Raw genomic sequence first — 54,526 nt, forward strand, 5'->3', positions numbered from 1 at the left:
GAAGGCCAGCCCGGCCTCGGCTACATCATGTGGCGCGAGGGCGGCGAGGGCGCAGGTCCGCTCGCGAATAACATCGGGCCTGAGCGCACCGCCGCGATCCGCGCACAGCTCGGCCTCAAGGAAGGCGATGCCGCCTTCTTCGTCGCCGGCGATCCCGACAAGTTCTGGAAGTTCTCAGGCCTGGCCCGCAACAAGGTCGGCGAGGAATTGAACCTCACCGACAAGGAGCGGTTCGAGCTCGCCTGGATCGTGGACTTCCCGATGTACGAGTACAACGAGGACGACAAGAAGGTCGACTTCTCGCACAACCCGTTCTCGATGCCGCAGGGCGGCCTCGAGGCCCTGAAGGGCCAGGATCCGCTGACCATCAAGGCGTTCCAGTACGACATCACCTGCAACGGCTACGAGATCGCCTCCGGCGGCATCCGCAACCACGTGCCGGAGGCGATGGTGAAGGCGTTCGAGATCGCAGGTTACGGCGAGCAGGAAGTGGTCGAGCGTTTCGGCGGCATGTACCGCGCCTTCCAGTACGGCGCCCCTCCGCATGGCGGCATGGCCGCGGGTGTCGACCGCATCGTGATGCTGCTCTGTGGCACCACGAACTTGCGCGAAATCTCGCTATTCCCGATGAACCAGCAAGCCATGGACCTCCTGATGGGCGCGCCCTCGGAAGCCACGACGAAGCAGCTCCGCGAACTGCATGTGCGGGTGAACCTGCCGCAGAAGTGAGGGGTTCAGCGAGACTTCGATCTCGTGCCCCCGGACGCAACGCAGCGCTGTCCCGGCGATGCGAAGCATCGTCCGGTCAGCGGTGTGGTGCAGAGCCGGGGCCCATCTCTCAGCGAACAGGAAGCACTCTGGGTCCCGGCTCTGCGCAGCAGCGCTGGCGCGCTGCACCGCGTCCGGGACACGTGAGAGCTCGCCCTACAGCCCCGTCGACGCCTCGATCCTGAACTGCGCTAGCGCGATGATGGGTTCGTTGTTGAGGACATCGATCAGCTGAAGCATCGGCAGCTTGCCGAATGGCGTCAGCTTGATGGTCAGCGTTTGCCCTGACGTCTCGACGAAGCCGGCGAGTGCGTCGACCGCGGCCTTTACATCGAGATTGGAGGCGGCGACCGTCTCGCCCTGTGCCCGGATCATCTCGACAATGGCGCTGCGCGCTGCGTCGCGGCTGACTTTCTGCATGCGCGCGAACTGTGCCACTGCGAGATCGACCACGCCGCTGTCGCGCAAGGAGAGCTCGATCGGACCGGCCTCGATGTGCTCGGCCTGGCTCATGGCCTGCGCCGGATCGGTGGTGAACAGGCCGCGTGGCACATTGGCGAGCGCCAGACGCGCCTGCGCCTTGGCGAGGTTGCCGAGATCGAGCGTGGCAGGCGCAAGCGCGAACGCGCCCGATGATTCCTCCCAGGCCGCGCCGAGATCGAGATCGATCGCGAGCTTGTCCACGCCTGCCACGATCAGCGGCTGCAGCGCCGGATTGGCGGGATCGGTCGGCGTGACCATCTTCACGACCAGGCTGGCCTTGCTTGGGATCGATTCCACCAGTTGGCCCCAGTTCAGGCTGATCGTGTCGATGGTGATCGGCTGCCGCGCGTTGTTATGCGGCGCAACCACGCCCTTGATCTCGGCGCCTTCGAGCACGCGGAACAGGCCGAGCATCTGATCGGGCGAGGGCGGTTGCCCGGGATTGGTGAGACCCGAGGCCCAGCGCATCAGGTTCGGGATGCTGAGAGATTTGAGCGCGAAGCGCTCCATCTTGAACTGGCCCTGCGGCGAGGGTGCATCGACGCCCTCGATCGCGAATTCGCCCTGCCGGTAGCGGATCGCATTGATCTTCGCTGTTCCTTGCGGTGTGCCAATCGAGGTCTTGCCGATCTCGGCCTTGCCGATGCGAATACCGTCGTAGAATCCGGCGACTTTCTCCATCAGCTCGCGCGTTTGCGCCGGCGTTGGCGGGGCCGACTTGTCCAGCGGCATGTTAAACATCTCGAACAAATGGAGCTTCGACGGCTGCACGTCGATGTTTTCCATCGCGAAGCCGTCGATATCCATACGCATTCCCAGCGCGGACTTGAGGACATAAGGGCCGGTGGAAATTTGCCGGTAGACCCTGCGGTAGCTGTCGTCACTGCGCCTCTGCGGATCGAGTGCGGCGAGGATCGGGGTCGAGTCGAAATCATTGACGATCATGTCGGAGATTTCGCCAGTCAGCTTGTCCGCCTTGCTCGGCTGCGTAACGTCGATCGTGAAGGTGGCGCGGTCCATCTTCATTGCATCGACTTTGCCGCGGCCGAGGTTTTGGAGCGTGAGGCCCGAATAGACCACTTCACCGCTGCCATTGCTGCTGCCGGCGTCGAAACTGATGTTGATGGACGGAATCATCACGGACGTTGCCGTCACGCTCGCGAACTGGTCGAGCACGAACCGGTACATGTCGCTGAGGGAGCCCGATGCCGGCGCGTTTTGGACGCGGAGGGGGCCCGCATAGTCCCGCAGCGTCATCTGCGGGATCTTGTAGGCCAGTTTCAACTTGCCGGGGCCGACTTCGTCCAACGCGATCTCGATACCCGAGAGGTCGATGCCGTCAGCGGCAAAGCGCGTCTCGCCGATCTGGCGGACGCCCGTGCTCTTGAAGGCGCCGATCTTGACGTGCCCCTGCAACGGCTTGCCGGGATCGACTGCAATGTCCTCGATTGTCAGCGTCCGGCTCGACTGCTCGAAGGCGATCTTGCCATGGCTCGCCTTGCCGCCGCCTGAGCGGATCTGCTCGAACGCAGCCTCGACCTCCGCGGCGGCGCGATGCTGTGCGTAGAAATTGAAGCCGAACCATCCGCCTACGCCGAGCCCGGCTGCCACAATCAGGCCGATCAGGATTCGCTTCATTCCCAGCTCCAGTTGCTCGTTCCGCACCGCGCAACCTGCCATATTCGGCAAATGCCGCGCGGTCCAGGGAAAGCTATGGTTTTCAGACAGTTGAATGCGCGCCCTGTTGACGGGGACGCAATCGGATGTTGCCACCGGGGCACCCGGCGTGCTTCATCCGTTTCCATGACCCGGAAATACTCCGCTTGGGCGGCAGCCGGGATCATGCATTTTGATGCCGGTAACGCGAGGCGAGACTCCGCAATGTCGTCCTACTCTGATGATCTCCACCAGGCGGCGCTGGCCTATCATCGTTTGCCGCGCCCCGGAAAGCTCGAGATCCAGGCAAGTAAGCCGCTTGCCAACCAGCGCGACCTCGCGCTTGCCTATTCTCCGGGCGTTGCCGCGGCCTGCACCGAGATCGCCAAGAACCCGGCCGAGGCGGCCACGCTCACCACCCGCGCCAATCTGGTCGCGGTGGTCTCCAACGGCACCGCGGTGCTTGGCCTCGGCAATATCGGCCCGCTGGCTTCCAAGCCGGTGATGGAAGGCAAGGCGGTCCTGTTCAAGAAATTCGCCGGCATCGACGTGTTCGACATCGAGATCGCCGCCGACACCATCGACCGCGTGGTCGAGACCGTGGCGGCGCTCGAGCCGACCTTCGGCGGCATCAATCTGGAGGACATCCGCGGACCGGAGTGCTTCGAGATCGAGGCGCGCTTGAAGGAGCGCATGAAGATTCCGGTCTTCCATGACGACCAGCACGGCACCGCCATCATTGTAGCCGCCGCCATCAGCAATGGTCTGAGGCTGAACGGCAAGAAGCTGTCCGAGGTCAAGATCGTGGCGTCGGGGGCAGGGGCCGCGGCGATCGCGACGCTCAATCTTCTGGTGTCGATGGGCGCGCAGCGCAAGAACATCTGGGTCTGCGACATCGATGGGCTCGTGCACGAGGGACGCAACACCTCGATGGACCGCTGGAAGGCGGTCTATGCGCAGAAGACCGACAAGCGCACGCTCGCCGACGTCATCGGCGGCGCCGACATCTTCATCGGGCTCTCGGCACCCGGCGTGCTCAAGCCGGAGATGGCCAAGGCGATGGGCGACAAGCCCCTGATTATGGCGCTCGCCAATCCGGTGCCGGAGATCATGCCGGAGGAGGCGCGCAAGGCGCGCCCCGATGCCATGATCTGCACCGGCCGTTCCGACTATCCGAACCAGGTCAACAACGTCCTCTGCTTTCCCTTCATCTTCCGCGGCGCGCTCGACGTCGGCGCCACCGCCATCAACGAGGAGATGAAGCACGCCGCCGTCGAAGCCATCGCGCAGCTCGCCCGCGAGGCGCCGTCCGATGCCGTCGCGCAGGGTTTTGACACCGGCGAAACCCAAGGGTTCGGCCCTGGCTCGCTGATCCCGAGCCCGTTCGACCCGCGCCTGATTCTGCGCATTGCGCCGGCTGTTGCCAAGGCGGCGATGGAGTCGGGCGTCGCGACGCGGCCTATCACCAATTTCGACGAGTACACCGCGCTGCTCGAGCGCTTCGCCTTCCGCTCCGGCCTCGTCATGAAGCCGATGTTCGCCAAGGCCAAGACCCAGCCGGTGCGGGTGATCTATGCCGAAGGCGAGGACGAGCGCGTGCTGCGCGCCACGCAGGTGGTGCTGGAGGAGAATCTGGCGCGGCCGATCCTGGTGGGCCGTCCTTCGGTCGTGGAGGCGCGCATCAAGCGCTTCGGCCTCTCGATCCGCGCCGGCAAGGACTTCGACCTCGTCAATCCCGAGGACGATCCGCGCTACCGCTCCTATGTGCAGTCTTATGTCGAGGTCGCCGGCCGCCGCGGCGTCACGCCGGATGCCGCCCGCACGGTCGTGCGCACCAACAACACCGTGATCGCGGCGCTCGCGGTGACGCGCGGGGAGGCGGATGCCATGCTTTGTGGCGTCGAGGGCCGCTACATGAGCCATCTGCGCCATGTCCGCGAGATCATCGGCTTCTCGCCGGGGATCAGCGACTACGCGGCGCTGGCGCTGCTGATCACCAGCAAGGGCGCCTTCTTCATCGCCGACACGCAAGTTCGGCCCAACCCGACCGCGGAAGAGCTCGCAGAGATCGCATCACTCGCCGCGGTTCACGTGCAGCGCTTCAACATCAAGCCGAAGATCGCCTTCGTTTCGCACTCGGATTTCGGCAGCTACGACACCGAATCCTCCCGCAAGATGCGGCGAGCGACCCAGTTATTGAAGGAGAAGCATCCGGAGATCGAGGCCGACGGCGAGATGCAGGGCGACACTGCACTCTCCGCCACTGCGCGAAGAATGGTGCTGCCGCACTCCAAGCTGGAGGGTGAGGCCAACATCATGATCATGCCGACCCTCGATACCGCCAACGTTGCCTATCAGATGATCAAGTCGCTAGCGGACGCGCTCCCCGTTGGTCCGATCCTGGTCGGCCCGGCGCACCCCGCGCATATCCTGACGCCGTCGGTGACTGCCCGCGGCATCCTCAACATGACGGCTGTTTCAGTCGTCGAAGCGCAGGAGCGCGCCGCCCGGCAGCAGCCGACGTTGTTCACGTAGCTGCTTAGCACTCCCTGGACGGCTTTGAGAGCGTTCGCACCGCGAGACTCGTCATGCCCGGGCTTGTCCCGGGCATCCACGTTCTTCGTCCCGCGAGGCAAGTCGTGGATGGCCGGGTCGAGCCCTGCCATGACGCCGAGAGCGTTTTGGCCGATCACCGCTCTCGGTTCGATTCCGCTAGAGAGCGCCAACCGAGCGGAGCGCCGCTCCCTTTTGAATTCCTCGCAGTTCTCGATTTTCCCCGTTTGTAAACCGGCGCACGACTCTTCATAATCCCTTCAAGCGTTCCGTGCTGTAGCGCTTTGCCAAGAGGCCGATCATGCCAGCGTTCGTGACTTTCGGGCGAATCCTGTTCGCCGTGCTGTTCATCTACACGGGCGCGACCAAGCTCTTTGCCATCCAGGAGACCGCCGACTTCATCGCCACCAAGCTCGTGGTGCCCGAAGTCATCTCGCCTTACGCCAAGCAGGTCGAGACCGCCACGGCCATGACCACGCCGCAGCTGCTGGCGATCGCGGTCGGCGGAATCGAGATCGTCGCGGGGTTGATGATCGCGCTGAATCTTGGCGCGCGCTTCTTCGCGATGCTGCTGATCATCTATGTCGGCGTTGCGACCGTCCTGTTCTACGATTTCTGGAACCAGACCCCGCCCGACAACGCCAAGATGGTGGTCGACGCGCTCAAGAACCTGTCGATCATCGGCGCGCTCTGCATGATCATCGGCTACGGCCGCGCCACGCGTTCGGCCGAGGCGGCCTACGGCGACGTGTAGCGATCAATGCGCCCTTGGGGGTGCGATCTCGCGCATCCAGCGGGAAATCGTCGCGCTGCTCGTTGCATCGGTGCCGTGCTGCAGGCCGAGCAATGCGGCCTCGCGCGCGGCTCGGGGCGTGATGCCATAGGCCGCCTTGAACGAGCGCGTGAAATGCGCATCGGTGCCGAGCTGCCAGCGCCGCGCGACCTCGCTGATCCGCGGACCGCGCGCACCGGAATTGGCGAGGTCGAAGAAGGCGCGGTGCAGCCGGCGGCTGCGGATGTAGTCGGCGATGCCGCCGACCGGGGCGAACAGCCGGTACAGCGAGGCTCGGGACAGCCCAAAATGGGCGGCGATCGAATTGGCCGACAGATCCTCGCTGCCAAGGCCAGTCTCGATGTATTGGCGGATCCGCATCAGCGACGGGCTCGCCGCGACGCTATGGTCGACATGGGCCTCGCCCCGTTCGATTTCGTTGCGAAGGCATGCGGCCAGCAGCGACACCGTGCCCTCGACCACGGATTGGCATTCGTCGAGGTTCATGCGCGGCGCAAATTCGAAGAGGGCGGTGAGATGCCCCGCCAGCAATCGTGCGATCACGCTGCTGCCCGGCAGGACAAGGCCGTGCAAGTCGTCGACCCGCAAGAGATGGGCGCCGAACATCGGGCGCGGCACGGCCAGCGTGACGTTCTCGAACGCCGTGGCCTTGGTCTCCAGCGTCTGGGCGAGATCGAACAGGCAGATGTCGCCGGCGCGCACGTGCATTGGCCGGGTGCCGGCGACGCCGTCATAGCCGCCCTTCAGATAGAGCTGGAGAATGATATGGTCGACGCCGCTGCGCGCGATCGTTTCGGGGGTGCGACGGAAACGCTGGCCGCTGGCACGGCTCAGCCCGATCAGCACCGGTCCCATGGCGTAGGAGCTGAGGTCGGCGCGAAATGGGCCAGGTTCACCGGCGGCGAGCTCGTCGACCTCGAACAGCGTGGCGACGGCTTCCCGCCACGCTGCGACGTTCGCCTCCGTCTCCATCTGATCGGCGCTGAAGCCGAATGCCGGCAGCAGGGACGATATCGGGCCGACATCATCGTTCAATCCGGAGGCGTCCGTCGGACCTGTGGTCGTGCAGTCGTCGCTCATTCTGGCCGTGGTCAGTCTTGCTCTTTTGTCTCAGTCTATTGATGCGGTGTGTCTCAGTCGTCAGCTCGTATTGACGCCGCGCCTCGGACGTTGGCTATAGCGCCACGACCGCCGTCGGGGCCGATTATCAGGTCTCGGCAAATATGCTAGCCGGCTTTGCGCTGGCCGGCGGCGGGACCAATTTTAGCTCACCAAACCAGCAAGATACCAAACGGTATTCTGTTGCCGGTACTGTGCATGGGGTTGTTTTCCAGTTTTGAGTTGAAGCCGGCGGGAGCGCCGGCGCTGCCGGCAGGCTAACCCCGCCGCCACGGGGTCACGGTCACCTCATGCGCCGCGTCGAGGAGATACGGCGCACCCGGCTTCATCCCGTGCGCAGCCAGCACCTCGTGAGGCGTCCGCTGGGGTACGCCAACGAAGCATCCCTCGCCGCCGGGCAACCGCACATGCGGGGCCTCCGAGAGCCAGAACGTGTCGTAGCGGTCCATGAACATGTCGAACACGACCGGACCGCCGATGATCGCGATCATGCCGGAGGCGACGTCGGCGAAGGCGCAGGCCGCCTCGAAGCTTGCGTGCTGCGGATTCCACAGCGTCGCATTCGGCATCTCCGGATCGACGGTGAGGTCCCTGATCCTGCGGGTCAGGATCAGCCGCTTGCGCTTCGGCGAATTCGGCTGCTGCTCGTGCGAGTGCCGGCCATGTACGATCAGCGCAGCGCGATCGAGCGCCTGCTCGAAGAACAGTTTGTCGGATTCGAACTTCAGGCTGTCGGGCATGACGCGATCGGCGTCGGCAAGCATGCCGTCTGCCGAGACGATGACGTAGCCTTCAATACGGAAAGACAACGGCCTTCTATTCGGAAACGGTCGTCACCACGGAGTTGACCGGGCGCTGGCTCACCGTCGGCAGTTTGATGTCCTTGAGCAGCTCCTGGTCGTATTCCGGCAGCGTCGATGCCGGGAACTTGGCGCGCATCGCGACCACCTTGTAGCCGCCGGCCTTCAGCCGCTTGAGCAACTCGGGCAGCGCCTCCGCGGTGTGCTTCTGGAAGTCGTGCATCAGGATGATGCCCTTGCCCTTGGTCTCGAGCTTCTTCATTACGGTCTCGACCACCTTTTCGGGCTTGGAAGCCTTGAAATCGAACGAGTCGATGTCGCAGGAGAAGATCCCGACATTGCGGTTGCCGAGATAGGTGACCATCTCCGCCGGATGCTGGAGCGCCGGGAAGCGGAAGAACGGTGATGGCGAGATGCCGCCGAGCGCCCATCTCACGGCGCTGAAGCCCTTCTCGATCTCGTCCTTACGCTGCGCTTCGGTGAGCTTCTTGTTGTTGAGGTTGGCGTGCGACCAGGTGTGGGCGCCGACGGTATGGCCTGCCGCGTAGACCTGCTTCAGGATTTCCGGCTCATAGGTCGCGTGCTTGCCGATGGAGAAGAAGATGCCGGTGGTGCATTCGTCGGCGAGCGCCTTCAGCACCGCGGGCGTGTTGCGCGGCCAGGGGCCGTCGTCGAAGGTCAGCACCACCTCGTGGTCGCGCAGGAAGTCGAGCTCCTTGAAATGCTCGAAGCCGAAGCCGGGACCGCCCGTGGTGTCGATCTCAACGGTGCGGGCGACACCGAGCGCGCCCGGCGTGTTGCAAGCGGCGCGTGCCGGCTGCGGCGGTTGTTTGGGCGGGGGCGGATTGACGAAGCCTGTTGGCGCGGCGCCTGTCGCGGGAGCGGCGGCCGGAGCCGTCGCGGGCGCCGATGCGACCGGCGTTGCCGCCGGTGCGGCTTGCGTCGCGGCTGCCGGCTTCGCGGCCGGTGTCTGCGACCATGCTGCGCCGGTCATCGCAACCGACATCGCGCCTGCCAAAATCAGTCCTGCCGCCACACGCATGGTGTTGTCCTCGAGATTGGCCCCGTTGTCCCGCCGCGGCTTTTCGCCTGTGGCAAAAACCGTCCTGCCCCAAACGATCCTAGCCTAGATGGTGCGGCATCGCCATTGCAACGGCTGTTTGACGCCCGGCCACAATTGTGCCCAGCCGGATGCGGCGCTTGCGTCAACTGTCGGCCAGCGCCCTCGCAATGGCCGTTTTGATCCGCGTGTCGGCCGGTTCGACCGCGGAGGGAAAGACGTCGGCGATGTAGCCGTCACGGCCGATCAGGTATTTGTGGAAGTTCCACCTCGGAACTTCCTTCGGCCGCGCCTCGGCGGCCCATTTGTAGAATGGATGCGCTTTCGCTCCGACCACCGCGGCCTTGGCCGAAACCGGGAAGGTAACACCATATTGGTGGTGCGCGGTCTGCGTGATCTCGCTCGCGCCACCGGGTTCCTGGCCCCCGAAGTCGTTGGAGGGCACGCCAACTACGGTGAGCCCGCGCGGGCGAAACTCGTTCCAGAGCTCTTGCAGGCCGGCATATTGCGGCGTGTAGCCGCAGAGCGAGGCGGTGTTCACCACCAGCAGCGGTTTGCCGGTGAACGCGGCGAGGCGGATGTCGTCGCCTGACAGTGCGGGGAAGGAGAAGGCGTAGGCCGAGATCCGGCTCATGCCGACATCGGCGAACGCGCGGGTTGCCGGCGCGATCGCGCCCGCGAACGTTGCGACGAGCATGGTCCTGCGATTCATCATGACGGCGCCCCCCCGAAATGATCCGGGCCGCATGTTACCCCGCCGGCACGACCGGACTGCTCAACACCGCGTTATCGGGAACGGCGAAGCCTAGTACAGGCGGACGATGAAATCGGTGCCTTCGCCGGTCTCGCCCTGGTTGATGCCTTGGTCGGAGACGATGATCGAGCCGCCGGACGTCAGCATCTCGTTGATCTTCGCCATGGCCTCCGCGGGGATCGAGATGCGGTCGAGGGCCTCGGCCGGGCTGTCCGGCGTGACCACCGGCCTGACGGCGACGGGGATCACGGCGGCGCCGCGCTCGCGGCGGCTGTCGTCCGCGCGTGCCGCGGAACGGGTGGAGACGGGCAGCGACACCACGGACCAACGCAGCGAATTGGCATCCGCCTTGTCGAGTTCGGCGGTGAAGACATGCGTGCCGAGCGGCCGGTCGCTCGCGGCGATCGTGACGGGCACCTCGAACAGCGGTGCAAAATTCTGCCGCACATAGAGCTTGGAATCCTTGCGGCTGATGAACACGGCAATCTGGCTGGCCCGCCTGGGCGTTTCCGGTTTTGCGGCCGGCGCCGGGTCGGCAACGCGGGTCTCGTCCTTCTTTGCGTCGGGCGAAGCAGTCATCGTCGGCGACGTGGCCGGTGCACCAGGTGTCTTCGCCGAGTCCGCCGCCTCCTTCTTGACCGGCTCGGACTTGACGGCCTCGATCTTGTCGGCGGGCTTGTTGTCGCGACTTGGCTTGGCCGTATCAGATGCCTCGGCGATCCTGGCCTTATCGGCCGGTGCGACGGCCTCGTCGCGTGCGGGCGCTCTGCCAGTGGTCACATCCGATATCACGGCGTGGCCGACCGACGCGCGCAGCTCGAGCACGCTGTCGGCGCTCGCAGTCTTCGTCTCCACGGGATCGGCTTCGGCGGCACCCTTATCGCCCTTCTCGACGGCATTGGTCTGCGGCTCGAGGCTCACCGTGGGCTGCGGCGGCACTCGCACGGACGCGAGCAGGGGGTGGGAGAAGCTCTGCGGCGTCATCTCGCCGGGGGCGACGATGACGCGCGCGCCCATCCTGGTCCAATTCCACATTTTCACCGCGAACGACATCGGCATGCGGATGCAGCCGTGCGAGGCCGGATAACCCGGCAACACGCCGGCATGCATGGCGACGCCGGACCAGGTAATCCGCTGCATGTACGGCATCGGTGCGCCGCTATAGATGTTGGAGCGGTGGAATTTGTGCTTCTGGATGACGCTGAATACACCCATCGGCGTCGAATGGCCCTTCATGCCAGTCGACACCGGGGATTCTGCGAACGCGCCTTTGCTGTCGTAGACCGTCACCTTCTGCCGGTCGATCGACACGACGATAACGAGCGGTCCTTGCGGCTTGGTGCCGGCTTCCTTCTCGGCTTTAACTTCTTTCTTGCCGACTGTGCGGCTCTTCTGCGGCTTCTGGCGCAGTGGCTCGGGACGCTGCCGGGCGTAATAGGAGCCGTCGGAATAATCCGTCCAATAGTAGAACGCCGCGTCTGCGTGGCTGGTCGTGCCGATCGCACCCGCCGCCGTCAAAACGACGACCTGCCAAAGCCGCGCCGACTTGGCGGAAGAACCCGACCCGCTCACGCTGTTCATCCTCGAATCCACAATCCAAATCAGACGTTAGTCGCGCAAAGGGGATACGCGTTCACCAGCAGGGTGGTTCTGCGATCAGCTACTTTTGTCCGAGCCGTAGCAGAAAAGCCTCACGGAGCGGTAAACGGCGGCCGCGCCCGACTGCCTGTCGCCTTCCTGTCGGGCTCTCGCGTTCCTACATTGCAGGGACGTGTTACCGGAGAGCTTCATGTCATCTCGTTTCCCCGGTCTTTCCAGCATCCGCTTGAAAGGCCTCGCTTTATTTCTCCTGGCTCTGACCGCGCCAATGGCGTCGGCATCTGCCGCCGACGAGCCCGATCTGATCTTCCGCCGCTCGACCGTGTTCAAATGGATGAGCCCGAACGACAAGCTCGCGACCTATGGTCTCGACGATCCGGAAGTCGAGGGCGTCGCTTGTCATTTCACGGTGCCGGAGAAGGGGGGCTTCAAGGGGTGGCTGGGCCTTGCCGAGGAGGTCTCGGACATCTCGCTCGCCTGCCGCCAGGTCGCCCCGATCAGGTTCAAGCACAAGATGGAGCAGGGCGACGACATGTTCCGCCAGCGGCGCTCGCTGTTCTTCAAGAAGATGCAGATCGTGCGCGGCTGCGACGCCAAGCGCAACGTGCTGGTCTACATGGTCTATTCGGACAAGTTGATCGAGGGGTCGCCCAAGAACTCGACCTCGACCGTGCCGATCATGCCATGGGGACCGGCGGACGCAAACGTCCAGAAGTGCGGCGAGTTCTTCAATCAGTGACGATTGCCCGGCTTCGCGAGATGCGAACCGGTCAGCCGCACGAACATCTGCGGCGCAGCCTCGAACCCGCGGCTCGATTGCAGCGCCATTTGGCCGGCGCTGCCGCGAACTGGTGGTTCATCTCCGCGATCTTTCGCTGGATCCGCATCGCGCGGCGTTGCGCGATTTCCCGCCATCATGGTGGCCATTCCTCACGTGAACGCGCCCGATGAATCGGGCCTCTCGGTTTCGATGGCTTGGGTCGCGGCCGAACCGCCCCTGGTTCAAGGACCAGCCCTCGTTCGCCGCCCTCTCTTCAGCAGAAAAACGTAAAATGCGTGTGAAGCGCTCGAGGCGGGAGCATGACGGCCTCGGTGCAAGGTGCGTTTCCGCGCTGAGGCAGGAACTTGCCGGGCCACTTTGAGCTGCAGCCTGACCTCACTGAAATGACTGGCGTTTTCCGAGAATTGTTTCGTCGTCTCGGTCCGGATGAAACAATTCTCACTGAGACGAAACCATTTTCAGCTTTTCGCGCATCACGCGCGAAACCGCCTATGGTTATCAGCGTCACAACGACGACGGCGCACGGCCGGCCACGGAATTTGGAGATAAATCATGCGCGCGCTCACCTTCATCCTTGCTTTCGGGTTCGTGCTCGTCGGCCCCTCGTTTGCGGGAACGCCTGAAGGGAATCTCCCCGGTATCGGTACCTTCCAGTACAGCGGCTCGCCCGTCACGATCACGCCAGCACAGCCGATCATGGTCGCCGCACGCTTTTGACCGCACACAAGACAAAAGCCGGTAAGGCCATCATGTTGCTTCGTCTCTGCGCCGCGGCGTTTGTGTCTCTTCTGACGATCGGTTCCGTTCAGGCGCAGGTTCGCACACCCTCCCGGCTACCCGATCCACGCAGCGAATTCGTGCGCCAGTGCGCGCCGCACATGCTCGGGCGCTGGGAGCATCCGGAAGCGGTTTGCGGCTGCCTCCACGACCATGCCGCCGCTGCCGTCGAGGACCGCGATCTGCGCGAGGCGCTGCTGCGCGGCATCACCGAGACCGGCGTGCCGACGATCGAGACCGATTGGGTACCGGTATCCAAGCGGGGTGAGATCGGGCCGACTTTCACCAAGATCGCCAAGCCGACCTTGCAGTGCATGTTCGATCCGGCGAAGTAGCTTGTCAGCAGATCATCTCGTTCTCGGACCCTGCCGCGGCACGCAGGAACTCGTGCGCGAGACACCCTTGTCCGTCATCTTGGCGCCGCGCACCTCTTTGACCTGACCGGCGGGGCAGGTTCCGTCGTCCACGAGCACGCGCTGGCCGAGCTTCAGATCGACGATGTCCTGCTCGCGCCCGATGGTGCCTGCACGCGCCGTCGGAGCAAGCACGGTGGCGATCAGGAGCGAAAAGCAGGCGGCGCGACGGAGTGACATGACGGAAGCTCCCGGAATGATGCCGCAATGTAGGGGCGGATCAGCGATTCTGATAGTGAAGCCTGGTTACGCTCGCCGGCCCGCTCTGCTTTTCGCGCGCAAGGCCGAGCGCGATTCCCGCGCGAGCCGCTCGGCGGACGCTACGAGTTGTGGAACTGCATGTCCCGAAAACCCCAGCACGAAGCCGGGCAGTGGACGCGCGCGCGAATAAGTGTCGGCCAATAGCCAGCCCTCGGCGCCGGCCGCTTGTTTGGCTTGCGCTGCCACAGACGGGTCGATCGACGGATCGAACCGGGCGACAAGATGCAGGCCCTGTGATGGCACCGGCACGGATAGCGCGCGGTCTGATTTGGCCTCCAGCGTTTCGGCCAGCGCATCACGCGCCTCGCGGTAGAGTTTTCGCACGCGCTTCAGGTTCGCGGCGAAAGCGCCGGAATTGAGCATGTCGGCCACCGCGCCTTCCATCAGCGTGCCGGGAAAGCGGTCGAGCGCCGCGCGCGCAGCCGTCACGTCCGCGATCAGACGCTCGGGCAGGGCGCAATAGCCGATGCGCAGGCCCGGAAACAGCGTCTTGGCAAACGTGCCCAGGTAGATCACGCGCTGAAGCCGATCGATGCCGGCGAGCGACATCAGTGGTGCGCCGTCATAGCGGAACTCGCTGTCGTAATCATCCTCGAGCACGAATGCGCCGGCCTGCCTTGCCCAATCCAGCAGCTCGAGCCGCCGCGACATCGACATCTGCACGCCAAGTGGAAATTGATGCGACGGTGTGACGTAAGCTGCGCGCGCGGACGGCGCCGCGATACGGCCGTTGGCGACACATATCCCGTGCTCGTCGACGGGGACAGGCACGGCGCGATAGCCGCAATGCGCGATGGTTGTTCGCGCGGCAGGATAGCCGGGGTCCTCGCACCATACCTGGTCGTTGGATATCAGGATCGCACTCAGCACGATGCGCAGCGCGTGCAGCGTGCCCGACGTCAGCATGATTTGATCGGGATCGCAGCGCAGGCCGCGCGCTGACAGCAAATGATCGGCAATCGCCGCGCGGAGCTCGCCGCTGCCGCGGGGATCGCCATAATGCAGGTGCTCGGCCCCGAACGCACGCATGCGGCGGCCGACGAAGGCGCGAAAGCGCTGCACCGCGCGCTCGTCGATATGGGTGCAGCCGAGCGCAAACGCGCCTTGCCCGGGCATTTCGACAACCACCTTCGGCTTGTTCGGCTCGGCCGCCCGCGCAGGGATTCGTGCGGCGACGAACGTTCCGGAGCCGACGGTTGCGTCGGCAAGGCCGTCGGCGATCAGGCGCTCATAGGCGGTGACAACGGCGTTGCGCCGGAAGCCGGTCTGCTTGGCCAGAGCCCGCGATGGCGGCAGCAGCTCGCCGGGCTTGATGAGGCCGGAGACGATCGTCTCGCACAGCGCCTGATAAAGCCGGTGCGCGGCGGAAGCGCCGGCCGTGATGTGCGGCCCCGTAAGGTCGAGCGGCAGCTCGGTCTTGGCGGGCGAGGACGAATTGGTCGGAATTTTTTGCATGGAATTGGAACTATCGCAGACCAAATGCGCGGGTACAACGGCTCTGGAATTCTTCCAATCCGATCAGGAGCGGCCGTGAGCCAGACCGAGACTTCAAATTCCTATCCGATGTCGGCGCGCAACCAGGTGAAACGCCGGCACGACCGAGGCTTCTACGATCACGCCACGGTCCATCGCATCCTCGATTCCTCGATGCTATGCCACGTCTCCTATGTGATCGACGGCCAGCCTTATTGCACGCCGACCTTCTTCTGGCGCGAGGGCACCAAGCTCTACTGGCACGGCTCGAGCGCCAGCCGCATGCTGCGCAACCAGACCAAGGGCGAGCGCGTCTGCCTGACGGTCGCCCATCTCGACAGCCTCGTGCTGGCGCGCTGCGGCTTTAACCATTCCGCCGACTACCGCGCGGTCATGGCATTCGGCACGGCCTATCTCGTCACCGACCCCGAGGAGAAGGAGCGGGCGGTGATCGCCATGGTCGACCGCTTCTTTCCGGATCGCACCGCCGGCCTGCGCCAGAGCACCACGCAGGAGATCAAGGCAACGTCCTTCATCGCCATGGAGATCGAGGAGGCCTCGGCCAAGATCCGCGCCAAGGGTGTCGCTGACGACGATGAGGACTATGAGTTGCCGATTTATGCGGAGCGCATTCCTGTCCGCACCGTACTCGGCGCCCCAGAGCCGTGCCCGCGCCTGCTTGACGGTGTGAGCCGGCCTGCGACGCTGAATGGCTATTCCGAAGGCCGGCTGCTCGAAGATGCATTGCGGGATGCTTATTTTGTGGAGTACCCGAACGGCTGAAATCGGCTAGTTTGCGCACTCCTTGGGAACCGTTGAATTGAAATGCCTGGAGTTGCCCTGATGAATGCCGAAACGCAGCAGAGAATTCTTGATGCCGTCGATAGCGGCTTCGAAGCTCAGCTTGCAACCACCCGCGATTTCGTCGCGATCCCTTCCACCCGCGGGGCGGAGGGGCCGTGCCAGGACATGATCGGCGATCTCCTGCGGCAACGTGGCTACGAGGTCGACGATTGGCACATCAATGTCGACGATCTGAAGGATCTGCGCGGCTTCGGTCCGATCGAGCACGATTTTTCGAAGGCTCGTTCCGTGGTGGGTACTTACCGTCCGCAGACCAATGGCGGCAAATCGCTGATCGTGCAGGGGCACTGTGACGTGGTGCCGGCCGGCCCGCTGGAATTGTGGGATACGCCGCCATTCACGCCGGTCGTCAAGGACGGCAAGATGTTCGGCCGCGGCGCCTGCGACATGAAGTCGGGCACGATCGGTGCGCTCTATGCGCTGGACGCGATCAAGGCTGCCGGCTTCAGGCCGACGGCGCGGATCCATTTTCAATCGGTGATCGAGGAAGAGAGCACCGGCGTGGGCGCACTCTCCACGCTGCAGCGCGGCTATCGCGCGGACGCCTGCTTCATTCCGGAGCCGACCGGTGGCAAGATGGTGCGCTCGCAGGTTGGCGTGATCTGGTTTCGCCTGCGCGTGAAGGGGCATCCGACTCACGTTGCCTTCGCCGGTTCGGGCGCGAACGCGATCATGGCGGCGTATCACCTTATCCAGGCACTGCAAAAGCTCGAGATCGAATGGAACGAGCGCGCCAAGGCCGACCGTCATTTCAAGACGCTCAATCATCCCATCAACTTCAACCCGGGCATCATCAAGGGCGGCGACTGGGCCTCGAGCGTGCCGGCCTGGTGCGACGTCGACTGCCGGATTGCGGTATTGCCGGGCTGGTCGATCGCCGATCACCAGAAGGAGATCATGGCTTGCGTTGCTGCTGCAGCGCGAAACCACCGCTTCCTCGCCAACAATCCGCCGGAGATCGAATGGTCGGGCTTCCTGTCGGAAGGCTATGAACTGACCGACGCGGCGGAGCCTGAGGCTGCGTTCGGCAGGGCCTTCAACAAGGTCTATGGCGGCATGCCAGAGGACCTCGTCTTCACCGCGCTGACCGACACGCGCTTCTACGGCCTCAACCACGGCATTCCGAGCCTGTGTTTTGGGGCCAGTGGAGGCGAGATGCACGGCTTCAACGAGTTCGTCGACCTGGAGTCGCTGAAGAAGACGACCAAGGCGATGGCGCTGTTCATCGCGGAATGGTGTGGCTTGGAGAAAACGTAGGCCTCTCCGCCGTCATTGCGAGGAGCCCTTGCGACGAGGCGATCCAGGCTGTTGCCGCGGAGACAGACTGGATTGTTTCGCTGCGCTCGCAATGACGGTGATAGTCCTGTAGGGTAGGCAAGGGCGCTCTTGCGCTGTGCCCACCATCCGTTCTTCAACCTCGAAAGAGAAGCAGGGCACGCTGTCGCTTTGCCCATCCTACGGCGTCGCCGTCGGGGCTCGCGCTGCCCGAAACTGGGGCGCATCCAGATGCTTTAAGCTTAAAATAAAGACTAGGATGCCGGCCGTGCCGGTGGCAGACTGGTGTCCGGTTCGCTGGACGGGTCCTCAGGAGCAGCAATGCGCGATTGGGATGACGCTTACGCCAATTCGGCCCATATCCCGGGCTCGGACAAGATGCCGGCGCTGTGGGCGGAGCGGGCGGCGGCCTACCGCGACGGGCTGAAGGAGTTTCGCCCGGACATCGCCTATGGCGCTGGCGAGCGCCAGAAGCTCGACCTGATCCTGCCCGACGGCGACAGCAAGGGTCTCGTCGTATTCGTTCATGGCGGCTACTGGATGCGCTTCGACAAATCGACGTGGACCGATCTCGCCGAAGGCGCGCGCCATCAGGGCTGGACGGTCGCGCTGCCGAGCTACACGCTGGCGCCGGCCGCGCGCATCTCCGATATTACCGCGGAAATTGCGGCCGCGATCGCCAAGGCGGCCTCGCTGGTCTCGGGGCCGATCCGGCTCGCGGGCCACTCCGCCGGCGGCCATCTCGTCACGCGCATGCTGTGCGAAGACGGCGGCCTCGAGTCCGCGGTCTACGACCGCATCGCCGGCACGCTCTCGATCAGCGGCCTGCACGATCTGCGTCCGCTGCTGAAGACGAAGATGAACGAGACGCTGCGCATGACGATCGAGGAGGCGACGCTGGAAAGCGCGGCGTTGCATCTGCCGCGCGGGCATTCGCCTGTGACCGCCTGGGTCGGCGGCAGCGAGCGGCCCGAATTCATCCGCCAGTCAGATCTGATGGCCAATGTCTGGACCGGTTTTCGACGTGCCGACCCACCTCGTCATTGATCCCGGCCTCAACCATTTCACCGTGATCGACGGACTGAAGGATCCGTCGTCGCCGATCACCGCCCGCCTGATCGGCCTCGACTGACGAAGCATGGAAGATCGATCGAAAGGACCTGGCATGACGTCCAGCGATTACGATCCCACGAGCGAAGGCGCCGAGACCGATTTCACCCGGCGGATGTCCTATGGCGACTACCTTGCGCTGGATGCGATCCTGGGAGCGCAACATCCGCTGTCGGAGGCGCATGACGAGATGCTGTTCATCATCCAGCATCAGACCACGGAGCTATGGATGCGGCTGGCCATCCACGAGCTCAGTGCGGCGCGAAGTGCGATCTCGCGGGATGAGGTGCAACCTGCGATGAAAATGCTGGCGCGGATGTCGCGCATCTTCGAGCAGCTCAACGGCGCCTGGGACGTGCTGCGCACGATGACTCCCAGCGAGTATACCCGCTTCCGCTCGCAACTCGGGCAATCCTCGGGCTTCCAGTCGCGCCAATACCGGCTGATCGAATTTCTGCTCGGCAACCGCAACCACGCCATGCTGAAGACGCACGCGCACGATGCGGAGACGACGAAGCTGCTCGAAGCTGAACTCGCGGCGCCAAGCCTCTATGACGAGGTGTTGCGGCTTGCCGACCGCAACGGGCTCAAGATGCCTGCCGCGGTGCTGGCGCGCGATGTTCGCGAGACGCACAGCTTCAACGAGGGCGTGCTGCAGGCTTGGCGTATCGTCTACGAGGCGCCGGAGACGCACTGGATGCTCTACGAACTGGCCGAGAAGCTGGTCGATTTCGAGGATTATTTCCGCCGCTGGCGCTTCAACCACGTGACGACGGTCGAACGCGTCATCGGATTCAAGCGCGGCACCGGCGGCACTGGCGGCGTCAGCTATCTCAAGCGCATGCTGGAGGTCGAGCTATTTCCCGAACTCTGGCGCGTGCGTACGATTCTATAGAAAATGCCCATGACCAGATATCGCGTCTATGACGACACCAAGGCTCTGTTTCATCTGCCTGCCGGCGTGATTTATCTCGACGGCAACTCGCTCGGCGCGCTGCCGCTGGGCGTCGCCGAGCGCGTCAATCGCGTCATCACGACCGAATGGGGCAACGAGCTGATCCGCGCCTGGAACACCGCCGGCTGGTACGTCCAGCCGCGCCGCGTCGGCGATCGCATCGCGCGCTTGATCGGTGCTGCTGCCGGCTCGGTGATGGTCGGAGACACGCTGTCCCTCAAGGTCTATCAGGCACTCGCGGCCGCGCTCGACATGAATGGCTCGCGCAAGGTGATCCTGTCGGATACCGGCAACTTCCCGACTGATCTCTATATGGCCGAGGGCCTGATCGAAACGCTCGGGCGCGGCCATCAATTGCGCCTGGTGCCGCCGGAGGAGATCGAGGCCGCGTTGTCGGAGGAGGTCGCGGTGCTCTACATCACCGAGGTCGACTACCGCACCGGCCGCCGCCACGACATGGCGAGACTGACGGCGAAAGCGCATGCTCTCGGCATCGTCACTGTCTGGGATCTCGCGCATTCGGCCGGTGCGCTGCCGGTCGATCTCGCGGGCTGCGGCGCCGATTTTGCCGCGGGGTGCACCTACAAATATCTCAATGCCGGTCCCGGCGCGCCGGCCTTCCTCTACGTCGCGCCGCGCCACGCCGACAGCGCTCGCGCCGCGCTGTCTGGGTGGATGGGCCATGCGAAGCCGTTTGCGTTCGAGCTCGCCTATGCCGCCGCCGGCGGCGTCGAGCGCATGCGCGTGGGCACGCCGCCGGTGCTGGCGATGGCGGCGCTGGAGGCCTCGCTCGACATCTGGGACCGCGTCGACCTCGCCGAAGTCCGCGCGCGCTCGCTCGCGCTCGGCGATCTCCTGATTGCCGAGGTCGAGCGCCGCTGCCCATCCCTGAAGCTGGTGACGCCGCGCGCACATGAACGTCGCGGCTCCCAGGTCTCCTTCGCTTTCGATGGTGGTTATGCCGCGATGCAGGCCTTGATCGCCCGCGGTGTCATCGGCGATTTCCGCGCCCCCGAGATCATGCGGTTTGGGATTACGCCGCTCTATGTCGGCGAGCGCGAAGTGATGAAGGCGGCCGAGATCATCGAGGATGTCATCGTCGGCGAGGTCTGGCGTCGGCCGGAGTACCAGATTGTCAACGCGGTGACGTGAGGAAGACGACTCCTCAGACGTCATTGCGACGAACAGATTGGGCGCGTTCACCCCCACAACGCCGCCACGATCGCATCGAGTCCGTCCGTCAGCGCGGCGGGTCCCGGCTGTAAAATCACCGGAGACTTGATCTCTACGACGCGATTGTCGCGTACAGCCGGGATTCCGCTCCATCCGTCGCGCTGCTTGATGCGGGCGGGCACGACCTTCTTGCCGCACCATGATGCGAGGATCACGTCAGGCGCAGCCTCACGCACGGCGTCCGGTGAAATGATGCGATCCTTCGCCGCCTGCCGATGGCGCAATTCCGGAAAGGCGTCCTTGCCACCGGCAATCTCGATCAGCTCGGAGACCCAGCCGATGCCCGAGATCAACGGATCATCCCATTCCTCGAAATAGACTTTTGGCCGCGGTGAAGGGCGGGGCGCTGCTGCGATCGCCGCGAGGCGCCGCTCGAAACCTTGTGCGAGGTGCTCCGCGCACCCCGCGGCTCCGACCAGTGCACCGAGCGTGCGGATCATCGCCAGGATCCCTGCGATGTCGCGCTGGTTGAACACGTGGACATCGATGCCGGCGCGGACGAGGTCAGCGACGATGCCGGCCTGGAGATCGGAAAACGCCAGCACGAGGTCCGGCTCCAATGCCAGGATCTTCGGGATGTCCGCGGAGACGAAAGCCGCTACCCGCAGCTTCTCGCGCCGTACCTGCGGTGGGCGCACGGCGTAGCCGGAGACGCCGACGATACGATCCTGCTCACCGAGCAGATAGAGCGTCTCGACCGTCTCTTCGGTGAGACAGACGACGCGGCGGGGCGGGAAGTGGCGCATGGAGGGAGCATATGCGCGAACGCGGTGCATATGTCAGCACCGTCCTTACCTCGGAGGTCGTTGCTTTGCCGCGCGAAGCAATTCACCCTGAGACAACAAGCAATTGGGAGGAGATGTGATGACGCCGCTCGAGAGACTTAAAGCGATGAAGATGCCGTTCGCCGAGCTCAAGGGCGTCGAGTTCGTCGAGGCCGAGAAGGACCGCGTGGTGGCGCGGATGACGGTCCGGCCCGATCTCTGCACGCTTCACCATACCATCCATGGCGGGGCAGTGATGGCGCTGGCCGATTCCGTCGGCGCGGCGGCGACCGTGATCAATCTGCCCGAGGACGCCAAAGGCACGACCACGCTGGAGAGCAAGACCAATTTCATCGGCGGGGCCAAGGAGGGAGCCATGGTCATCGCCACAGCCACTCCGATTCATCGTGGTCGCCGGACGCAGATCTGGACCACCCGGCTGGAAACCGAGGACGGCAAGCTGGTCGCCGTGGTGACCCAGACGCAACTGGTTCTGTAGGACCACGGGGAGCTTGATTTTATTAACGAATTAGTCGCTTCCGGTGCCTCTAACTTGGGCAGGTCCCCGCCTTGAAAATTATGGTGCGATGCACAATATAGGGGGCCTAGGGATTCGAACGCCTCCTCGAGGGACACCAAGAGGAGTTCTGACGTGGTACTTGAAGAGACGGTCCGCACCGCTCCCGGCTATGTACGGACCTTGATCCAGCAGGAAGAATTGCCGCTCCTGCGCGACCATCTGCTGAGGCTTGATGCCGGCAGCCGACACGACCGTTTCAACGGTTTTCTCGACGACAGCTTCATCGAGCGTTACGCCGCCCGCTGCGCCGAGGACGGCACCGTGATCGTTGCCTATATCGTCGATGGCGTGGTCCGCGGCGCGGCCGAGCTGCATCCCCCGGAAGATGGTTGCTTGCCCGAGGTCGCCTTCAGCGTGGAAGCTTCCGCACGTCGCCAGGGTGTCGGCACGGTGCTGTTCCGTCGTCTGATCGCGGAGGCGCGCTGGAAAGGCTACAAGCAGCTGCGCATCACCACAGGCGCCGAGAACCACGCGATGCGGGCGCTCGCCAGGAAGTTTGGGGCGCATCTGGCTTTCCGCCAGGGCGAATCGACCGGTACGATCGACCTCGCCAAGACACCTGAGGCCGAGCTCGCCGATCTCGCGGCCTCGCCGTTCATCGCCGGACGCGCTCTTCTCAGCTTCAACAGCACTTGCTGGAAGCTGATCTCGAGCATGTACGGCAATCGCGCCGCATAGCCTGAGAATAACGGACAGGAATCAAAAAGCGGACCGGCACGGCCGGTCCGCTTTCGTATTCCGGGTAGTGAAGTGAACGCTCAGGTGCCGGTGCGCTTGTCGTTGCCGAAACGGCGGACGACGCGGCGCTCGACCACCACGGAGCGCTGCGCGCCCTGTTCACCGGCGATGACGCGCGTGGCAGTGATACGGCTGTTGGTGCGGGCCTGCTTCTTCACCTCGGCTTGGACGACGTCGAGCGGCATTCCCATCAAGGCTGCGGCGATTTCGGCCTGCTGCGCCTGATCGTCGGTGATACCAACGGCGGCGAAGATCGCCTCGTCCAGGGTGGGCGGATCGTGGCGCACGCGCCGCGTGCCATATTTGGTGTTCCAGTCTGCGCTCATAACGGCCTCGTTTTGATGCCGGGATACCTAGTGCCCTGAATGTTGCATTGCAATATGAAATCGGTGTGGCAGCTCAGCTATGCACCGTTCGGGACACAGCACCTGCAACGACCTCCACCCGTTGCTGAGGCCAGCGCTTCAGGGCTGCGTCTCCGGCTTCGGTGAGCCGGTAAATCCCCCGCTCAGTGCGTTCGAACCAGCCATACACATTGTTAAGCAAGATCTTGCCGGCATCGGGACAGCGTTCCCGCAGTTCGCGCACGTGCTTTGGGCCTTCGGCGAGCGCCGACGCGCAGGCCAGAGCCTGCTGCCGATAGGCCGTCATGATCGGTGCGCGGGTGCTGCCGCCGAGCACGGGATCACCCTGGCGCCGCTGATGCTCGGCGACGAGGCGCGAGCGCACCTTCGGCTCGCGGCGTGGCGCCGCAGTCGGCGGTTTCACCAGCACTTCGACCTGGCCGCGATCGGTCACGCCGAGCATGCCGAAGCCGAGACGGCGGCAGAGATTGCGATAGCGCGCATCGCTCTCGCGTCCCTTGCCACGCGCCGACATCTTCGCCGCGATCCAGACCTCGTCGCCGGCCGGCGCACGGTCGACCGCCTGCAGGATCAGCTCGAGATTGAAGGCAAGCTTGAGTTCGCCGATGACCACGACCGGCGGATCGCCGGCGCTGAGACCGACGAGATCGCAGCCGCCGATCTCGCCCTTGACCGTGAAGCCAAGCTCCTCGAGGAAGCGTTTGACGGGAAGATAGAGTGCGGTTTCCAAGGGAGCGTCCGATCGGAGAATCAGTCGGGAGCAGTCTAGGGCCTTCTCGGTCCAGATTGAATCACAGCCGCTCGGATGCTGCCGACAAGCTTCGACTTACATCCGCCCGCCCACCGGGATCAGCGCACCGGTGACACCGCTTGCGGCATCGCTGGCGAGGAACAGGATCACCTCGGCGAGTTCCTGTGGCGTCACCCATTTGGAGAAATCGGCCTTCGGCATGTCGGCGCGATTAGCCGCGGTGTCGATGATCGAGGGCAGCACGGCATTCACGGTGACCTTGCCTTTCCATTCGTTGGCGAGCGCCTCGGTGAGGCGATGCACGCCGGCCTTCGAGGCCGCATAGGGCCCCATGCCGCTGCCGGCCTGGAGCGCGCCCATCGCTCCGATATTGACGATGCGACCCGCCTTGGACCCGGCGAGGTGCGGCAGCGCCGCGCGCGAGGCATTGAGCGCGGTGAGCACGTTGAGGGCATGCATGCGCTGCCACGTTTTCATGTCGCCGTCGCCGACGGTCTCGAAGGCGAAGCCGCCGGCAATGTTGATCAGTGCGTCGAGCCGGCCGAAATGATTTGCGGCCGTCTCAACGGCGTTGTTCGCTTGCGCTGCGTCGGACAGGTCGACACCGCCGATCTCGATGCGTTCGTGCGTCGCTGACAGTTGCGAAGGCGCGTGGTTGATGCCGGCAACGCGCGCGCCGCGCGCCAGCGCGGCCTCGGCAACGACCGTGCCGAGTGCGCCGAGCGCGCCGGTCACGATGATAACTTTTCCCTGCACGGTGCTTCTCCGTCCGTCGAAAACTGCGCCGACTATTTGCGCGGTCCGAATTGGACTTGCAATGGCGGCGGCTTCAAGGCTGAATGGTCGCTGCAACCTTGGATCGCGCGAGGGGATTGATATGTCCGAGAGTCTGCCGGCCGTGGACTTTCCCCAAGGCATCATCAAGCTCGAATATCCGCTGCGAAATTTCTACGACGCGCTGCACGGACAAGAGCCAGTTCGTGTCGTGGCAATGGGGTCGTCTTCGACGGCAGGGCGGGAGGACGTTGTGCCTTACCCCTATCGTCTCGAAATGTATCTGAGGCGGCATTACGCAGAACCGTTACCGAACGTGCGGATCGACGTGTTCAACCGTGGCAAGGGTGGTCAGGAGGCGCCGGAAGAACTCGAGCGGTTCAATCCCGACATCTTTCGCGACGCCCCGTCGCTGGTGCTCTGGCAGGTCGGAACGAATGCTGTTTTTCACAAGGAGAAGTACAAGTTCAAGGATGTCGTCGGCGCGATCACCAAAGGGGTGCAGCGATTGCTTCAGTCGCGTCAGCCTGCGATGGATGTCGTATTGATCGATCCGCAATACGTGACCGCCATGCTTCGGGACGACTACGCCGAGCTCTCCGAAGAGATCGTGTCGGCGATCCGCGAGATCGCAAGAGCCGCGAAGGTGAACCTGTTTCAGCGCTGGGCCTTGATGCGGCATTGGCATGTGCAGAACGGCGTGTCATTCGAGCAGATGCTCGATCCGACCGATCAGCCCGACATGCTTCATCAGAGCGACTGGAGCACGCTCCAGCTTTCCAAAGCCTTGTGCAAAGCGATTACGGATGCGACCAGCTCGGCGGGCTGGTTAGCGGCCGAAGTGAAGCCCTGATCACGCTTGCAGATAGCGCGCCTTCAGCGCGTCTCGCTCTGCCGTGCCGAGCTCGAGCCCGTCGCGCAAATAGGTTTCGAGATCGCCATATTCGCTGCCGACCGCCTCGAAAGCGGCTGCAAGGTACGAGGCCTCGACGCTGCCGATCGCGTCGAGAACATCTGCGGGCAGATCGGAGGCGTTCGACGGGTCTCGCTTGTAGTGCCGGTTGGTCAAGAGATAATCCTCGGCGATGACCTCGTCCGCCACGCCGAGCGCATGCAGGATCAGCGCGCTGGCGAAGCCGGTGCGGTCCTTGCCGGCGGTGCAGTGGATGACCAGCGGCGCGCGGTCTTCCAGCAGATGGCCGAACAGCGCACGGAAGCTGTGCGTGTTGTGGCGGACATAATTGCGATAGGACTCGCGCATGAGCTCGAGCGCCACGACCGCGGTCAGCGTGCCCTTCGCCAGCTCGGCGCGCAGCCCGGCCACGACGGTCGGTTCGATCGGAAGCGAATGCACCGTGATCTCGTCCACGACGCAGATGCCGGCCGCGCGCTCCTCCAGGCCACGGAAATCGAAGGCGCTGCGCACGCCCAGCGCCCGGACGACCTCGATGTCGGCAGCAGTGAGCTGGCCGAGATGGTTGGAGCGGAAAATGTGCCGCCAGCGTGTGGTGCGGCCATCCATGGTCGGGTAGCCGCCGAGGTCGCGGAAATTGCTCGCACCCTGGAGGGCGAGATGACGGGCAGGGGAGTCCTTCAGCGAGGAGTCTTGCATGGGATCAGCTTGGGTTATGGTTCCACTGGATACACGTTTGGCGTCCTTGCGGTCTATTACAGGGGGAGATCATGGGCCGGCACAAGGCCATTGCTTTAACGGTCAGCATGCTGGCGGGCGCAATGCCCGGTGCGCGGCAGGCCGATGCGCAGACCTTCCAAACCTACCGCTGCGCCGATGGTACGCAGTTCATCGTCGGGTTTTATGACTACGACAAGCGCGCCTTCCTCCAGATCGATGGCGAGCCCGTCACGCTCGCCAAGCGGCTGGCGGTTTCGGGGGCGCGCTATTCGGGGGCGGGAGTCACGCTGAGGATTCCCAAGACCGGACCTGCCACGGTCAAGCACCTGAAGCGGCCGGTCACGGCATGCGCGGTGGTCGAAAAGCCCGGGATCTAGCCGGGGGCGCTGGAATTAAAAAAGGGCCGAAACGCCGTTGTTTCGACCCTTTTTCAAACCGTCGCCGGTCGCTTGCGAAAGCCCGGCACTGTCAGTTCCGTGGCTGGCATCAGCGATCCCATTTCGGCTTGGCTTCGTCGACCGCATCCTGATGATACCAGCTGTCGCTGCAGATCGAGACGTTCGAGGGCAGCGAGGCGTGATCGGCAGGAAGGCGGGTCTCGCCATAACGGCGTCCCCCGAGCGCCGCACGGCCGCCGACGGGGAATTGGTAGATCTTCGCAGATCCGTGACTAAGACCATTGTTCATCATTACGATTTCTCCTTGGTCGAAGCGCCTTGGCCTCCATGGTGCGCCCGACTCGTTCGATTGTGGTTACTGGAATCCCCATATCGGCCGGGCTTCCCGGATTGGAAAGTGCTGAAAAGGAAATCAGTTTCCGCCCAATTTGTGGGCAGGCAGCCTTCTGCATCGTCTAAGGCACGATCCCTTTTGACCAACGCATGGGCCATTCCGAAGGTTGCGGGGCAGGGGGCGGATAGTTTGCGAAAATTGCCGGACGTTGATGCGCGTTTAGTCGGCAACTTCCGGGACCATGCTAGCTGCTCCAGAATCGGGCGTTTTCCGAGGAATTTTGCAGTGCAGCTTCACGTGAAGGTGCGCGGCTATGACGCACAGTGCCGTGAGTGGTTCGCCGGCGACGTGGGGAGGTCGGCCGCGGTGGAAAACCGCCCGTCCTGCGGCTTTTTGGCACGTAAAATGCTTGGAAAGCGTCGGCCGATGATGGCCGGGTACAAAACGTGCGGGGGCCTCCAGGCCCCCAACCTTTCGCATCATCTACAGAGAGGCTCAATGACCAAGTACAAGCTCGAGTACATCTGGCTCGACGGATACACGCCGACTCCGAATTTGCGCGGCAAAACTCAGATCAAGGAATTCGCGTCGTTCCCGACGCTCGAGCAGCTTCCGCTCTGGGGCTTCGATGGCTCCTCCACCCAGCAGGCCGAAGGCCACAGCTCCGATTGCGTGCTGAAGCCGGTCGCGGTGTTCCCGGACGGTGCGCGCACCAACGGGGTGCTGGTGATGTGCGAAGTCATGATGCCGGACGGCAAGACCCCGCATCCGTCCAACAAGCGCGCCACCATCCTGGACGACGCCGGCGCCTGGTTCGGCTTCGAGCAGGAATACTTCTTCTACAAGGATGGCCGTCCGCTCGGCTTCCCGGAATACGGCTATCCGGCGCCGCAGGGCCCGTACTACACCGGTGTCGGCTATAAGTTCGTCGGCGACGTCGCCCGCAAGATCGTCGAAGAGCATCTCGACCTCTGCCTCGCTGCCGGCATCAACCATGAAGGCATCAACGCGGAAGTCGCGAAGGGCCAGTGGGAATTCCAGATCTTCGGCAAGGGCTCCAAGAAGGCCGCTGACGAAATGTGGATGGCCCGCTACCTGATGCTGCGCCTGACCGAGAAGTACGGCATCGACATCGAATTCCACTGCAAGCCGCTCGGCGACACCGACTGGAATGGCTCCGGCATGCACGCCAACTTCTCGACCGAGTACATGCGTACGGTCGGTGGCAAGGAGTATTTCGAGGCGCTGATGGCCGCCTTCGACAAGAACCTGATGGACCACATCGCCGTCTACGGCCCGGACAACGACAAGCGTCTGACCGGCAAGCACGAGACTGCGCCGTGGAACAAGTTCAGTTACGGCGTTGCCGACCGTGGTGCCTCGATCCGCGTTCCGCATTCCTTCGTCAACAACGGCTACAAGGGCTATCTGGAAGACCGCCGTCCGAACTCGCAAGGCGACCCCTACCAGATCGCTTCGCAGATCCTGAAGACGATCGCCTCCGTGCCCACCGACAAGAAGGCTGCGGCCTAAGATCCTCCCGGCCCGGGCTGGGGGCTGGCCCGGGTTGGAGCTCAATCCGCCGGAGCGAAGGCTCCGGCGGATTTTTGCATTTGGATGGAAGGTTCCTGTGTCTGCCGACCTCGGCTTCGCGAAACTTGTCGATCGCCGCCGAACGCGGGATAGTGGACGCAGATGCGCGCAGGGCCGGGGACACGGCTGGTGTTTGAAGGCTTCTACAAGGTGAGATTTCAGCTCGGCGATGCCGTCGGCCGGAGCGTAATGCATGCCGGCAACGGCAAGATGCTCGGCGGCAATTCGGCCTTCGCCCATATCGGTACTTACGTGAAGACCGGTGAGGGCGTGGACGTCGTGATCAACACCGTCCGCCATAACCCGGATCCGAGCTACCGCGCCATGGCCGGCACCGACGATGCCACCTTGATCGCGAAGGGCTGGGCCGACGGCGATCTCTACCGCTTCAAGGGCGAGCTCAAGGAGCTGCCCGGCGTGCCCTTCCAGTCGCTGATGACGCCGATCACCGAAGACGAAGTGCCGATCGCCGGCGGCGTCGGCGAAGCGGGCATCGCCGATGGTCTCTACTCGCTCCATCTGCGGATGCTCGACGGTCTCGGCGGCGGTTTCACCGGTGTGATGCTGCTCAACCAGGGCCGCATCCTCGGCGGCGACGCGTCGTTCTATTATCTCGGCAGCTACACCGCCGCGAACGGCCGCTGGAAGGGCCAGATTCTCAACCAGGAGCACACGCCGGCCAAGGACGATCCGATCTTCGGCGGCCATGAGGTCGGCATCGGCTTCTCCGGCAGCTATGACAGCGAACAGGTGGTGCTGGAGGCGACGGCGCTGGCCGGCAAGCGCAGCCTGCGCCTCACCGCCGCGCTCAAGCTGATGCATCGCGCCTGATCGCGCCAGGAACTGCTCATGGAAAACGTTCGTATGCTCTCGACGCTCGGCCTCATGGGCGCGATGCGCAGCCTGTCGTCTGCCTACGAGGCTGCGACCGGCATCCATGTCGATGCCGATTTCGCGCCGACCCTGGCGCTGCTGAAGCGGTTGCGCGAGGGCGAGGGCGCCGACCTCGTCATCCTCACCCGCGAAGGGCTCGACGAGATGATCGGCGAGGGGCGCGTGATTGCCGGGAGCGCGGCCGACCTGGCGCGGTCCTTCGTCGGCATCGCCGTGCGGGCCGGGCAGGCGCGCCCCGGTATCGGCAGCGAGGCGGCGCTGCGCGCAACCCTGCTCGCAGCGCGGTCCGTCGCCTATTCGCGGCTCGGTGCGAGCGGCGTGTACTTCGCCCAGCTGATCGCGCGGATGGGGATCGCGGCGGAGATCAACGCCAAGGCCACCATCGTCGAGCAGGGATTTACGGCGGAGCGGCTCGTGACCGGCGAGGCGGACCTCGCCGTGCAGCAGATCAGCGAGCTGAAGCAGGTCGGCGGCATCGAGGTCGTCGGCCAGATCCCGCACGATTTGCAGACGCCGGCCGTGTTCTCCGCCGGCCGGATGACGAACGCGAAACATGCCGACTCCGCGGATCGCTTGCTGCGCCATCTGGCGTCGCCGGAGGTCGCCCCCGTCCTGCGCCAGTCGGGACTTGAGCCTTGAATTTGCCGAGGCGGAGACGCAACGTGATGACCATGCGGACTTACCTCCTTGCCATGCTCTTCGCGCTCGCCGTGCCCCTGACGGCGCAGGCGCAGTCGGCCGATCTCGTTCTATGCGACCGGGTCGCTGGCGATCCCAGCGATCCCGACAAGCCGGCGGACGTGAAGGGCGTGGCGGAGATCGCGTCCTCCGACATCGCGACCGCCATCAAGTTCTGCAGGCAGGCCGCGCCATCCTCGCGGCGCGCCATGTTCGCGCTCGGCCGCGCCTATGCGGCCAACAGGCAGACGGCCGAAGCGATCGCGGCCTGGCGCAAGGCCGCCGACAAGGGATCGAGCGCGGCGATGGTCGAGCTCGGTGTCGTCTATGCCACCGGCTCGGGCGTCGCCAAGGACGAAGCGCAAGCGCGAAAGCTGTTCGAGAAGGCGGCGCAGGCCGGCAATCCCCGTGGCGTCAGCAATCTCGCCGCGCTCGGCGGCGCAGGTGGTGCCGCGCCGGCCGATCCCGCGCAGGCACGCGCGCTGCTCGGCAAGGCTGCCGAGACCAACGCGGAAGCGCAGTACCAGCTCGGCCTGATGCTCTCCGAAGGCACGGGCGGTGCCAGGGACGACGCCGCGGCGCGTGCACTGTTCGAGAAGGCGGCGGCACAAAACCATCCCGGCGCATTGGAGCGGATGGGCGCCTTCGCGCAGGAAGGCCGCGGCGGTCCGAAGGACAAGGACGCCGCGAAAGCCTATTACGAGCGCGCCGCAGCGCTCGGCGATGAGGACGCCAAGAAGGCGCTGGAGCGCATTCGCTGTCCCTATGCGATCAAGGACAAGCAGGGCAGGCTCGTCACCACGCTGTGCTTCTGAGCAGAGCCGGGACCTGACGGAACCCGGCTCGCGCGTACGTCGTTGACGTCCGGACAAAACGGAGCGCGATCATGATCCGCAAACTGGCATCGGGCGAATACCGCCTCTATTCCCGCAAGGTGAATCCGAAGACCGGCAAGCGTCGTAATCTCGGCACGTTCAAGAGCCGTGCAGCCGCCGAGAAGCACGAGCGCGAGGTGCAGTACTTCAAGCGTCACTGACGCGTGAGGGCCTTTTCCGCGATCCGGAGACAAAAGTCGACAAAACAACCCCATGCACAGTAGCCAAGCCGTTGAAATCACACGCATGCGGATTTTGCGAAGTCGATTTGACCCGTCGAGGCTGAGCAAGAATTGGTTCGTTGGCGGTCCTAGGCCGTAGCGGATGGGGTGATTGCCAGCGGGGACTGAAATATTCGCCAGAAGGTCGCTAGAGCAACCTTTATGCCCTGCAGGAGGGCTGCGAGGGTGCATCGGCAAGGAGCAAGCGTCTTTGCGAGTGCGGCCAGAAACGTGTCGAACCCAAGGATGTTGAGCACGCGAGTGAAGTTGTAGCAAAGCGCCATCAGGCTCCACTCGCCGCGGACCTTGTCGAAGCCGCGGACCAGGAAATGACGATAGCCGGCACGGCATTTGAGCGTGCCAAACGGATGCTCGACGATGCCAGAGCGACGGCGCATCAGTTCGCCTGCGCCTTGCATCCGCGCGCGATGGCGTTCAAGAACGTCTTCATGCTCCCAGCGACCGATCGTCCGGTAGGCTGCGTTTGAGCCGAGGCAGCGGACCTTGAGCGGGCAGGTCCTGCAGATCACTCCACGCGCCGCGTAGCGGATCTCGATGCGGCCACTGGTGTTCTTTTGCCTGCTCTTCATCGGATGTAGCAGTTGGCCGGCGGGACAACGGTAGGTGTCGGATGCACCGTCATAGTCGAAATCCTTGAGGGCAAAGCGGCCTTCCTTCTCGAGCCGAGCGTTGCCCTCCGGCACCGGCACATAGGCCGTGATGCCATCGTCCTCGCAGGCCTTCAGCTCGAGACTGCTGTAATACCCCTCATCAGCCAGCGCCTGGAGGGACTTGACCTCAAGGGCCTTTTTTGCCGCGATGGCCATCGCATGCAGCTGGCCGACATCGCTGCTGTCGTTGACCACCTCGCTGGCGACAATGAGCTTGTGCTTGTCGTCGACGGCGGTCTGCACATTGTAGCCTGCGACCCCCTGGCCGCTCTTGACCAGAAGCCGGGCATCCGGATCGGTCAGGCACAGCTGCGTCTGGCCGCTCTCTTCCAGTCGAGCAAGATCAGCTTGTGCGCGCGAGCGCTTGGCCATCAGCGCCGCGACCTTCGCGCCGATGTCGCCGCTATCTCCGCCGCCGCCGTCGGGCCCATCCTTGCCCGGCTTCCTGGCTTCTGCGGCATCATTGTCCTCAAGGGACTTGCCGTAAGCCTCGATCTCCTGGTCAAGCTTTGCGATCTGATCGGCAAGCCTCTTGCGTGTAAAGACGCTGGCCTTGCTGGCGTCGCCATGGAAAAACGAGCCGTCAATCGCAACAACGCTGCCGCCGACGAGACCGAGTTCGCGCATCAGCAGCACGAAGCTGCGGTTGGCCTCCTTCAGAGCCGCCCAGTTCTCCTTGCGGAAGTTGGCGATCGTTCGATAACCCGGCTTCAATCCCTTCAGCAGCCAGATCAGTTCCAGATTGCGGCCAGCTTCCCGTTCCAACCGACGCGACGACCGGATTTGGTTGATGTAGCCGTAAAGGTACAGCTTCAGCAGATCGGCCGGATCGTACGGCGGCTGGCCGACCCCTTCGGCCTTGCGATCAGCGTGGCGAAAGCCGAGCTTGGCAAGGTCGAGGACGCCAACGAAGCTCTCGATCGCCCGGACCGGGTTGTCCGCCCCGACATAGTCCTCAACCCGCGCAGGAAGCAGACTGAGTTGTTCTCGGCTCTCGCCCGTCTTGAATGTGCGATTCGTCATGAACAGAATCGTACATCAACTCCCCAAAATGCCGAGTTCTTGCTCAGACTCGTCGGGCAAAACAGGGGCATGATGGCATCGTGGTGGACGTGCGTTCCGTGGCCGGTGCTGCGCGGAAAAGCCGGTGGTTTCAGTGCGGCGACGATGCTAGGTAGCCGACAATTGTTTTCCGATTTGTGGATTCAGGGCATTGCTGGACGGGCTCTACAAGGTTGAATACGGCGTCAACGACGGGTTCGGCCGCAGCATCATGTGCCTGCATGACGGCAAGATGCTGGGCGGCAATTCGGGCTTTGCGCATCTTGGCAGCTATGTCGAGCGTGACGGCGAGATCATCGCCCAGGTCATCACCGAGCGGCACAATCTGGACCCCAGCTACAAGCCGCTGATGGGTGCGGATGTCGCCTCGATCGCAGCGCGCGGCCGGCTCTACGGCAACCAGATTCGTTTGGAAGGCGGCGCGGACACCATGCCGGGCGCTCCTTTCTGGGCCAACCTCACGCGGCTCGATGACGGCGCGCTGCCGCCGCGCGGCACGATCGGGCAGGGCGGCATCGCCAACGGACTCTATGGGATGGGCCTGCGTGCGCTCGATGGCGTCGAGGCCGGCCTCTCCGGCGTCATGCTCCTGATCGATGGCCGCATCCTCGGCGGCGATGCGTTCTTCTACTATCTAGGCTCCTATTCCTCGGCGGACGGCCGCTGGAAGGGCGAGATGCTGAACCAGGAGCACACGCCGGCGAAAGGCGAGAACCCGGTGTTCGGCGGCCTCGAGGTGGGGATCGGCTTCTCCGGGACCTGCACGGAAGACAGCGGCGAGTTCGAAGGCATCGCGCTCGCGGGGAAGCGAAGCTTGCGCCTTGCAGCCTCGCTCAAGCTGATGAGAAGGGCGTAGACGGCGACCTGTACTTGCACTGTCGGCCACTCGAAATCGCGGAGACGGATGCCGGCAGATTGAACGTTCTTCTTGGGCGGGGCAGCTCTGGGGGACGAGACCGCGTTTTACATCGGCACGGAGCCAATCTCCGGATGATCGGAGCGGCAATCGCGACCTGACCGATGGCAACGGCTTAGGAACAAACCAGAACCTCATGCGTAGTCGGGCGAGCACGTGGAGGCTTTGATGACGACGACGCGAAACCGGGTGCCTCTCCATTCATCCGAGACCGACAACCGCCGCATCAAACGCACGATGCAGGCCAACGTTGCCTATTTCGCCCAGCACCGCGATCAAATCCCCGTCCGCCTACGAGAAATCGACGAAGAATGGGATATCGAGAGAGCGATCGAAGCCAATGCCGCGGTGATCGCTTTCGCCGGCGTCGCGCTGGCCGCCACCAACAGCCGGCGCTGGCTTGCACTTCCGGCGTTGGTGACGAGCTTTCTGTTTCAGCACGCCATCCAAGGCTGGTGCCCTCCCGTCCCGGTGTTGAGGAAGCTGGGCTTTCGCACTTCCTATGAAATCGAGGAGGAACGCCGAGCTCTCATGGCGCTGAGAGGCGATTTCGGGCACCCAGCCGAGAGTGCGGATGAGGCCCTTCGAGTTTCCACCGGCGCGGCGAACCTGGCCGTTTCGACCTAGCCCCGCCGAGGCTAGCGTGAACCAGCCGACGGCCCGACTTGAAATCCTTGCCGTTACAGGCCTGGCGTTACCCCAAAGCGGCCGAGCCCAGGCAGCTTGAGCGCCGGGCGTCGGATGTCGAGCCCGAGCACGGCGCCGAAGAAATTGATCTCCAGACCTTCGACCCAGCCGAGCGAGAAGCCGATGTATCCGGCAAGCGAGGCGTAGATGCCCGTGCCGGACGCCGTCAGGCCGAACCATTTGCCGGTGTACGGGAAGTCCTTGCCGATCGCGGTCGGCGGCAGGACGGCGCGGAGCTCAGGGACGGAGTCGAGTGCCGCCTGCACGAAGGTGTTCGAATTGGGACCAGGCCAGACGCTGTAATCTCCATAGGATCGAAACTTGTAGTTTTCGATCACATATCGGATTTTCGGGATCAGCGCCGCCGCGCGCTCTCCATCGACGGCTACGATGGTTTCCGGCACAGCGCCGAACCACCGCCCGTCCGGAGCGAAGCCGTTGGTGCGGATCGGCTCGCCCCACGCCGTGTAGTCATAGCGGGTGTAGGTCGCCGCATCCTTCTCTTTGACGACGATCCAGGTGTGAATCGCGAAGATGCTGCGCCATCTCACCGTTCTCGCCCCGAACACCCGTATCACGGCTTCGCGATGATCGGCTGCGGCGGCCAGAAGACCCGCACTCGACCGGTCGGCCGTTTGCCAATTCTGGCGGTCATCGCCCAGCCAGAAATATCTCGCCGCCGATGCGGTGAGCGGTGCGATGACGAGGAACAGAAAGATGAGCAAGGGTTTCTTCAAGGGAGCAGTACGGCAGGGCCTTCGAAATCATATAGTTCGCACGAATGCCGGCGCCATAGCTGCTCCCATGGTTCCCAACGCGCTTGTCATCAGAGCCGGACAGGCGTCTGGGATCAAGTAGTTCCGCAACGGACCAGGATTGGAGCGCGCGCATGGACATCAAGGACGCCGCGGCAATGACCGAAGCCTCCGGGCTGACGGACGATCAGGGCGGCATACAGCAGACGTCCAGCCCCCGGTCGGGGCCCCGAGAGCAAACACGGGCTTTCGGCCCGCAACTTCGTTCGCCCTCGTCGGACACCGCGAAGCGATGGGCCGACCAGTTGCGCCAGGTGACAGTCAAGGCGCCTTTGAGGTCGTTGCTTGTGGCTTTTCTAGCCGGAGCATGGATCGCTCGCCGTCGATAGGAGCTGCGCGTTTGCGCGATTCATCACGAGGAACCCAGCGATTTCGGAGCTGGCAACGGATCGAGGGAGAGGACAAATGAGGCTTCTTGCGGCGGTCGTGACCATTCTTCTGGGCACCATTTCGTTCTCCATGGCACAAAGCTCGGGAGGCTCTTCAGGCGGTTCTTCATCCGGCGGCGCGAGCACGGCTGGTTCGAGCGGCGCGGGTGGCTCGACGCTCTCGAACGGGACGACGCTCAGCGGAACTGGCGGTTCGCCAGGCCCCAACACCCTCGATGCAAAAAACCGGAGAACGACGGGCGCAAGACCCGGTGCTACCCCTTCTGATCAGGAAGGCGGTGGATCTCGACCGAGTTACAACACGCCCGCCGCAAACGCTGCCATCCAGCAGCTCGGAAATACCAATACGGGCATCCTCAAGAAGTGACGATCGTCAAGACCGGCGGCGGCTCGACCACCAGGAGGTGGGTCATCGGGTCTTTAATCCCGAAAGCTGCGGTCTGAACGACGGTATTGCGGCCGGGGTGGTGCGCTGGTGCGGGCTTCCCCTGGAAGCCCGCATGGCCTATGACGCTGCAACGCAAAAATCCCCCAAAAGACCTCATGATCCGCCTCGACAACGTCAGCAAGCAAGCCGGCCACCAGATCCTGTTCATCGAAGCCTCCGCCGCCCTGAATAGGGGCGAGAAGATCGGCCTCGTCGGGCCGAACGGCGCCGGCAAGACCACATTGTTCCGGATGATCGCCGGCGAGGAGCTGCCCGACGAGGGGCAGGTCTCGACCGATCGCGGCATCACCATCGGCTATTTCAACCAGGACGTCGGCGAGATGTCTGGCCGCAGCGCGGTGGCCGAGGTGATGAACGGCGCCGGCCCCGTCAGCGAGGTCGCGGCCGAGCTGCGCGAGCTCGAGGCCGCCATGGCCGATCCAGACAAGGCCGATCAGATGGACGAGATCATCGCGCGCTATGGCGAGGTGCAGCATCGTTTCGAGGAGCTCGACGGCTACGCGCTCGACGGCCGTGCGCGCGAAGCGCTGTCCGGTCTCGGCTTCAGCCAGGAGATGATGGACGGCGACGTCGGAAAGCTCTCGGGCGGCTGGAAGATGCGCGTGGCGCTGGCGCGCATTCTCCTGATGCGTCCCGACGTGATGCTGCTCGACGAACCGAGCAACCATCTCGACCTCGAAAGCCTGATCTGGCTGGAAAAATTCCTGCACGACTACGAAGGCACGCTGCTGATGACCTCGCACGACCGCGAGTTCATCAACCGCGTCATCTCCAAGGTGATCGAGATCGATTCCGGCTCGCTCACCACCTACACCGGCGACTACGAATTCTACGAGCAGCAGCGGGCGCAGAACGAGAAGCAGCAGCAGGCGCAGTTCGAGCGACAGCAGGCCATGCTCGCCAAGGAGATCAAGTTCATCGAGCGCTTCAAGGCGCGCGCCTCGCATGCGGCCCAGGTGCAGAGCCGGGTCAAGAAGCTCGACAAGATCGAGCGCGTCGAGCCGCCGCGCCGCCGCCAGAGCGTCGCGTTCGACTTCCCGCCGGCGCCGCGCTCCGGCGAGGACGTCGTCGCGCTCAAGAACGTGCACAAGGGCTATGGAGCTAAGCGCATCTATGACGGGCTCGACTTCATGATCCGCCGGAAGGAGCGCTGGTGCGTGATGGGCGTCAACGGCGCGGGCAAGTCGACGCTGCTCAAGCTGGTGGCCGGTGCGAGCGAGCCGGACGAGGGCTCGGTGGCGCTCGGCGGCAGCGTCAAGATGGGCTATTTCGCCCAGCACGCGATGGACCTGCTCGACGGCGAGCAGACGGTGTTTGAGTCACTCGAATATGCATTTCCGACCGCGGGGCAGGGCTCCTTGCGCGCGCTCGCCGGCTGCTTCGGCTTCTCCGGCGACGACGTCGAGAAGCGATGCCGCGTGCTCTCAGGCGGCGAGAAGGCGCGGCTCGTGATGGCCAAGATGCTGTTCGACCCGCCGAACTTCCTGGTGCTGGACGAGCCGACCAACCATCTCGACCTCGCCACCAAGGAGATGTTGATCAACGCGCTGTCGGACTTCGAGGGCACCATGCTGTTCGTCTCGCACGACCGGCACTTCCTGGCGACGCTGTCGAACCGCGTGCTGGAGCTGACGCCGGAGGGGATTCATCAGTACGGCGGTGGCTATACGGAATACGTCGCGCGGACCGGTCAGGAGGCTCCGGGGCTGCGGAGCTAGCATTCCGCTGCGCGGCTTGACGCGTTGACGCCTCGCGCTACGCTCCTCGAAAAAAGGGAGCGAAACAACCATGAAGCAACTCCGGATCGGCGACATCACCATCGATGCGGTGATCGAGCGGGAAGGGCCGTGGCGGCGGCCGCAGGATTTCTTCCCGGCCTATGACGAGCGCGTGTTCGCCCGCCATCTGCCGACGATGGAGCCGGAGGTGTTCGACGCCGAGCGCGGCATGATGGTCATTACGTATCAGACCTTCGTGGTGCGGACGCCGCGCCATACCATCCTGGTCGATACCTGCACCGGCGAGGACAAGGGTCATCCGCCGCCGTTCGATTTTCCCGGCAAGGAACGCTGGCGCAACGAATTGTTCGCGCTCGGCATCGGCTTCGAGCAGATCGACTACGTCTTCTGCACGCATCTGCACATCGACCATACTGGCTGGAATACGAGTTTGCGCGATGGACGCTGGGTGCCGACGTTTCCGAATGCGAAATACGTATTCCACAAGGGCGAATATGCGGCCTGGGAAGCCGAGCATGCCAAGGGCAGCAATCCGCCGGGCACGGTCTTCCGCGACAATTGCCTGCCGATCGTCGAGGCCGGGCAGGCGCTGCTGGTCGATGACGACTACGCGCTCGATGATACCGTGACGCTGACACCGACGCCGGGGCATTCGCCCTGCCATTGCTGCGTGAACATATTCTCCAGAGGCCAGAGCGCGGTGGTCGCGGGCGATCTCATGCATCACCAGATCCAGTGCCGCGAGCCGGACTGGTCGGCGAAGCCGGACTGGGATCCGAAGCAGTCGGCGGTGTCGCGGCGGAAGTTCTTCGCCTCCGTCGCGGATACCGACACGCTGATCCTGCCGGTGCATTTTCCGACGCCGACGGTGGGATGGATCAGGCCGCTGGATGGGGCGTTCGATTACCGCTTCAAGCGGGAGTGACTCTTTCCGTCATGGCCGGGCTTGTCCCAGCCATCCACGTGCTTTGCCGCGCGGAAGCAAGAACATGGTTGCCCGGGACAAGCCCGGGCATGATGAGTTCGTGGAGCAATTGCTCGCTGAAGAAGCAACGAAGTCGCAGCGCCCTACGCGCTGGTCTCGCACTTCTTCATGAAGCTGTTCTTGGCGGCGCCGGCGAGCGGCTTGCCGTCGGAGCCGACGGCCTTGGGTGCGCAGGCGTCGGCCTTGCACTTCTTCAGGAACGAGGACTTGGCGGCCCCGGCCAGCGGCTTGCCGTCCTTGCCGATCGCTTTGCTCTCGCAGGTTTCTTGTGCGAATGCCGAGCCCGCTGCAAAGGTGACAACAATCGCTGCGAGGAAAATCCGCTTCATCATGGGTGTCTCCTGAAACCAGAAATGGCCGGGAGATTGGAGCCGGGAATCATGGCGCAATCAAGCAGGATGAGCGGACGTCGTCCGGTCGACGTACCGATTTTTCGGGCGCGGTCGGTGGCCGTCCATCCTTGTTGCACTGCTCGCTGACCCCGGCGGGCGATCCTGCTAGCTTCGATCAGCTTGGCTGGATGGAGCATCGTCATGGACGCCACGATCCCGAGGGGCGAACGATTGGCCGATCGGCATTCCCACCTGGTTCGGCCCCAGGACATGGACTGGCAGAAGACCCGCTTTCCGGGGTGCGAGGCCAAGACGCTGCTGTTCGATCGCCGCACGGGCCTGATGACCGCCCTGATGCGCTTTGCGCCGGGATCGGTGCTGCCCGATCACGAGCATGTCGGCATCGAGCAGAGCTGGGTGATCGAAGGCGCACTTGTCGACAAGGAGGGCCCGGCCGAGGGGATCGCATGCAAGGCCGGCGAATTCATCTGGCGCGAGGCGGGCAGCCGGCACGCCGCGTGGTGTCCGGACGGAGCCTTGATCCTGGCGATCTTCCAGGTGCCGAACAAGTTTTTCGAAGCCGACGGCCGCGTCGTCGACGCCTCCGGTCAGGACTGGGACGAGACGTGGGGGCACACCGCGGCGCAGCGCGCGCGGAGCATCTGACCGACTTCAGGCACCCCGCGCGAGCAGTGCCTTGAAGTCAGCGCGTGCGCGCTGCGCTTCGGCGCGTGCGACCTCGGAGGCATCGCCCATGCCGAAATAGCCATGGATCAGGCCGGGGCCCTCATGATGCTTGACGCGGACGCCGGCGGCTTCCAGTGCCCGCACATAAGCGGCGCCCTCGTCGCGCAAGGGATCGAACCAGGCGGTGGTCACGACCGCGGGTGCGACGCCGGCAAGGGATCCCGCGCGCAGTGGCGAGACGCGCCAGTCCGCGGCATGGCCGGGATCGGCGAGATAGTGGCCGCAAAACCATTCCATCGTGGCGCGCGTAAGGAAGTAGCCTTCGGCATTCTCGGCGCGAGACGGAAAGCGCGCGTTCTCGCCCGCATCGGCGTAAGCGCCGAAGACATCGGTCACGGGATAGACCAGCAATTGCGCGGCCAGCCTGATCCCGGCGTCGCGGCAGGCGATCGCGGTGGTGGCCGCGAGATTGCCGCCGGCGCTGTCGCCGGCAACGCCCATGCGGCTTGCGTCGCCGCCAAATTCCGCGACGCGGCCAAACACGTCGCTCACGGCGGCAAAGGCATCCTCGAACGCACCGGGAAAGCGCGTCTCGGGCGGACGGCGATAGTCGACGGAGACGACCACCGCGTCGGTCTCGATCGCAAGATTGCGCGCCTGCCGGTCGTGGGTCTCGAGGTCGCCGGCAACCCAGCCGCCGCCGTGGAAGAACACCACGGTCGGTGCCGGCGTGGTGCCGGCCCGATAAATACGTGCATCGAGCGGTCCGGCGCCGCCTTTCACCTTGACGTCCTGCACGCTATCGACGGGCGGGGGCGGTATGGCCGCGCGCGAGGCAGCCAGTGCGCGCAAGGAATCGCGGGCGCTCTGTGGCGTCATCGTGGTGGGATCGCGCATCGGCATGAGCGGAATGATCTGGGCGATGACGGGATCGAGCGGCGCGGCCATTTTGAGTCCTCCACACAGAGTTTTTGGTCTTGCTTGGTCGTGAGCATAGGTTTTGCGCGCCGCGTCGGCAACCGCCACCGCGCTGCAACGAACGAGGCAGGGAGGTTCACGAGGTGGAATTCGAAACGCTGGTCCAGTCGCGCCGCAGCGTGCGCGGCTTCCGGAACGAGCCGGTGCCGCGCGCGGTGATCGAGGCGATCATCGAAAGCGCCAAGCGCGCGCCGTCGTCGATGAACACCCAGCCCTGGCATGTCCACGTGCTCACCGGCACACCTCTGGAAGAGGTGCGCCGCCGCAACATGGAGGAGATGGCCAGCGGCGCCACGGTCAAACGCGACATCGTCAGCCACGGCGAGTATCAGGGTGTGCACCGCACGCGCCAGGTCGACATCGCCAAGAAGCTGTTCGGCGCGATGGGAATCGCGCGTGACGACAAGCCGATGCGGCAGGACTGGGTGCTGCGCGGCTTCCGCCAGTTCGACGCGCCGGTCTCGCTTGTGCTGACTTACGACCGTGTCCTCGATCCCGGCGCGGTCTGCCATTTCGATCTCGGCGCGCTCTGCTACGGTATCGTGCTTGCGGCGTGGGACCGCGGCCTCGGCTCCGTGATCAACGGACAGGGCATCATGCGTTCCGACATCGTGCGCGAGGTCGCCAGGATTCCGGAGAATGAGGTCATCATGACCTGCGTCGCGATGGGCTATCCCGACGACAGCTTCGCCGCGAATGCCGTTCGCTCGGACCGCGAGCACAACGACGAGTTCGTGCGTTACGTGGGTTTTGCCGATTAGCACGACAGGAGGAGATTATTCTCTGGCGGAAATTTTTGCTGCGGTGTCGCGAGTGGCCTCTTGCAATCTCGAGGGTGCAGGAGGAACAATATGCGGACTGATAGGTTTGTTGCTGGCGCGAGGGAATTGACATGCGGCGGCTGGCTAGCCTGGTTCGACGGTTCTTCGGTCCGCGAGTGCGGCACACGATCGATGACGATCCAAGTCTTCCTTTCACAGCCGAAGAGTTCGGCCGGCTGATACGCAGCGGCCGGCACGAGGACATGAAGCTGCTGGCCGAGGGGCTGGCCTGCCGGTCCATCCCGCACCGCGCCAGCTACCGCGCCACCCATTAGGCCGCGTTCGAGGCGGGTCTGCCGCGCTCACCGCGTGAGCGCGACCGGCTTGAATGAGTGGACCAGTGCTTTTTCCAGCTTCCCATTCATCCCGCACAGGATGTTGTAGGCCTCCGCGCGCGGCATGGTCGGCTTGTAGTGCCGGTGCTCGATGAGCGCCGCAAAAATATCCGAGATCGTTAGAATTCGTACGATGTCGCCGATGCTCTCGGCGCCGAGCGCGTCGGGATAGCCGCTGCCGTCGAGGTACTCGTGATGATGGCGGACGGCATCGAGTATCTCCGGCGAGATCCCGTCATGCCCCTTGAGAAATTCGTAGCCGGCGGCGGGATGCGTTTCGATCAGCGCGCGTTCGGCGGCATCGAGTCGGCCCGGCTTGTCGAGGATGGCGAGCGGTATCTGCGCCTTGCCGATGTCGTGGAACATGGCAGCCGAGTAGAGACGTTCCAGGTCGGTCCGGCCGACGCCGAGGCTCAGTCCGAAGTCGATGGCCACGCCGGTCACGAGCAGGCAATGCTGATAGGTTCCTTCGTGATGGCGCCGCACCGTCATGAGCCATTCCGTCAGGCCATGCTGGGTGATACGGTCGGCAATCTGGCGACCGGCTTCCCTGGCGCCGTCGACGTCGAGCGGTTGGCCGAGGGTCACAGCCGTGAACATCGATGCGATCGCGGTCGCGGCGGTCTCGACGGCGTTGTCGGGTTGAGACGTGTCGCCTGACGAAGCGGATACGCCGTCGGCCGGATCGGCCAGCGCCGCCAGCAGTCTGGTCCGGCTGACTGTGGCGGGAAGGACCAGCGTCGCCCCGAGCGCGTAGGCTTGCGAGATGCAGACGTGGGAGGCGTGATCGAGCAGGAAGATGCGCTTCCTGGCCTTCGCCAGCTTGCTGGCGCGCTTCTTGATCGCGGCGATGTTGTCGACGTCGCGGAGCTCCGCGCGGATGACGATGGCGGCCGGCGACTGCGACAGCCTGGGATCGGCATCGAGTCGCTCGCCGGCAATGGTGAATTTCTCTTCGAGGATCGAGCAGACGCCCGAAAGCTTGTCGGACGTGTCCGCCAGCACGTGCAGGAAGGGGCGATCCGTTCGCGACTGACGGATGCCGCCTTCACCATTGACCGGGCCCGATCTGGTTGGCGCGTGCTGCACGATCTGACCTGCACTTTTCGACTGTATCAATGTCAAACAGCGGGTGGAATGTTCGAATCTATTTGCTCTGAGCCGCGGTCTGCGCAGGCGCTGGTGTGCCTGCAGGTTTCTTCTTGCCGTCGGCCGTCACGAAGTGGACTCCAGCCGTGGTGCCGTCGATCCAGACCAGTTCGCAGCGCCGATAGGCGAGGCCGGTCGACGACAGCAGCATGAAGAACTCCTTGGCCTGGAGCACGTCGAGCGTGCCCTCGACCTCGATCTTGGCGCCGCTTTGCGACACGTCGAGCAATACGCAACGGCGTCGCCAGGTGCCGTCCGATCCCATGAGGTTGACCGGCTGCCTGTGGTCCATTTTCACGCGAGAGGCCTTGCGACCGTCGAATTTCATCGGTTAATCCCCATCTTTTTTGCACCGCGACGTTCCCGACTGCTCTCCTTGGCGTTCGCGGCAATTTCCCCCCAGCGCACCGTCCATTGGCTGGTCGACAGAAGCAGTGTCTCGAAAATGTGCTGCGCGTGTTCGCGTTCGGCGAAGGAAAGCCTTCTGCCGCAGCGATTGCTCAAGATGGCCAACGTGGTCTGCCAGTTCAGCCGCGAGGCACGGCAGGCCATCACGAGACCCTCGCAATCGTCGTCGGTCATGACATGCTCGACGATTTCGATGGGAGTCCCCGAAAGCACCGATAGCGCCGTGACGAGGTTGGCGGTCTCGCCGCGGATGGCGAAGCGGTTGACCGTGGAATCGTTGAGCTTGCCGATGCGGTTCAGCGCGACGATCTCCGGGCGCGCGCTTGCATAGGCGGCCGCGCTGGGCAGCTTGGGGACGATTGGCGCGGCCGTTGCGGCTGGAGGCGACACGGTCGCCTTCGTCCCTGTGCCGGATGTCGGAGCCGGTGAGGCCGACAGCAACTTTCGCATGATCGGATCCGGCGTGTCCGGCCTGAGCGCCAGCGCCTTCGTGAGTTCATCATCCGTCAGGCACTTCTCGACCAGCCTGGCGTAGGCAGCGTGAGAGAATCGTGCCTCTGTGTTGGCGATCAGCGCAATGCAAACGCTGCGGGCGCCGCCCTCGATCAGCGTCTCGATCACCGGCGGATCGATAGGCGCGCGGGCTGCGATCGCGCGTTGCTGCCGCTCGTCGCTCGAGGCCGCGATCGACTTGAGATCGGCCGTGGACAGTGACTGCGATCTCAGCAAGACAGGGCACGCCACCTTCGGATCGTGGTGTGAGGCGAGACGTTGCACCGTCTTCGGCGGAGCTACCGCGAGCTCCGCAAGTGCCGTGCTGAGCTCAATCAGCGCACCGGCCTCGACCCGCTCCGTCAGTCGCAGCAGAACGCCGTCGACCACATTGGCGAGCAATTCCTGGGACCGGTCGCGGCTGCTGGCGAGCAGCTGCATGATGCCGGAGAGAACGCGCGCGCAGCGGTCTAGCGGACACGTTGCGACCGCGTCCTCCAATTCGACCAGAACATCAGCAGGCGAATTTGCCGTCATGGCAGGGCCTGAAATTCGAAATAACTTTGACGATCAAACGACGGCTATTGCGCCTCAAAGTCGTTAATTTTGAATTTTAGGGATCGAAAGTTGGGTAATCCGGCACCGTCAACTGGGCGGGAAACGCTATCGAAATTTGGCGAGAGACAGACGTGCCCGCTTTTTCTTTCAACTGGCTCCTCGCTAATTGGTCAGGACACGTTAAGATTGATCCTTTCAAGGTAACGGAAAACCGAAGGGGGAAACGAACCGGCGTCGCGGCCGGACGCACGTCTACGCCACGTTGCGTTTCATATTTTCATGAACAGCATTGACGATGTGCCGAGACTGGCACTCAACACTTTTCGCTTTTCAGACGTCGACGAATTTCGAAGTGCCATACGCGGGCTGAATTTCGATTTCACGCCTTTCGTACGGAAGATTTCGGCTGAGCAGACGATCCTGTCGTTGCCCGGTTGCGACGTGAATTTGACGCACGCGTTTCCGCGGGTCGTTGATGCACAGCTCGTCGGGAATTGCACGGCGATCGGCTTCACGATGGACGACCTCGACGTCCCCGTTCGCTTCAATGGCTCGCAACGCGCCCGGCCGGTCGTGGTCATCGGCAGCGGCGGCGCGGCCTACACCACCGTTGAGGAGGTGCAGCGACAAATCGCCTCGGTGGTGTTCAGACCGGAGGTGCAGGATCGAGGCTGGCCGCCCACGCTCTCGAGCTTCAAGATTTTCGAGGTCTCCGCGGCCGGCTTGCACCGGCTGCGCACCGTGGTTCGTGAGGTGCTGGCCGAGGCGTCCGGCCCGGCCGAGGCGCCGGAGCTTTCGTCGAAGGGCGCGGCGATGAAGGAGTCCCTGCTCGGAGCCGTCGACGAGGTCTTCGAAACCGTCGTCTCGGCCCGCTGGACCCTCGGCCCCAACGACGGGCGGAATTTCAGGATGTTCCACGACATCCGCGCACTGCTGACCGAGGATTTGTCGCAGCCGATCTACAGCGATGAGATCGCGCGCAAGCTCGGGCTGTCCGTTCGCACCATGCACGACGTCGTCCGCCGCTATCGGGGCATGAGCCTGCATCGCTATTTGCGCCTGCGCCGGCTGTGGCTGGTGCGGCGGCGGCTTCTCGCCGGGGCCGATAGCGTCAAGGCGGTCGCGCTGGCGTTTGGCTTCTGGCACCTCAGTGATTTCTCCAGAAGCTACCGCGACCAGTTCGGCGAGTCGCCGTCGCAAACGCTGGGACGCAGTCGCGGCCGATAGTTCGCCAAACCGGGTAGGATCGGACACCGGTTTCGTGCTACCGTCCGGCCATGAGCAATCGCATTCTCGTTCTCTACGGTTCCTACCGTTCCGACCGCATGGGCATCCGCCTGGCGAACTTCGTCATCGATCGGCTGCGCGGCCGCGGCGAGGAAGTCGAATTCATCGACGCCAAGGCGATCGGCCTGCCGATGCTCGACCGTATGTACAAGGAATATCCGAAGGGCTCGGCGCCCGAGGCGCTGGAGAAGCTGGCCGGGCAGATCCGGGACGCGGACGGCTTCGTCTTCGTCACCGGCGAGTACAATTGGGGCATCCAGCCCGGCCTGAAGAATCTCACAGACCACTTCCTCGAAGAGTGGTTCTGGCGTCCGGCCGCGATCGTGAGCTATTCCGCCGGCCGACTGTCCGGCGCGCGCGCCGCGACGGCCTGGCACGGCACGCTGTCGGAAATGGGCATGGTGGTGGTGTCGAGCACAATCGGCGTCGGCCCGATCGCGCAGACATTGTCGGCGGATGCAGAGCCGATCGGAGAGGGCGGCAAGGCCTTGGAGCGCTCGTTCCCGCGCTTTGCCGACGATCTCTTGTGGTGGATCGAGGCGGCGAAAGCGCAGCGGGCGCGGAAGGCGCCGCCTTACTGAAGCGCGATGCGACCAGGATGAACCGTCATCGCGCTTCAGGTTTTCGTTTCAGCATGATCGTTTCGGAAAACCGCTGCGCACTCGTCCGTATCGTGCTTAAGCGGCCCTGACCTCGCCGAGGAATCGGTCGAACTGTCCGGCGAGATCGCGCGACTGCGTCGAGAGCTGCTCGGCGGCGCCCAGCACCTCCCTCGCGGCAGCTCCCGTGTCGTCGGCGGCGCGCTGCACGCCGGAGATGTTGCTGTTGACCTCCTGGGTGCCGCGGGCGGCCTCCTGGACGCTGCGGGCGATCTCCTTGGTGGCCGAGCCCTGCTCCTCGATCGCGGCGGCGATGGCGGTGCCGATCTGATCGATCTCGCCGATGACGTCGGCGACGTTGCGGATCGCGGCCACGGTCTCGTCGCTTGCGGTCTGGATCGCCGTGATCTGCTCGGAGATCTCGGTGGTGGCCTTGGCGGTCTGGCCGGCCAGTGACTTCACTTCGGAGGCGACCACGGCGAAGCCGCGGCCGGCATCGCCGGCGCGGGCGGCCTCGATGGTCGCGTTCAGCGCGAGCAGGTTGGTCTGCTCGGCGATGCTCTGGATCAGCGTGACGACGTCGCCGATCTTCTGCGCGCCCTCGGCGAGCGCGCGGGCGGTGTCGCCGGTGCGGCGGGCGTTGTCGACAGCGCGAGCCGCGATCTCGGTGCTTTGGGCGACCTGGCGGCCGATCTCGGCGATCGAGGAGGTCAGCTCTTCGGTGGCGCTGGCGACGGTCTGCACGTTGCTCGAGGTCTGTTCGGAGGCGGCGGCGACCACCGCGGCCTGGCTGTTGGTCTGCGCTGCCGTCGAGGTCATCGACTGCGCGGTGCTTTCCATGGTCGCCGAGGCCTGGGACAGGCCGCCGACGAGTTCGGTGACCTTGGCCTCGAAGGCTCGCGTGAGGCTGTCGAGCGCCTGCGCGCGCCGCATCTTGCCGTCGTTCTCAGCCTGCTTTTCAGCGGCGAGCCGGTCGGCCCGGATCATGTTGTCCTTGAAGACCTGAACCGCCGCCGCCATCGCGCCGATCTCGTCGGAGCGCTCGGCGCCGGGGATCTCGCCGGCAACGTCGCCATCGGCAAGCTTTGTCATGCGCGTCGTCAAGCCGACGATCGGGGCGCAGACGCGACGGCGGACCATCACGATCAGGCCGGCGCTGGCGATCAGCACGGCAAGGAGACCTCCAAGGGCGATGATGAAGCTGGTGCGGGCGGCCGAAGATGCGCTGGCGAGAATCTGCTCGGCATTGTCGTAGAAGGCATCGCGAACGCCAATGATGGTGCCGAGGCCGCGCTGTGTTGCGGCGTAATAGGTGTCCATATCGTGCTCGTATTTGCCGGTGACGGCGCCGTCTTTCACCAGCTTGAGCTCGCGACCGAACTCCTCGACATAGATCGCGTTGAACTTCTCCAGCGCCTCGGCGACGTTCGCAGGGGTTGACGGATTGCCGCGCAGTTCCTGCAGCGCCATCACGATCTGGTCGTTACGGCCCTGTGAGCGGGCGATGTCGGCCTTTTCGGCGTCGGTTGCCGGTTTCTTGCCGCCGACCAGATTCTTGTGGAGGCTGGAATTGAAGCCGCCGACGTCTCGCAACGTCATGGCGATGTTGGCGTAGCTGGCCTGTCGGTAGGCATCGCCATTGAGGATCGCCATGCGGCGGACCTGCTCGTTGAGAAGCGCGGTCACACCTGCATTGAGCACGGCATTGTCCGCGACGATCTTCTTGGCCGCGTCCTTGCGGGCCTCCGCCGGTCCGGCGAGCGCCTTGTCGATGGCTTCGCGCAAGGCGGTGAATTTCGCATCGATCCCGTCGATATTGCTGCCCATGGTGCTGCCGTCGTCGAAGGAGCCGGGCAGCTCCTTGCGTCGTGCGTTCATCCTGTCGCGGGCGCCGTCGGTCTGCTTGCGCAATTTGTCCTGCTCAGTGAGCAGTGCCGGGTCAATACTCGCAGGGCCGTAGAGAATGTTAGTGGAAAAGCCGCGCTCTGGATTGAGATAGCGCGGGATATCGCTGACAGCGCGGACGATGGCCAGGCGGCCTTGCGCCTCGCCGACCCGTTCCATGGTCTCGTATTTCGTCACGGCAACGTAGACGGCGAGGCCGCCGCCGACGGTCGAGAGCGAGACAATGGCGCTGGTCAGGAGCGTACCGATTTTCATGATCTGTCCGGCAATGGCGTGCGACGAGAGTTAAAGTTGCACGGACGATAGATAGCCCGTGTTAATCTCGGGTTACGCCCCGGCGGCCAATTCAGCCGGACGCGCGGTCGAGCCTCGACAGGATCTCAAGCGTGGCACCGTCGCGTTCACCCGCAAAATATCGGGCGATCGCCTGATCGAAGACGGGCTCGTCGGACACCGCGCCGAACAGCGTCATCGACGAGCGGAATTTAGCGTCATCCGGTGCGCCGAGGATCGCGTTGATGGTTCGGCCCTCGACGGCAAGCACGAGCCTCGTGCATTCGATCAGGCGCGCCCCGAGGACGGGATGGGCGAGATAGGCCTCGGCCTCCGCGCGGGACCTGATGGCGTAGCGCTGCGACATGGCGCTGAAGCCGAGACCTCCGACCTGCGGGAAGACGAACCACATCCAGTGAGTCTCCTTCCGGCCCCGAGTCAACTCGGCCCGGACGTCGCGATAGACCGGCTCCTGGGCACGGACAAAGCGGTTGAGATCGAATGGATCGGTCATTGGATACCTTCGGGAGGCTTTCCGGCCGCGATTATGCCTAACTTTTGGCTCCCAATGTGGTAGCTGGTATAGAGTCTCCGGGTGGGGGTGGGCACCCCCGGGGTCGATTTGGGGATCTGATGGTTTCCGACGCAGCAAACGCCGAGAGGCTGTTGTCGCGCCGCCGTGTCGGGCGGGCCGAGACGATTCTACTGTCTGTGGCAGCGCTTGCGCTGGCCCTTGGCGCCGCCGCGTGGGTGTCCGATATCGGCGATTCGACCCCGCTGGTCTCCGCCGCCTTGCCGCCGGCCAATGCCCCTTCGTTCGAAGACCGTTTCGCGTCCGCCTCCGGCAGCCCGCCGGCCCGCGAGTTCGGCCTACGGGCGCTCGAGCGCTCCGCGGTGAACGCGGTCCAGCTCAAGCTGCGAGATGCCAAGGCGATGCTCGCGCAGAAGCTCCAGGGCGACGACTGGCGCTCGATGCTGACCGATGACGAACAGTCGTCTGCAGCCGAAGAGGCGAGGCCCTCGCAGCGGGCCGAGGCCATCCCGATGCCGCGCTCGCGTCCGGTCCAGGCGGATCTGGCCGCCCAGATCGCCTCCAGCCAAGCCTATGCCGATACCGGCTCGAGGGCCGACAACCGCAACTTCTTCGAAAGATTCACCGACAAGATCAAGCTGGCTTCGTTGACGCCGGATAGCGGGCTGTTGTCGAAGGCGCCGGATCTCGCCGCCCTCGGCTATGACTCGCGGACGGCGGTCTATGACATCTCGGCCAAGGCGGTCTATCTGCCGAGCGGCGTGGCACTGGAAGCGCATTCCGGCCTGGGTGCGCTGATGGACAACCCCGACCATGTCGACCGGCGGATGGTCGGCGCGACGCCGCCGGCGACGTACGATCTCAAGCCGCGCGAAAAGCCGTTCCACGGCGTCCGGGCATTGCGCATGACGCCGACTGAGGGCACCAGTGCGCTTGGCCGCGTCGGTCTGCTCACGCACAACTACTTGCTTGGGCCGCGCGGTGATTCCAACGGTTGCGTCTCGATCAAGGACTATGACCGTTTCATCAAGGCCTACGACAATGGCGAGTTCAACCGCCTGGTCGTGGTGCCGAGCCTGCGCGGGGCGGCCACCGCTTCGCAGCGCGCGAGCACCAATTCCTGACTATCGCCTGCGACGGCGGGGCTGCCGTTTCCCCTTCGTTAAGCCGTCCTCGTCCAGAAGCAGCCCATGAGTGATCCATCAAGCTCCGAAACCCCGCTGCGCACGACGTTCAAGATCAAGCTGAACGGTGACACGTTGGCGATCGCGACCGTCGGTCAGGCCTATCAATTCCTCACCAACTTCAAGTCGGTCGAGTGGATGGAATTTCGCTCCCTGCACGAGGACGCGGTCGCGGCCCTGGAAGGCGCCGCCGGTAACGCTATGCTGGCGGTGCAGGCGACCAACGCCGTGCGCGCGCTGTTCGTCAGCGCCAAGCTGCTCTGAGAGCTCCGTACGGGGCCTTCTCCTCGTAACTTGAACTCCGCTATAGGAACGGGCAAACGGTCCGCGAAGACCGTCGCCACAAAGCCCATATGTTCGAAATCTACTTCCAGGGAGAGTCCACATCATGAAACGCCGTACATTTCTGAAGGGCGGCGCCGTCGCCGGCGCGACGACGCTGGTTGCTGCACCCGCGATCGCGCAGAGCGCGCCCGAGATCAAATGGCGCCTGACCTCGAGCTTTCCGAAGTCGCTCGACACCATCTACGGTACGGCGCAGACCTTTGCGAAATACGTGGCTGAGGCCACCGACAACAAATTCCAGATCCAGACCTTTGCGGCCGGTGAGATCGTTCCGGGCCTCCAGGCGCTCGATGCCGTCAGCACCGCATCGGTGGAGATGGCGCAGACCCCGCTCTATTTCTACATCGGCAAGGAGCCGGCGCTGGCCTATGCGACCGGCGCGCCGTTCGGCATGAACCATCGCCATCAAGAATCGTGGTGGCACTTCGGCGGCGGCGCTGATCTCACCAACGAGGCGCTCAAGCCGTTCAAGGCGCATGCGATCCTCTGCGGCAATTCCGGCACCCAGATGGGCGGCTGGTTCCGCAAGGAGATCAAGTCGGTCGACGACCTCAAGGGTCTCAAATTCCGCATCGCTGGCATGGGCGGCCACGTGCTGGCAAAGCTCGGCGTCGTGCCGCAGCAGATCGCGGGAGGGGATATCTATCCGGCGCTGGAGAAGGGCACGATCGACGCCGTCGAGTTCGTCGGCCCCTATGACGACGAGAAGCTCGGCTTCTACAAGGTCGCCAAATATTACTACTTCCCCGGCTGGTGGGAAGGCGGTGCCATGCTGCACATGATCGTCAATGACGAGAAGTGGAATTCGCTGCCCAAGCAGTACCAGGCGATCGTCAACCAGGCGGGCGCAGCGGCCGGCGCCTGGATGCTGGAGAAATACGACAGCGTGAATCCGGCGGCGCTGAAGCGGCTGATCGCCGGCGGCGCGGAGCTGAAGGCTTTCCCGCAACCGGTGTTGGAGGCCTGCTACAACGCGACCCAGGACCATCTGAACGAGCTCGCCGCCAAGAGCGACCTGTTCAAGCGGACCAAGGAGAGCCACGACGCGTATATGAAGGAGCTCTTGTTCTATACGCAGATCGCGGAGAACTTCTACGACAATTACCTGCTGAGCAAGATGCGCAACAAGAGCTGATCGCAAGAACGGGGCGCGGTGTCCTACGCCGCGCCCAGCCCCAGCTTCGCATAGATGCGTCTTGCATAGGCGCCGAATGCGTCCGTCGTCTTCAGCGGAAGGTCGCGCGGGAAGGGCAGGTCGATCGCGAAATAGTCGGCCATCTTCGCCGGGCCCGCCGTCAGCACGGCGCAGTGCGAGGACAGGAACACGGCTTCCTGGATCGAGTGGGTGACGAAGATGATGGTCTTGCCGCTCTCGCGCCAGATCCGCAGCATCTCCAGATTCATCTGCTCGCGCGTCAGCGCATCCAGCGCGCCGAACGGCTCGTCCATCAGGATCAGCTTCGGATCGTGTATGAAGGCGCGTGCGATCGCCGTTCGCTGTTGCATGCCGCCGGACAGCTGCTGCGGATATTTCTGCTCGTAGCCGGCGAGCCCGACGAGGTTGAGCAGGTCGCGTGCCCGCTCGCGCGCGGCCTTCATCGGCAGGCCGACGATCTCGGCCGGCAGCAGCACGTTGTCCAGGATGGTCCGCCATTTCAACAGCAGCGCCTGCTGGAACACCATGCCGATGTCGCGGGTCGGATCGAACGGGCTCCTGGCATTGCCTATTTTGACGGTGCCGCCGTCAGCGCCGTGTAGCCCGGCCAGGATCTTCATCACGGTGGTCTTGCCGCAGCCGGACGGGCCAACCAGCGAGACGAGCTCACCTTCCTGTACGTCCATGGTGACGTCGGACACGGCGAGAAACTCGGTGCCGCCGCTGCGATAGACCTTTCGGACGCCTTGCAGGCTGATGAAGGGGGCCGAGCTCATGTCAGCCATTTGTTCAGGTTCGCGGCCACGAAAGCATCGTCGCTGAGGTCGGCGTGCTCGTGGCAGACGCGATCGATCTCCTCCTTCTGGCCGGGGCTGAGGCCCTCGTCGGGATCGAGGCACCACAGGCCTTTCATCAAGCCCTGGCGCCGCAGCACTTCGTGGCAGCCGGCGATGCAGCCGTGAAAATTGTTGGCGACATCGAAGAAGGCGCTGTTGCAATCGGTGACGCGGGCATCGAGCGCGAGCAGGTCGGTGGGCACGCTGTCCTTGTGCCGCGCCGCCTTGCAGCGTTCGAATTGCCTGATCGCGCTCGCGGTCCAGACCGACCAGTGACCGAGCAGGCCGCCCTTGAAATAGGTCCGCGTGGTGACGCCCTTGTCGCGGAGATCGAACGGCAGCATCAGGTCGAGCAGGATGTGGTCGTCATTGCCGGTGTAGAGCGCGACGCGGTCGAGCGCGCCGGCGGCTGCGACGCCGCGGAGCACGTCGAGGGTCCTGTAGCGGTTGAATGGCGCGATCTTGATCGCGATGACATTGTCGATCGAGGCGAAGCGCTGCCAGAACCGGCTGGACAGGATGACGCCGCCGACGGCGGGTTGCAGGTAAAAACCGACCAGCGGAATCTCGGCGGCGACGGACGTGCAATGCGCGATGATCTCGTCCTCGGACGCGTTCTTCATCGCGGCGAGGCTGAGCAGGCCGGCGTGATAGCCGATATCCCGTGCCGTGCGGCCTTCGGTGACCGCCTGCTTCGTCGGGCCCGCGAGGCCTGCAACCAGCGCCAGCGGACGCTTGGTCCAGTTCGCGGCGGTCTCGGCGGCAAGCTCCAGCACGGGGCGATAGAGGCCGACGTCGCGGATCGCGAACTGCGTCGTGTGCACGCCGACGGCAAGCCCGCCAGCGCCGGCATCGATGTAATAGCGCGTCAGCGCGCGCTGGTGCGTCTTGTCGAGCTGGCGCTCGGCGGTGAGGGCGAGCGGATGCGCCGGCAGCACGGAGCCTTCGGCGATCAGCTTGTGGACGTCGCTGTTGATCTGGCTGTGGTGCATGATGTCCTCATCCGAATTCAGGGCCGGCGACGGCGAATGGCGTTTCCTTCGCGGTAATGATGGCGGGGCCGAGACGCATCCGCTGGAAGGGGCGTTCGATGGTCCAGCCGGACGCCGTCAGACCTTCGAGGAACGCTCCTTGCGACGCGACGGCGTCGAGCAGGAGCGGTCCATCCTGCGATTGCGCGATCGCGTCGACCAGGATCAGGGCGGCTGCGGTCTGATCCGCGAACAGCGGACCGATATGGCACGCGGCTCGGCCGTCCCGCACCAGCGCGATGGCGCCGTTCGCAGAGACGATGCGCGAGCCAGGCCGCCGCGCGAAGGCGGAGAGCAGGGCGCTGCGGTCGAGGCCCGTCGCGCGCCGGTCCCGATCGCGAAGCGCGTCGAGCGTTGCCGTTGACGGGGCCGCTGCGGCTGCTTGTCCCGGCTCCAGCAGCTTCAGCCGGCGCAATTGCGAAGTCGGGCTGAAGCCGAGCGGGCCGTAGACCTTGGCGCCGTCGGGTGTCGCATCGAGCCAGCACGTCAGCCCGCTCTTGCATGCCGTATCGAGACAGGCATCGACGAGCTGCGTGGCAAAGCTGCGGCGGCGGTGGCTTTCCGTCACCAGCACCATGCTG

General features: G+C 64.2%; 59 protein-coding genes and 1 pseudogene (2 of these 60 only partly in view). 33 read left to right on the top strand and 27 right to left on the bottom strand.

The genetic code is table 11. The annotated features are described in order from the left end of the window. Positions 1-729 carry the 3' end of an aspartate--tRNA ligase gene (gene aspS, locus ABIG06_RS28820; RefSeq protein ID WP_370139467.1) on the top strand. The gene continues 1,044 nt to the left of window position 1, outside the view, so the window shows 729 of its 1,773 coding nt (coding positions 1,045-1,773); the start codon falls outside the window, past its left edge; its stop codon occupies positions 727-729. A 195-nt stretch (positions 730-924) separates the two neighbouring features. On the opposite strand, the gene ABIG06_RS28825 is transcribed toward aspS, so the two are convergent. Beyond that, positions 925-2,889 carry a hypothetical protein gene (locus tag ABIG06_RS28825; protein ID WP_370139468.1) on the bottom strand — a complete coding sequence of 655 codons (1,965 nt, stop codon included), beginning with the start codon at positions 2,887-2,889 and terminating at the stop codon, positions 925-927. A gap of 243 nt (positions 2,890-3,132) precedes the next feature. Here ABIG06_RS28825 and ABIG06_RS28830 point away from each other — a divergent pair, with 243 nt between their 5' ends. Next, positions 3,133-5,442 carry an NADP-dependent malic enzyme gene (locus ABIG06_RS28830; RefSeq protein ID WP_124158938.1) on the top strand — a complete coding sequence of 770 codons (2,310 nt, stop codon included), beginning with the start codon at positions 3,133-3,135 and terminating at the stop codon, positions 5,440-5,442. Positions 5,443-5,761: 319 nt separating this feature from the next. Then, positions 5,762-6,214 carry a DoxX family protein gene (locus tag ABIG06_RS28835; RefSeq protein WP_370139469.1) on the top strand — a complete coding sequence of 151 codons (453 nt, stop codon included), beginning with the start codon at positions 5,762-5,764 and terminating at the stop codon, positions 6,212-6,214. 3 nt (positions 6,215-6,217) lie between these two features. Here ABIG06_RS28835 and ABIG06_RS28840 read toward each other — a convergent pair whose 3' ends face one another. The 5 genes from ABIG06_RS28840 to ABIG06_RS28860 form a co-directional block, all read right to left on the bottom strand. After that, positions 6,218-7,333 (bottom strand): helix-turn-helix domain-containing protein, encoded by a 1,116-nt coding sequence (locus tag ABIG06_RS28840; protein ID WP_370139470.1) that lies wholly within the window; start codon positions 7,331-7,333, stop codon positions 6,218-6,220. Positions 7,334-7,629: 296 nt separating this feature from the next. Then, entirely contained in the window at positions 7,630-8,181 is a 552-nt protein-coding gene (locus ABIG06_RS28845) for a dihydrofolate reductase (RefSeq protein ID WP_370139472.1), read from the bottom strand. 7 nt (positions 8,182-8,188) lie between these two features. Beyond that, complete coding sequence (locus tag ABIG06_RS28850; protein WP_370139473.1) at positions 8,189-9,214, bottom strand: polysaccharide deacetylase family protein; 1,026 nt, start codon at positions 9,212-9,214, stop codon at positions 8,189-8,191. Between the two features lie 163 nt (positions 9,215-9,377). Further along, positions 9,378-9,947: a glutathione peroxidase gene (locus ABIG06_RS28855; RefSeq protein WP_370139474.1), complete on the bottom strand. Its 570-nt coding sequence runs from the start codon at positions 9,945-9,947 to the stop codon at positions 9,378-9,380. A gap of 90 nt (positions 9,948-10,037) precedes the next feature. Next, complete coding sequence (locus ABIG06_RS28860; RefSeq protein ID WP_370139475.1) at positions 10,038-11,567, bottom strand: L,D-transpeptidase family protein; 1,530 nt, start codon at positions 11,565-11,567, stop codon at positions 10,038-10,040. 208 nt (positions 11,568-11,775) lie between these two features. On the opposite strand from ABIG06_RS28860, the gene ABIG06_RS28865 reads away from it, so the two are divergent. Next, on the top strand, positions 11,776-12,324 hold the full coding sequence (locus ABIG06_RS28865) for a CreA family protein (RefSeq protein WP_370139476.1): 549 nt from the start codon (positions 11,776-11,778) through the stop codon (positions 12,322-12,324). On the opposite strand, the gene ABIG06_RS28870 is transcribed toward ABIG06_RS28865, so the two are convergent. Beyond that, positions 12,318-12,512, bottom strand: coding sequence for a hypothetical protein (locus ABIG06_RS28870; protein WP_124158946.1), 195 nt, complete (start codon positions 12,510-12,512; stop codon positions 12,318-12,320). The two genes, ABIG06_RS28865 and ABIG06_RS28870, sit on opposite strands and share 7 nt — an antisense overlap. Before the next feature lie 406 nt (positions 12,513-12,918). Between ABIG06_RS28870 and ABIG06_RS28875 the strand changes: the two genes are divergently transcribed. Both ABIG06_RS28875 and ABIG06_RS28880 read left to right on the top strand, forming a co-directional pair. Continuing rightward, the gene (locus ABIG06_RS28875) at positions 12,919-13,083 is read left to right on the top strand and encodes a hypothetical protein (RefSeq protein ID WP_199751348.1); all 165 of its coding nucleotides are present in this window, start codon (positions 12,919-12,921) and stop codon (positions 13,081-13,083) included. A gap of 32 nt (positions 13,084-13,115) precedes the next feature. Beyond that, positions 13,116-13,478 (top strand): hypothetical protein, encoded by a 363-nt coding sequence (locus ABIG06_RS28880; protein WP_370139477.1) that lies wholly within the window; start codon positions 13,116-13,118, stop codon positions 13,476-13,478. Positions 13,479-13,490: 12 nt separating this feature from the next. Here ABIG06_RS28880 and ABIG06_RS28885 read toward each other — a convergent pair whose 3' ends face one another. Together ABIG06_RS28885 and ABIG06_RS28890 are read right to left on the bottom strand one after the other, a co-directional pair. Beyond that, positions 13,491-13,736: a DUF6719 family protein gene (locus ABIG06_RS28885; RefSeq protein ID WP_124158948.1), complete on the bottom strand. Its 246-nt coding sequence runs from the start codon at positions 13,734-13,736 to the stop codon at positions 13,491-13,493. 66 nt (positions 13,737-13,802) lie between these two features. Beyond that, on the bottom strand, positions 13,803-15,272 hold the full coding sequence (locus ABIG06_RS28890) for a PLP-dependent aminotransferase family protein (RefSeq protein ID WP_370139478.1): 1,470 nt from the start codon (positions 15,270-15,272) through the stop codon (positions 13,803-13,805). A 75-nt stretch (positions 15,273-15,347) separates the two neighbouring features. On the opposite strand from ABIG06_RS28890, the gene ABIG06_RS28895 reads away from it, so the two are divergent. The 5 genes and pseudogenes from ABIG06_RS28895 to kynU all read left to right on the top strand — a co-directional run bounded on the left by ABIG06_RS28895 (position 15,348) and on the right by kynU (position 20,646). Beyond that, positions 15,348-16,073 carry a pyridoxamine 5'-phosphate oxidase family protein gene (locus ABIG06_RS28895; RefSeq protein WP_370139479.1) on the top strand — a complete coding sequence of 242 codons (726 nt, stop codon included), beginning with the start codon at positions 15,348-15,350 and terminating at the stop codon, positions 16,071-16,073. A 60-nt stretch (positions 16,074-16,133) separates the two neighbouring features. Next, positions 16,134-17,411 carry an ArgE/DapE family deacylase gene (locus tag ABIG06_RS28900; RefSeq protein ID WP_370139480.1) on the top strand — a complete coding sequence of 426 codons (1,278 nt, stop codon included), beginning with the start codon at positions 16,134-16,136 and terminating at the stop codon, positions 17,409-17,411. A 339-nt stretch (positions 17,412-17,750) separates the two neighbouring features. Continuing rightward, a pseudogene (locus ABIG06_RS28905) lies at positions 17,751-18,561 on the top strand (alpha/beta hydrolase). Positions 18,562-18,594: 33 nt separating this feature from the next. After that, complete coding sequence (gene kynA / locus ABIG06_RS28910; protein ID WP_370139482.1) at positions 18,595-19,434, top strand: tryptophan 2,3-dioxygenase; 840 nt, start codon at positions 18,595-18,597, stop codon at positions 19,432-19,434. Positions 19,435-19,443: 9 nt separating this feature from the next. Continuing rightward, positions 19,444-20,646, top strand: coding sequence for a kynureninase (kynU, locus tag ABIG06_RS28915; RefSeq protein ID WP_370139483.1), 1,203 nt, complete (start codon positions 19,444-19,446; stop codon positions 20,644-20,646). Positions 20,647-20,693: 47 nt separating this feature from the next. Here the strand turns inward: kynU and ABIG06_RS28920 are convergent, their stop codons facing one another. Further along, positions 20,694-21,473: a cobalamin-binding protein gene (locus ABIG06_RS28920; protein ID WP_370139484.1), complete on the bottom strand. Its 780-nt coding sequence runs from the start codon at positions 21,471-21,473 to the stop codon at positions 20,694-20,696. Positions 21,474-21,591: 118 nt separating this feature from the next. On the opposite strand from ABIG06_RS28920, the gene ABIG06_RS28925 reads away from it, so the two are divergent. Together ABIG06_RS28925 and ABIG06_RS28930 are read left to right on the top strand one after the other, a co-directional pair. Continuing rightward, positions 21,592-21,990: a PaaI family thioesterase gene (locus ABIG06_RS28925; RefSeq protein WP_370139485.1), complete on the top strand. Its 399-nt coding sequence runs from the start codon at positions 21,592-21,594 to the stop codon at positions 21,988-21,990. A 153-nt stretch (positions 21,991-22,143) separates the two neighbouring features. After that, a complete protein-coding gene (locus tag ABIG06_RS28930) occupies positions 22,144-22,749 on the top strand; it encodes a GNAT family N-acetyltransferase (RefSeq protein ID WP_370139486.1) in 606 nt (201 codons plus the stop codon). An 80-nt stretch (positions 22,750-22,829) separates the two neighbouring features. Here ABIG06_RS28930 and ABIG06_RS28935 read toward each other — a convergent pair whose 3' ends face one another. The 3 genes from ABIG06_RS28935 to ABIG06_RS28945 form a co-directional block, all read right to left on the bottom strand. Then, positions 22,830-23,135, bottom strand: coding sequence for a hypothetical protein (locus ABIG06_RS28935; protein ID WP_028182079.1), 306 nt, complete (start codon positions 23,133-23,135; stop codon positions 22,830-22,832). 73 nt (positions 23,136-23,208) lie between these two features. Next, the gene (locus ABIG06_RS28940; protein ID WP_370139487.1) at positions 23,209-23,904 is read right to left on the bottom strand and encodes a DUF2161 domain-containing phosphodiesterase; all 696 of its coding nucleotides are present in this window, start codon (positions 23,902-23,904) and stop codon (positions 23,209-23,211) included. A gap of 96 nt (positions 23,905-24,000) precedes the next feature. Continuing rightward, positions 24,001-24,681, bottom strand: a complete 681-nt coding sequence (locus tag ABIG06_RS28945; RefSeq protein WP_370139488.1) for an SDR family oxidoreductase — start codon at positions 24,679-24,681, stop codon at positions 24,001-24,003. 121 nt (positions 24,682-24,802) lie between these two features. Here ABIG06_RS28945 and ABIG06_RS28950 point away from each other — a divergent pair, with 121 nt between their 5' ends. Then, positions 24,803-25,552 carry an SGNH/GDSL hydrolase family protein gene (locus ABIG06_RS28950; protein ID WP_370139489.1) on the top strand — a complete coding sequence of 250 codons (750 nt, stop codon included), beginning with the start codon at positions 24,803-24,805 and terminating at the stop codon, positions 25,550-25,552. Here the strand turns inward: ABIG06_RS28950 and ABIG06_RS28955 are convergent, their stop codons facing one another. Further along, on the bottom strand, positions 25,553-26,296 hold the full coding sequence (locus ABIG06_RS28955; RefSeq protein ID WP_370140931.1) for a tyrosine-protein phosphatase: 744 nt from the start codon (positions 26,294-26,296) through the stop codon (positions 25,553-25,555). It lies immediately after the preceding gene. Positions 26,297-26,382: 86 nt separating this feature from the next. Between ABIG06_RS28955 and ABIG06_RS28960 the strand changes: the two genes are divergently transcribed. Further along, a complete protein-coding gene (locus ABIG06_RS28960) occupies positions 26,383-26,709 on the top strand; it encodes an MliC family protein (RefSeq protein WP_124158960.1) in 327 nt (108 codons plus the stop codon). Between the two features lie 109 nt (positions 26,710-26,818). Here the strand turns inward: ABIG06_RS28960 and ABIG06_RS28965 are convergent, their stop codons facing one another. Continuing rightward, positions 26,819-27,022, bottom strand: a complete 204-nt coding sequence (locus tag ABIG06_RS28965; protein WP_061876531.1) for a DUF2735 domain-containing protein — start codon at positions 27,020-27,022, stop codon at positions 26,819-26,821. 540 nt (positions 27,023-27,562) lie between these two features. Between ABIG06_RS28965 and ABIG06_RS28970 the strand changes: the two genes are divergently transcribed. From ABIG06_RS28970 to ABIG06_RS28990, 5 genes are all read left to right on the top strand, one after another. Then, entirely contained in the window at positions 27,563-28,597 is a 1,035-nt protein-coding gene (locus tag ABIG06_RS28970; RefSeq protein ID WP_124158961.1) for a glutamine synthetase beta-grasp domain-containing protein, read from the top strand. Between the two features lie 189 nt (positions 28,598-28,786). Then, entirely contained in the window at positions 28,787-29,488 is a 702-nt protein-coding gene (locus tag ABIG06_RS28975; RefSeq protein WP_370140932.1) for a GrlR family regulatory protein, read from the top strand. A gap of 18 nt (positions 29,489-29,506) precedes the next feature. Then, a complete protein-coding gene (locus ABIG06_RS28980) occupies positions 29,507-30,190 on the top strand; it encodes a substrate-binding domain-containing protein (protein WP_370139490.1) in 684 nt (227 codons plus the stop codon). 32 nt (positions 30,191-30,222) lie between these two features. Next, positions 30,223-31,044, top strand: coding sequence for a tetratricopeptide repeat protein (locus ABIG06_RS28985; protein ID WP_370140933.1), 822 nt, complete (start codon positions 30,223-30,225; stop codon positions 31,042-31,044). Positions 31,045-31,115: 71 nt separating this feature from the next. After that, complete coding sequence (locus ABIG06_RS28990; protein WP_007609497.1) at positions 31,116-31,265, top strand: hypothetical protein; 150 nt, start codon at positions 31,116-31,118, stop codon at positions 31,263-31,265. 149 nt (positions 31,266-31,414) lie between these two features. On the opposite strand, the gene ABIG06_RS28995 is transcribed toward ABIG06_RS28990, so the two are convergent. Beyond that, positions 31,415-33,019, bottom strand: a complete 1,605-nt coding sequence (locus ABIG06_RS28995) for an IS1182 family transposase (RefSeq protein ID WP_370134232.1) — start codon at positions 33,017-33,019, stop codon at positions 31,415-31,417. Between the two features lie 190 nt (positions 33,020-33,209). Here ABIG06_RS28995 and ABIG06_RS29000 point away from each other — a divergent pair, with 190 nt between their 5' ends. Next, positions 33,210-33,914 (top strand): hypothetical protein, encoded by a 705-nt coding sequence (locus tag ABIG06_RS29000; RefSeq protein WP_124158964.1) that lies wholly within the window; start codon positions 33,210-33,212, stop codon positions 33,912-33,914. Positions 33,915-34,142: 228 nt separating this feature from the next. Next, positions 34,143-34,601, top strand: coding sequence for a hypothetical protein (locus ABIG06_RS29005; protein WP_370139491.1), 459 nt, complete (start codon positions 34,143-34,145; stop codon positions 34,599-34,601). A 53-nt stretch (positions 34,602-34,654) separates the two neighbouring features. Here ABIG06_RS29005 and ABIG06_RS29010 read toward each other — a convergent pair whose 3' ends face one another. Then, complete coding sequence (locus tag ABIG06_RS29010) at positions 34,655-35,386, bottom strand: DUF3750 domain-containing protein (RefSeq protein WP_370139492.1); 732 nt, start codon at positions 35,384-35,386, stop codon at positions 34,655-34,657. A gap of 495 nt (positions 35,387-35,881) precedes the next feature. Here ABIG06_RS29010 and ABIG06_RS29015 point away from each other — a divergent pair, with 495 nt between their 5' ends. The 3 genes from ABIG06_RS29015 to ABIG06_RS29025 all read left to right on the top strand — a co-directional run bounded on the left by ABIG06_RS29015 (position 35,882) and on the right by ABIG06_RS29025 (position 38,977). Continuing rightward, a complete protein-coding gene (locus ABIG06_RS29015) occupies positions 35,882-36,232 on the top strand; it encodes a hypothetical protein (protein WP_370139493.1) in 351 nt (116 codons plus the stop codon). Positions 36,233-36,408: 176 nt separating this feature from the next. After that, positions 36,409-38,031 carry an ABC-F family ATP-binding cassette domain-containing protein gene (locus tag ABIG06_RS29020; RefSeq protein WP_370139494.1) on the top strand — a complete coding sequence of 541 codons (1,623 nt, stop codon included), beginning with the start codon at positions 36,409-36,411 and terminating at the stop codon, positions 38,029-38,031. A 70-nt stretch (positions 38,032-38,101) separates the two neighbouring features. Continuing rightward, positions 38,102-38,977, top strand: coding sequence for an MBL fold metallo-hydrolase (locus tag ABIG06_RS29025; RefSeq protein ID WP_370139495.1), 876 nt, complete (start codon positions 38,102-38,104; stop codon positions 38,975-38,977). Between the two features lie 143 nt (positions 38,978-39,120). Here the strand turns inward: ABIG06_RS29025 and ABIG06_RS29030 are convergent, their stop codons facing one another. Continuing rightward, positions 39,121-39,369 carry a hypothetical protein gene (locus ABIG06_RS29030; protein WP_124158971.1) on the bottom strand — a complete coding sequence of 83 codons (249 nt, stop codon included), beginning with the start codon at positions 39,367-39,369 and terminating at the stop codon, positions 39,121-39,123. A 201-nt stretch (positions 39,370-39,570) separates the two neighbouring features. Between ABIG06_RS29030 and ABIG06_RS29035 the strand changes: the two genes are divergently transcribed. Then, a complete protein-coding gene (locus tag ABIG06_RS29035; RefSeq protein WP_124158972.1) occupies positions 39,571-40,035 on the top strand; it encodes a cupin domain-containing protein in 465 nt (154 codons plus the stop codon). A 6-nt stretch (positions 40,036-40,041) separates the two neighbouring features. Here the strand turns inward: ABIG06_RS29035 and ABIG06_RS29040 are convergent, their stop codons facing one another. After that, complete coding sequence (locus ABIG06_RS29040) at positions 40,042-41,004, bottom strand: alpha/beta hydrolase (RefSeq protein ID WP_370139496.1); 963 nt, start codon at positions 41,002-41,004, stop codon at positions 40,042-40,044. A 113-nt stretch (positions 41,005-41,117) separates the two neighbouring features. On the opposite strand from ABIG06_RS29040, the gene ABIG06_RS29045 reads away from it, so the two are divergent. Beyond that, positions 41,118-41,795, top strand: a complete 678-nt coding sequence (locus tag ABIG06_RS29045) for a nitroreductase (protein ID WP_124158974.1) — start codon at positions 41,118-41,120, stop codon at positions 41,793-41,795. Positions 41,796-41,926: 131 nt separating this feature from the next. After that, a complete protein-coding gene (locus ABIG06_RS29050; protein WP_124158975.1) occupies positions 41,927-42,130 on the top strand; it encodes a hypothetical protein in 204 nt (67 codons plus the stop codon). Between the two features lie 27 nt (positions 42,131-42,157). Here the strand turns inward: ABIG06_RS29050 and ABIG06_RS29055 are convergent, their stop codons facing one another. Genes ABIG06_RS29055 through ABIG06_RS29065 form a run of 3 tightly spaced genes read right to left on the bottom strand, consistent with a single transcriptional unit; the run spans position 42,158 to position 44,776 of the window. After that, entirely contained in the window at positions 42,158-43,279 is a 1,122-nt protein-coding gene (locus tag ABIG06_RS29055) for an HD-GYP domain-containing protein (RefSeq protein WP_370139497.1), read from the bottom strand. Positions 43,280-43,337: 58 nt separating this feature from the next. After that, complete coding sequence (locus ABIG06_RS29060) at positions 43,338-43,667, bottom strand: PilZ domain-containing protein (RefSeq protein WP_124158977.1); 330 nt, start codon at positions 43,665-43,667, stop codon at positions 43,338-43,340. Continuing rightward, positions 43,664-44,776 carry a DUF2336 domain-containing protein gene (locus tag ABIG06_RS29065; protein WP_370139498.1) on the bottom strand — a complete coding sequence of 371 codons (1,113 nt, stop codon included), beginning with the start codon at positions 44,774-44,776 and terminating at the stop codon, positions 43,664-43,666. Before ABIG06_RS29065 ends, ABIG06_RS29060 begins: the two co-directional genes overlap by 4 nt. 300 nt (positions 44,777-45,076) lie before the next feature. On the opposite strand from ABIG06_RS29065, the gene ABIG06_RS29070 reads away from it, so the two are divergent. Together ABIG06_RS29070 and ABIG06_RS29075 are read left to right on the top strand one after the other, a co-directional pair. Next, the gene (locus ABIG06_RS29070; RefSeq protein ID WP_370139499.1) at positions 45,077-46,024 is read left to right on the top strand and encodes an AraC family transcriptional regulator; all 948 of its coding nucleotides are present in this window, start codon (positions 45,077-45,079) and stop codon (positions 46,022-46,024) included. 50 nt (positions 46,025-46,074) lie between these two features. Beyond that, on the top strand, positions 46,075-46,665 hold the full coding sequence (locus ABIG06_RS29075) for an NADPH-dependent FMN reductase (RefSeq protein WP_124158980.1): 591 nt from the start codon (positions 46,075-46,077) through the stop codon (positions 46,663-46,665). Positions 46,666-46,761: 96 nt separating this feature from the next. Here the strand turns inward: ABIG06_RS29075 and ABIG06_RS29080 are convergent, their stop codons facing one another. Further along, positions 46,762-48,843, bottom strand: coding sequence for a methyl-accepting chemotaxis protein (locus tag ABIG06_RS29080; RefSeq protein WP_424578453.1), 2,082 nt, complete (start codon positions 48,841-48,843; stop codon positions 46,762-46,764). A gap of 91 nt (positions 48,844-48,934) precedes the next feature. Further along, positions 48,935-49,375 (bottom strand): DUF1810 domain-containing protein, encoded by a 441-nt coding sequence (locus ABIG06_RS29085; protein ID WP_124158982.1) that lies wholly within the window; start codon positions 49,373-49,375, stop codon positions 48,935-48,937. A 119-nt stretch (positions 49,376-49,494) separates the two neighbouring features. On the opposite strand from ABIG06_RS29085, the gene ABIG06_RS29090 reads away from it, so the two are divergent. From ABIG06_RS29090 to ABIG06_RS29100, 3 genes are all read left to right on the top strand, one after another. Continuing rightward, on the top strand, positions 49,495-50,517 hold the full coding sequence (locus ABIG06_RS29090) for a DUF2778 domain-containing protein (protein ID WP_199751350.1): 1,023 nt from the start codon (positions 49,495-49,497) through the stop codon (positions 50,515-50,517). A 66-nt stretch (positions 50,518-50,583) separates the two neighbouring features. After that, positions 50,584-50,841: a hypothetical protein gene (locus tag ABIG06_RS29095; RefSeq protein WP_024338019.1), complete on the top strand. Its 258-nt coding sequence runs from the start codon at positions 50,584-50,586 to the stop codon at positions 50,839-50,841. 124 nt (positions 50,842-50,965) lie between these two features. Next, complete coding sequence (locus tag ABIG06_RS29100) at positions 50,966-52,057, top strand: TRAP transporter substrate-binding protein (protein WP_124158984.1); 1,092 nt, start codon at positions 50,966-50,968, stop codon at positions 52,055-52,057. 23 nt (positions 52,058-52,080) lie between these two features. Here the strand turns inward: ABIG06_RS29100 and ABIG06_RS29105 are convergent, their stop codons facing one another. The 3 genes in view from ABIG06_RS29105 to ABIG06_RS29115 are tightly spaced (at most 7 nt apart) and all read right to left on the bottom strand, a layout consistent with a single transcriptional unit that may run on beyond the window. Then, a complete protein-coding gene (locus ABIG06_RS29105) occupies positions 52,081-52,863 on the bottom strand; it encodes an ABC transporter ATP-binding protein (RefSeq protein ID WP_424578454.1) in 783 nt (260 codons plus the stop codon). After that, positions 52,851-53,906, bottom strand: a complete 1,056-nt coding sequence (locus tag ABIG06_RS29110; protein ID WP_370139502.1) for a dihydrodipicolinate synthase family protein — start codon at positions 53,904-53,906, stop codon at positions 52,851-52,853. Before ABIG06_RS29110 ends, ABIG06_RS29105 begins: the two co-directional genes overlap by 13 nt. Positions 53,907-53,913: 7 nt before the next feature. After that, positions 53,914-54,526, bottom strand: the 3' portion of a protein-coding gene (locus ABIG06_RS29115) for a GNAT family N-acetyltransferase (RefSeq protein WP_370139503.1). 209 nt of this gene lie beyond the right edge of the window; the window shows 613 of its 822 coding nt (coding positions 210-822); its start codon lies beyond the right edge, outside the window — the gene reads right to left on this strand; it ends in the stop codon at positions 53,914-53,916.

The sequence above is a fragment of the Bradyrhizobium sp. USDA 326 genome, assembly GCF_049739485.1.
Lineage (GTDB): Bacteria > Pseudomonadota > Alphaproteobacteria > Rhizobiales > Xanthobacteraceae > Bradyrhizobium.

Coding starts and splice junctions, on each gene's coding strand:
- ABIG06_RS28825 (WP_370139468.1), bottom strand. CDS start 2,889: ATGAAGCGAATCCTGATCGGCCTGATTGTGGCAGCCGGGCTCGGCGTA.
- ABIG06_RS28830 (WP_124158938.1), top strand. CDS start 3,133: ATGTCGTCCTACTCTGATGATCTCCACCAGGCGGCGCTGGCCTATCAT.
- ABIG06_RS28835 (WP_370139469.1), top strand. CDS start 5,762: ATGCCAGCGTTCGTGACTTTCGGGCGAATCCTGTTCGCCGTGCTGTTC.
- ABIG06_RS28840 (WP_370139470.1), bottom strand. CDS start 7,333: ATGAGCGACGACTGCACGACCACAGGTCCGACGGACGCCTCCGGATTG.
- ABIG06_RS28850 (WP_370139473.1), bottom strand. CDS start 9,214: ATGCGTGTGGCGGCAGGACTGATTTTGGCAGGCGCGATGTCGGTTGCG.
- ABIG06_RS28855 (WP_370139474.1), bottom strand. CDS start 9,947: ATGATGAATCGCAGGACCATGCTCGTCGCAACGTTCGCGGGCGCGATC.
- ABIG06_RS28860 (WP_370139475.1), bottom strand. CDS start 11,567: ATGAACAGCGTGAGCGGGTCGGGTTCTTCCGCCAAGTCGGCGCGGCTT.
- ABIG06_RS28865 (WP_370139476.1), top strand. CDS start 11,776: ATGTCATCTCGTTTCCCCGGTCTTTCCAGCATCCGCTTGAAAGGCCTC.
- ABIG06_RS28870 (WP_124158946.1), bottom strand. CDS start 12,512: ATGGCCACCATGATGGCGGGAAATCGCGCAACGCCGCGCGATGCGGAT.
- ABIG06_RS28875 (WP_199751348.1), top strand. CDS start 12,919: ATGCGCGCGCTCACCTTCATCCTTGCTTTCGGGTTCGTGCTCGTCGGC.
- ABIG06_RS28880 (WP_370139477.1), top strand. CDS start 13,116: ATGTTGCTTCGTCTCTGCGCCGCGGCGTTTGTGTCTCTTCTGACGATC.
- ABIG06_RS28885 (WP_124158948.1), bottom strand. CDS start 13,736: ATGTCACTCCGTCGCGCCGCCTGCTTTTCGCTCCTGATCGCCACCGTG.
- ABIG06_RS28890 (WP_370139478.1), bottom strand. CDS start 15,272: ATGCAAAAAATTCCGACCAATTCGTCCTCGCCCGCCAAGACCGAGCTG.
- ABIG06_RS28900 (WP_370139480.1), top strand. CDS start 16,134: ATGAATGCCGAAACGCAGCAGAGAATTCTTGATGCCGTCGATAGCGGC.
- kynA (WP_370139482.1), top strand. CDS start 18,595: ATGACGTCCAGCGATTACGATCCCACGAGCGAAGGCGCCGAGACCGAT.
- kynU (WP_370139483.1), top strand. CDS start 19,444: ATGACCAGATATCGCGTCTATGACGACACCAAGGCTCTGTTTCATCTG.
- ABIG06_RS28920 (WP_370139484.1), bottom strand. CDS start 21,473: ATGCGCCACTTCCCGCCCCGCCGCGTCGTCTGTCTCACCGAAGAGACG.
- ABIG06_RS28925 (WP_370139485.1), top strand. CDS start 21,592: ATGACGCCGCTCGAGAGACTTAAAGCGATGAAGATGCCGTTCGCCGAG.
- ABIG06_RS28935 (WP_028182079.1), bottom strand. CDS start 23,135: ATGAGCGCAGACTGGAACACCAAATATGGCACGCGGCGCGTGCGCCAC.
- ABIG06_RS28950 (WP_370139489.1), top strand. CDS start 24,803: ATGTCCGAGAGTCTGCCGGCCGTGGACTTTCCCCAAGGCATCATCAAG.
- ABIG06_RS28960 (WP_124158960.1), top strand. CDS start 26,383: ATGGGCCGGCACAAGGCCATTGCTTTAACGGTCAGCATGCTGGCGGGC.
- ABIG06_RS28965 (WP_061876531.1), bottom strand. CDS start 27,022: ATGATGAACAATGGTCTTAGTCACGGATCTGCGAAGATCTACCAATTC.
- ABIG06_RS28970 (WP_124158961.1), top strand. CDS start 27,563: ATGACCAAGTACAAGCTCGAGTACATCTGGCTCGACGGATACACGCCG.
- ABIG06_RS28980 (WP_370139490.1), top strand. CDS start 29,507: ATGGAAAACGTTCGTATGCTCTCGACGCTCGGCCTCATGGGCGCGATG.
- ABIG06_RS28985 (WP_370140933.1), top strand. CDS start 30,223: ATGCGGACTTACCTCCTTGCCATGCTCTTCGCGCTCGCCGTGCCCCTG.
- ABIG06_RS28990 (WP_007609497.1), top strand. CDS start 31,116: ATGATCCGCAAACTGGCATCGGGCGAATACCGCCTCTATTCCCGCAAG.
- ABIG06_RS28995 (WP_370134232.1), bottom strand. CDS start 33,019: ATGACGAATCGCACATTCAAGACGGGCGAGAGCCGAGAACAACTCAGT.
- ABIG06_RS29005 (WP_370139491.1), top strand. CDS start 34,143: ATGACGACGACGCGAAACCGGGTGCCTCTCCATTCATCCGAGACCGAC.
- ABIG06_RS29015 (WP_370139493.1), top strand. CDS start 35,882: ATGAGGCTTCTTGCGGCGGTCGTGACCATTCTTCTGGGCACCATTTCG.
- ABIG06_RS29020 (WP_370139494.1), top strand. CDS start 36,409: ATGATCCGCCTCGACAACGTCAGCAAGCAAGCCGGCCACCAGATCCTG.
- ABIG06_RS29025 (WP_370139495.1), top strand. CDS start 38,102: ATGAAGCAACTCCGGATCGGCGACATCACCATCGATGCGGTGATCGAG.
- ABIG06_RS29030 (WP_124158971.1), bottom strand. CDS start 39,369: ATGATGAAGCGGATTTTCCTCGCAGCGATTGTTGTCACCTTTGCAGCG.
- ABIG06_RS29035 (WP_124158972.1), top strand. CDS start 39,571: ATGGACGCCACGATCCCGAGGGGCGAACGATTGGCCGATCGGCATTCC.
- ABIG06_RS29040 (WP_370139496.1), bottom strand. CDS start 41,004: ATGGCCGCGCCGCTCGATCCCGTCATCGCCCAGATCATTCCGCTCATG.
- ABIG06_RS29050 (WP_124158975.1), top strand. CDS start 41,927: ATGCGGCGGCTGGCTAGCCTGGTTCGACGGTTCTTCGGTCCGCGAGTG.
- ABIG06_RS29060 (WP_124158977.1), bottom strand. CDS start 43,667: ATGAAATTCGACGGTCGCAAGGCCTCTCGCGTGAAAATGGACCACAGG.
- ABIG06_RS29065 (WP_370139498.1), bottom strand. CDS start 44,776: ATGACGGCAAATTCGCCTGCTGATGTTCTGGTCGAATTGGAGGACGCG.
- ABIG06_RS29070 (WP_370139499.1), top strand. CDS start 45,077: ATGAACAGCATTGACGATGTGCCGAGACTGGCACTCAACACTTTTCGC.
- ABIG06_RS29075 (WP_124158980.1), top strand. CDS start 46,075: ATGAGCAATCGCATTCTCGTTCTCTACGGTTCCTACCGTTCCGACCGC.
- ABIG06_RS29080 (WP_424578453.1), bottom strand. CDS start 48,843: ATGAAAATCGGTACGCTCCTGACCAGCGCCATTGTCTCGCTCTCGACC.
- ABIG06_RS29085 (WP_124158982.1), bottom strand. CDS start 49,375: ATGACCGATCCATTCGATCTCAACCGCTTTGTCCGTGCCCAGGAGCCG.
- ABIG06_RS29090 (WP_199751350.1), top strand. CDS start 49,495: ATGGTTTCCGACGCAGCAAACGCCGAGAGGCTGTTGTCGCGCCGCCGT.
- ABIG06_RS29095 (WP_024338019.1), top strand. CDS start 50,584: ATGAGTGATCCATCAAGCTCCGAAACCCCGCTGCGCACGACGTTCAAG.
- ABIG06_RS29100 (WP_124158984.1), top strand. CDS start 50,966: ATGAAACGCCGTACATTTCTGAAGGGCGGCGCCGTCGCCGGCGCGACG.
- ABIG06_RS29105 (WP_424578454.1), bottom strand. CDS start 52,863: ATGGCTGACATGAGCTCGGCCCCCTTCATCAGCCTGCAAGGCGTCCGA.
- ABIG06_RS29110 (WP_370139502.1), bottom strand. CDS start 53,906: ATGCACCACAGCCAGATCAACAGCGACGTCCACAAGCTGATCGCCGAA.